At 62.4% G+C, this 57671-nt stretch carries 47 protein-coding genes (1 of these 47 running past the window's edge); 26 read left to right on the forward strand and 21 right to left on the reverse strand.

Features of this window, described 5'->3' with window-relative positions:
- Positions 1 to 413: 413 nt before the first annotated feature.
- The 5 genes from VMP31_RS05360 to VMP31_RS05380 all read right to left on the reverse strand — a co-directional run bounded on the left by VMP31_RS05360 (position 414) and on the right by VMP31_RS05380 (position 7216).
- Positions 414 to 1424: a helix-turn-helix domain-containing protein gene (locus VMP31_RS05360; protein WP_325504843.1), complete on the reverse strand. Its 1011-nt coding sequence runs from the start codon at positions 1422 to 1424 to the stop codon at positions 414 to 416.
- A 6-nt stretch (positions 1425 to 1430) separates the two neighbouring features.
- Positions 1431 to 2657 (reverse strand): serine hydrolase, encoded by a 1227-nt coding sequence (locus tag VMP31_RS05365; RefSeq protein WP_325504845.1) that lies wholly within the window; start codon positions 2655 to 2657, stop codon positions 1431 to 1433.
- Between the two features lie 9 nt (positions 2658 to 2666).
- Entirely contained in the window at positions 2667 to 4025 is a 1359-nt protein-coding gene (locus tag VMP31_RS05370; RefSeq protein ID WP_325504847.1) for a DUF1329 domain-containing protein, read from the reverse strand.
- A 12-nt stretch (positions 4026 to 4037) separates the two neighbouring features.
- Positions 4038 to 5834: a DUF1302 domain-containing protein gene (locus VMP31_RS05375; protein WP_325504849.1), complete on the reverse strand. Its 1797-nt coding sequence runs from the start codon at positions 5832 to 5834 to the stop codon at positions 4038 to 4040.
- A gap of 569 nt (positions 5835 to 6403) precedes the next feature.
- Positions 6404 to 7216, reverse strand: a complete 813-nt coding sequence (locus tag VMP31_RS05380) for an NAD(P)H-dependent oxidoreductase (protein ID WP_325504851.1) — start codon at positions 7214 to 7216, stop codon at positions 6404 to 6406.
- A gap of 86 nt (positions 7217 to 7302) precedes the next feature.
- Here VMP31_RS05380 and VMP31_RS05385 point away from each other — a divergent pair, with 86 nt between their 5' ends.
- The 3 genes from VMP31_RS05385 to VMP31_RS05395 all read left to right on the forward strand — a co-directional run bounded on the left by VMP31_RS05385 (position 7303) and on the right by VMP31_RS05395 (position 9986).
- Complete coding sequence (locus tag VMP31_RS05385; protein ID WP_325504853.1) at positions 7303 to 8196, forward strand: LysR family transcriptional regulator; 894 nt, start codon at positions 7303 to 7305, stop codon at positions 8194 to 8196.
- 185 nt (positions 8197 to 8381) lie between these two features.
- Complete coding sequence (locus VMP31_RS05390; RefSeq protein ID WP_325504855.1) at positions 8382 to 8879, forward strand: hypothetical protein; 498 nt, start codon at positions 8382 to 8384, stop codon at positions 8877 to 8879.
- A gap of 216 nt (positions 8880 to 9095) precedes the next feature.
- Positions 9096 to 9986, forward strand: a complete 891-nt coding sequence (locus tag VMP31_RS05395; protein ID WP_325504857.1) for a serine hydrolase domain-containing protein — start codon at positions 9096 to 9098, stop codon at positions 9984 to 9986.
- A gap of 165 nt (positions 9987 to 10151) precedes the next feature.
- Here VMP31_RS05395 and VMP31_RS05400 read toward each other — a convergent pair whose 3' ends face one another.
- Both VMP31_RS05400 and VMP31_RS05405 read right to left on the reverse strand, forming a co-directional pair.
- Positions 10152 to 11000 carry a nitrate- and nitrite sensing domain-containing protein gene (locus VMP31_RS05400; protein WP_325504859.1) on the reverse strand — a complete coding sequence of 283 codons (849 nt, stop codon included), beginning with the start codon at positions 10998 to 11000 and terminating at the stop codon, positions 10152 to 10154.
- A 5-nt stretch (positions 11001 to 11005) separates the two neighbouring features.
- Positions 11006 to 12280, reverse strand: a complete 1275-nt coding sequence (locus VMP31_RS05405) for a methyl-accepting chemotaxis protein (RefSeq protein WP_414705433.1) — start codon at positions 12278 to 12280, stop codon at positions 11006 to 11008.
- 210 nt (positions 12281 to 12490) lie between these two features.
- On the opposite strand from VMP31_RS05405, the gene VMP31_RS05410 reads away from it, so the two are divergent.
- Both VMP31_RS05410 and VMP31_RS05415 read left to right on the forward strand, forming a co-directional pair.
- Positions 12491 to 13048 carry a DUF3365 domain-containing protein gene (locus tag VMP31_RS05410; RefSeq protein WP_325504863.1) on the forward strand — a complete coding sequence of 186 codons (558 nt, stop codon included), beginning with the start codon at positions 12491 to 12493 and terminating at the stop codon, positions 13046 to 13048.
- Positions 13032 to 13310 carry a metal-sensing transcriptional repressor gene (locus VMP31_RS05415; protein ID WP_325504865.1) on the forward strand — a complete coding sequence of 93 codons (279 nt, stop codon included), beginning with the start codon at positions 13032 to 13034 and terminating at the stop codon, positions 13308 to 13310. The genes VMP31_RS05410 and VMP31_RS05415 overlap by 17 nt, the downstream gene beginning before the upstream one ends.
- A gap of 203 nt (positions 13311 to 13513) precedes the next feature.
- Here the strand turns inward: VMP31_RS05415 and VMP31_RS05420 are convergent, their stop codons facing one another.
- The 3 genes from VMP31_RS05420 to VMP31_RS05430 all read right to left on the reverse strand — a co-directional run bounded on the left by VMP31_RS05420 (position 13514) and on the right by VMP31_RS05430 (position 17284).
- Positions 13514 to 15580: a putative bifunctional diguanylate cyclase/phosphodiesterase gene (locus tag VMP31_RS05420; RefSeq protein WP_325504867.1), complete on the reverse strand. Its 2067-nt coding sequence runs from the start codon at positions 15578 to 15580 to the stop codon at positions 13514 to 13516.
- 331 nt (positions 15581 to 15911) lie between these two features.
- Positions 15912 to 16493 carry a superoxide dismutase gene (locus VMP31_RS05425; RefSeq protein WP_167142437.1) on the reverse strand — a complete coding sequence of 194 codons (582 nt, stop codon included), beginning with the start codon at positions 16491 to 16493 and terminating at the stop codon, positions 15912 to 15914.
- A 179-nt stretch (positions 16494 to 16672) separates the two neighbouring features.
- On the reverse strand, positions 16673 to 17284 hold the full coding sequence (locus tag VMP31_RS05430; RefSeq protein WP_325504869.1) for a LysE/ArgO family amino acid transporter: 612 nt from the start codon (positions 17282 to 17284) through the stop codon (positions 16673 to 16675).
- An 89-nt stretch (positions 17285 to 17373) separates the two neighbouring features.
- On the opposite strand from VMP31_RS05430, the gene VMP31_RS05435 reads away from it, so the two are divergent.
- A complete protein-coding gene (locus VMP31_RS05435) occupies positions 17374 to 18267 on the forward strand; it encodes a LysR family transcriptional regulator ArgP (RefSeq protein WP_325504871.1) in 894 nt (297 codons plus the stop codon).
- Positions 18268 to 18276: 9 nt separating this feature from the next.
- Here the strand turns inward: VMP31_RS05435 and VMP31_RS05440 are convergent, their stop codons facing one another.
- Entirely contained in the window at positions 18277 to 19332 is a 1056-nt protein-coding gene (locus tag VMP31_RS05440; protein ID WP_325504873.1) for a saccharopine dehydrogenase family protein, read from the reverse strand.
- A 163-nt stretch (positions 19333 to 19495) separates the two neighbouring features.
- Here VMP31_RS05440 and VMP31_RS05445 point away from each other — a divergent pair, with 163 nt between their 5' ends.
- Positions 19496 to 20488, forward strand: a complete 993-nt coding sequence (locus VMP31_RS05445) for an NAD-dependent epimerase/dehydratase family protein (RefSeq protein WP_325504875.1) — start codon at positions 19496 to 19498, stop codon at positions 20486 to 20488.
- Positions 20489 to 20497: 9 nt separating this feature from the next.
- Here VMP31_RS05445 and VMP31_RS05450 read toward each other — a convergent pair whose 3' ends face one another.
- Positions 20498 to 20812, reverse strand: a complete 315-nt coding sequence (locus VMP31_RS05450; protein ID WP_325504877.1) for a hypothetical protein — start codon at positions 20810 to 20812, stop codon at positions 20498 to 20500.
- Positions 20813 to 21335: 523 nt separating this feature from the next.
- On the opposite strand from VMP31_RS05450, the gene VMP31_RS05455 reads away from it, so the two are divergent.
- Positions 21336 to 22178, forward strand: coding sequence for an ATPase (locus tag VMP31_RS05455; RefSeq protein ID WP_325504879.1), 843 nt, complete (start codon positions 21336 to 21338; stop codon positions 22176 to 22178).
- A gap of 175 nt (positions 22179 to 22353) precedes the next feature.
- On the opposite strand, the gene VMP31_RS05460 is transcribed toward VMP31_RS05455, so the two are convergent.
- A complete protein-coding gene (locus VMP31_RS05460) occupies positions 22354 to 23403 on the reverse strand; it encodes an alkene reductase (protein ID WP_325504881.1) in 1050 nt (349 codons plus the stop codon).
- Between the two features lie 38 nt (positions 23404 to 23441).
- Complete coding sequence (locus tag VMP31_RS05465) at positions 23442 to 23744, reverse strand: helix-turn-helix transcriptional regulator (RefSeq protein WP_325504883.1); 303 nt, start codon at positions 23742 to 23744, stop codon at positions 23442 to 23444.
- A 126-nt stretch (positions 23745 to 23870) separates the two neighbouring features.
- Here VMP31_RS05465 and VMP31_RS05470 point away from each other — a divergent pair, with 126 nt between their 5' ends.
- The gene (locus tag VMP31_RS05470; protein ID WP_325504885.1) at positions 23871 to 24455 is read left to right on the forward strand and encodes an ACP phosphodiesterase; all 585 of its coding nucleotides are present in this window, start codon (positions 23871 to 23873) and stop codon (positions 24453 to 24455) included.
- Here VMP31_RS05470 and VMP31_RS05475 read toward each other — a convergent pair.
- Entirely contained in the window at positions 24452 to 25246 is a 795-nt protein-coding gene (locus VMP31_RS05475; RefSeq protein ID WP_325504887.1) for a lysophospholipid acyltransferase family protein, read from the reverse strand. The genes VMP31_RS05470 and VMP31_RS05475 overlap by 4 nt on opposite strands.
- 110 nt (positions 25247 to 25356) lie before the next feature.
- Positions 25357 to 26115, reverse strand: coding sequence for an L-ornithine N(alpha)-acyltransferase (olsB, locus tag VMP31_RS05480; protein WP_090249004.1), 759 nt, complete (start codon positions 26113 to 26115; stop codon positions 25357 to 25359).
- 147 nt (positions 26116 to 26262) lie between these two features.
- Here olsB and VMP31_RS05485 point away from each other — a divergent pair, with 147 nt between their 5' ends.
- The 10 genes from VMP31_RS05485 to VMP31_RS05530 all read left to right on the forward strand — a co-directional run bounded on the left by VMP31_RS05485 (position 26263) and on the right by VMP31_RS05530 (position 39980).
- The gene (locus VMP31_RS05485) at positions 26263 to 27150 is read left to right on the forward strand and encodes an acyl-CoA dehydrogenase (protein WP_325504888.1); all 888 of its coding nucleotides are present in this window, start codon (positions 26263 to 26265) and stop codon (positions 27148 to 27150) included.
- A 162-nt stretch (positions 27151 to 27312) separates the two neighbouring features.
- Positions 27313 to 28098 (forward strand): MBL fold metallo-hydrolase, encoded by a 786-nt coding sequence (locus VMP31_RS05490; protein WP_325504889.1) that lies wholly within the window; start codon positions 27313 to 27315, stop codon positions 28096 to 28098.
- 153 nt (positions 28099 to 28251) lie between these two features.
- On the forward strand, positions 28252 to 29310 hold the full coding sequence (locus VMP31_RS05495) for a serine hydrolase (protein ID WP_325504925.1): 1059 nt from the start codon (positions 28252 to 28254) through the stop codon (positions 29308 to 29310).
- Positions 29307 to 29639, forward strand: coding sequence for an amidase (locus VMP31_RS05500; protein WP_325504891.1), 333 nt, complete (start codon positions 29307 to 29309; stop codon positions 29637 to 29639). The genes VMP31_RS05495 and VMP31_RS05500 overlap by 4 nt, the downstream gene beginning before the upstream one ends.
- A 114-nt stretch (positions 29640 to 29753) precedes the next feature.
- A complete protein-coding gene (locus VMP31_RS05505; protein ID WP_325504893.1) occupies positions 29754 to 30911 on the forward strand; it encodes a phosphatidylserine/phosphatidylglycerophosphate/cardiolipin synthase family protein in 1158 nt (385 codons plus the stop codon).
- A gap of 75 nt (positions 30912 to 30986) precedes the next feature.
- On the forward strand, positions 30987 to 31598 hold the full coding sequence (locus VMP31_RS05510) for a DUF2846 domain-containing protein (protein ID WP_325504895.1): 612 nt from the start codon (positions 30987 to 30989) through the stop codon (positions 31596 to 31598).
- 152 nt (positions 31599 to 31750) lie between these two features.
- The gene (locus VMP31_RS05515) at positions 31751 to 33433 is read left to right on the forward strand and encodes a fatty acid--CoA ligase (RefSeq protein ID WP_325504897.1); all 1683 of its coding nucleotides are present in this window, start codon (positions 31751 to 31753) and stop codon (positions 33431 to 33433) included.
- A gap of 360 nt (positions 33434 to 33793) precedes the next feature.
- Entirely contained in the window at positions 33794 to 35584 is a 1791-nt protein-coding gene (locus tag VMP31_RS05520) for a DUF1302 domain-containing protein (protein WP_325504898.1), read from the forward strand.
- 31 nt (positions 35585 to 35615) lie between these two features.
- The gene (locus VMP31_RS05525) at positions 35616 to 36983 is read left to right on the forward strand and encodes a DUF1329 domain-containing protein (protein WP_325504900.1); all 1368 of its coding nucleotides are present in this window, start codon (positions 35616 to 35618) and stop codon (positions 36981 to 36983) included.
- A gap of 261 nt (positions 36984 to 37244) precedes the next feature.
- Entirely contained in the window at positions 37245 to 39980 is a 2736-nt protein-coding gene (locus VMP31_RS05530; protein WP_325504902.1) for a LuxR C-terminal-related transcriptional regulator, read from the forward strand.
- Here the strand turns inward: VMP31_RS05530 and VMP31_RS05535 are convergent.
- Positions 39969 to 40841 carry a hypothetical protein gene (locus VMP31_RS05535; RefSeq protein WP_325504927.1) on the reverse strand — a complete coding sequence of 291 codons (873 nt, stop codon included), beginning with the start codon at positions 40839 to 40841 and terminating at the stop codon, positions 39969 to 39971. The genes VMP31_RS05530 and VMP31_RS05535 overlap by 12 nt on opposite strands.
- 87 nt (positions 40842 to 40928) lie before the next feature.
- Here VMP31_RS05535 and VMP31_RS05540 point away from each other — a divergent pair, with 87 nt between their 5' ends.
- Both VMP31_RS05540 and VMP31_RS05545 read left to right on the forward strand, forming a co-directional pair.
- Positions 40929 to 41609: a TetR/AcrR family transcriptional regulator gene (locus tag VMP31_RS05540; RefSeq protein ID WP_325504929.1), complete on the forward strand. Its 681-nt coding sequence runs from the start codon at positions 40929 to 40931 to the stop codon at positions 41607 to 41609.
- Positions 41610 to 41686: 77 nt separating this feature from the next.
- Positions 41687 to 42628 carry an alpha/beta hydrolase gene (locus VMP31_RS05545; protein WP_325504904.1) on the forward strand — a complete coding sequence of 314 codons (942 nt, stop codon included), beginning with the start codon at positions 41687 to 41689 and terminating at the stop codon, positions 42626 to 42628.
- A 142-nt stretch (positions 42629 to 42770) separates the two neighbouring features.
- Here VMP31_RS05545 and VMP31_RS05550 read toward each other — a convergent pair whose 3' ends face one another.
- Entirely contained in the window at positions 42771 to 43610 is an 840-nt protein-coding gene (locus tag VMP31_RS05550) for a metal-dependent hydrolase (RefSeq protein ID WP_325504906.1), read from the reverse strand.
- Positions 43611 to 43982: 372 nt separating this feature from the next.
- Between VMP31_RS05550 and VMP31_RS05555 the strand changes: the two genes are divergently transcribed.
- From VMP31_RS05555 to VMP31_RS05575, 5 genes are all read left to right on the forward strand, one after another.
- Positions 43983 to 45002: an AraC family transcriptional regulator gene (locus VMP31_RS05555; protein WP_325504908.1), complete on the forward strand. Its 1020-nt coding sequence runs from the start codon at positions 43983 to 43985 to the stop codon at positions 45000 to 45002.
- 2 nt (positions 45003 to 45004) lie between these two features.
- On the forward strand, positions 45005 to 45652 hold the full coding sequence (locus tag VMP31_RS05560) for an MBL fold metallo-hydrolase (RefSeq protein ID WP_325504910.1): 648 nt from the start codon (positions 45005 to 45007) through the stop codon (positions 45650 to 45652).
- A gap of 178 nt (positions 45653 to 45830) precedes the next feature.
- Positions 45831 to 46484: an OmpA family protein gene (locus tag VMP31_RS05565; protein ID WP_325504931.1), complete on the forward strand. Its 654-nt coding sequence runs from the start codon at positions 45831 to 45833 to the stop codon at positions 46482 to 46484.
- A 279-nt stretch (positions 46485 to 46763) separates the two neighbouring features.
- Positions 46764 to 50882 carry a PAS domain S-box protein gene (locus VMP31_RS05570; RefSeq protein ID WP_325504912.1) on the forward strand — a complete coding sequence of 1373 codons (4119 nt, stop codon included), beginning with the start codon at positions 46764 to 46766 and terminating at the stop codon, positions 50880 to 50882.
- Between the two features lie 49 nt (positions 50883 to 50931).
- Positions 50932 to 53082 (forward strand): putative bifunctional diguanylate cyclase/phosphodiesterase, encoded by a 2151-nt coding sequence (locus tag VMP31_RS05575; RefSeq protein WP_325504913.1) that lies wholly within the window; start codon positions 50932 to 50934, stop codon positions 53080 to 53082.
- 122 nt (positions 53083 to 53204) lie between these two features.
- On the opposite strand, the gene VMP31_RS05580 is transcribed toward VMP31_RS05575, so the two are convergent.
- From VMP31_RS05580 to VMP31_RS05590, 3 genes are all read right to left on the reverse strand, one after another.
- Positions 53205 to 54110: an acyltransferase gene (locus VMP31_RS05580; protein WP_325504915.1), complete on the reverse strand. Its 906-nt coding sequence runs from the start codon at positions 54108 to 54110 to the stop codon at positions 53205 to 53207.
- A 228-nt stretch (positions 54111 to 54338) separates the two neighbouring features.
- Positions 54339 to 56432, reverse strand: coding sequence for a phosphate acetyltransferase (gene pta, locus VMP31_RS05585; protein WP_325504917.1), 2094 nt, complete (start codon positions 56430 to 56432; stop codon positions 54339 to 54341).
- 96 nt (positions 56433 to 56528) lie between these two features.
- A protein-coding gene (locus VMP31_RS05590; protein ID WP_325504919.1) for an acetate kinase crosses the window boundary here: on the reverse strand, positions 56529 to 57671 show its 3' portion. The gene runs 45 nt beyond the window's last position; 1143 of the gene's 1188 nt are visible here — the last part of the coding sequence; the start codon falls outside the window, past its right edge; its stop codon occupies positions 56529 to 56531.

The following is a 57671-nucleotide window of genomic DNA, read 5'->3' on the forward strand; positions in this document are numbered from 1 at the left end:
AACCCTCAAATTAACCCTTAAACCTGAGCAAGGACGCTCAGTAAAACACCGGAAGGCAACTTGAAGTGGCTTGCAGCCACTTCGACAGCAGGCGCACTTGATCGGCAGGCTGCCGCTGAACCTACTTTTTCAACAGAATCGACCCATAGCGGTCATTGATTGTGTCTACAAAAGCAGTGGCGATTCAGATTGTACGTCGCTCAGCGTCCTCTGCTTCAGCACGTGATGGGAAGTATTCGATCGTCATACTGCGAATTTCCTCGGACCACTTAGAACCGTACTTGTGCTGCATGTACCGGTCGAAAGTGGACTTGGAAATACCGACGTAAAGGAGCTCTCCGTGAGAGTTGAAGTGAATCGCGACTATTTCAGACCTGCCCTATGGAGCCAGCAGAGCAAACCCAATCAATTGCTTATGTCGGTACGTCAGGGGCCTGCAGCGCTTCTTGTCTAAATGTATTGATGGAATGTCCTGTCCATCTCCTGAAGGCATGCCTGAAACTGGAGGCATCTCCGTAGCCCAACATTTCACTGACTTGCTCGATCGTGAGTTGCGTCCGGGTCAGCAGGTGTTTGGCTTTCTCGCGCCGGGATTCGTCGACAATCTGACGATACCCACAGCCTTCTTCCGCGAGCCGGCGGCGCAGGGTGCGCTCGGTGAGCTTGAGGTGAAGGGCTACGCTCTGGATGTCCGGGAAGGGGTCGGGTAGCGACTGCAACAGGCTGACAACACGCTTGCGGATCCCCCCCATCTCCGTCTCCAGAAGCTTGGTGAAGCTTTCGTTCGCCATTGCCAGTGCCGTTTCGAAGACGGCCGGGTTGGCTGTGCGACTCTTCTTTTCCATCTGCTTGGCGGGCAGGTGGAACACGATGTCGCTACCGAATAACCGAACCGGCAGGCCAAAATATTCTTCGTAGAGCCGGGCAGGGCCCGGGCGAGCAGGCAATGTAAGGCCCATGATCTCGAAGCCACCGCCATAAAGCTCTTTTAGAAGCTTGTAGGCGGAAGAGGCCACCACGTTGGAGTGGAAAAGGCAGGCGTCTGCCGACCAACCAGGCCGGGGATTTACGGATATCGAGACGGCGACTTCCCCCCGCCTGGAAAACTCAACTCGGATGTCTGCGATATCTCTGTTGAAGAGCAGCATGTAGGTCTTAACAACTTTCAGTGCATCAGCTGCGGTGGCGGCACTGAGGAGCGCAAGCCCGACAACGCCGTAGTCCGAGATGTTGTAGTACTCGCCGAGTTTCAAACCGTCGGGAGCACTTACGCAGTTGCTGACAATCCAGTCGTACAGGGGCTCGCTCGGCAGCTGCCCGTCATATTGCGTAGGCAAGTGGGGCGTGCTAATGCCCCGGTCCTGGAGATAGTTCTGCAGCGGATGCCACTCGTAGTCGAACGTAAGCAAAGTGGCAGGCGGCATTGCTGATTACCCCTCTTGCCCTGCGATTTGTCGAGCGATGCTACGGAACGCCTCAATCGACTCGTACTCCATGCGAATGCCATCGTCGGTGTAGTTGGCGTAGGCCGAGGTCTTGGCGATGACGACGTTACGTGTGGGGTTCACATACACGAACTGCCCGTAGACGCCGACAGCCATGTACTCACCTTCGGTGCTTTGCGGTACCCACCACTGATAGCCATAGCCAAGTATAGGCTGACCTTCTTCCACTGCTCTGCCGGGAAGCAGATGAGCTTTGTGCGGACTCACGGAGTCATGTACCCACTGTTCGGGTACCACTTGTTGGCCGGCGGAGTTCTTGCCGTTATGCAGATAGAGTTGGCCGAGCTGGGCGAAGTCCCGCAGGCAGAGGGTCAGGCCGGCGAACGCCAACTCATTCCCTTGGCCATCGGTCAGCCAGTGCGCATCGCATTCCGGGCCGATCCGCGACCAGAGTTTTTCGATGAAGTAATCCGAGAGGCTCTTCCCGGTAGCTGCGGTTATCACCATGCCCGCCACCTGCGTATCGACGCTGATGTAGTGGTGCCTGGTTGCGGGTGGCAGTTCCCGTTTCAGGTTTGTAGTCCATTGGTTGACGGATCGGCCGAACGCGAGAATTTCACCCAGCTTGTTGATGTCGGAGTTCGGGTCGGCATAGTCCTCGCTGAACGCCACGCCGGAAGACATCTCCAGCACATCTTCCAGCGCCACGCCGTCGTATCCACTGCCTTTGAGGGCGGGCACGTAGTCGGTGACAGGATCGCGCACGCTCTTGATCGAGCCATCTGCGATAGCGATGCCAACCAGAGCGGAGACGAAGGATTTGCTGACCGACCACGCGATCGCCTGGCTCTGGGGCTCATAGCCCTGGAAATAGCTTTCATGAGCGATCTTGTCGTTATGGATCACCATCAGCCCTGTGGTGCCGGTCCTTGCCAGCCATTCCGGGATGGCGATCTCTTTACCCTGGAAGCTGAAGCTGTTCGGCAGGGTGTGCTCTTGCGTGGCGAAGTCGGTCTTCTTGCCCTGTCGAAAAATCTCGCGAGAGTCAAAAATCGTCGGCATGCTTCTGAAGTTTTCAACGATTTGATCCGGCGCGAAAATCCCGTTGAACTTCCACAGTCGCAAGCCCTGGTATCCGATAAAACTCGCCACGATAAGAACAGCAGCAATAATCGCAGCCCAGAGCAGGCGTTTAAGTCCTATACGGCTCATAGTGATTCCTTAGTTTGTGCCCATACGTCGAAGATTTGCCGGCAGCCAATAGCTGTCCGGCGGCGCGGGAAGGTGGAACTGGCGGGGGGACTTTTCCTGGCTTCGAAGCCCCTGTGCGGTGTATTCACGGCTAATCAGATCGTGATGAGTAATGGCCTCGGTCGTTAATGTGGGCACTTGATAGGCTTGTTTGGTGAACGCTAGGTTGACGCGCCACAGCTGACCCCGGCTGTCGTAGCTTTCTGAAATCAGGGTTGCCCAGCTGTCTTCATCGAGATAGAAACGACGTTTCGCATATACATGCCGCTCCCCGGGTTTCAACGTCGCCTCAACCACCCATACGCGGTGCAGCTCCCAGCGGGTCAGATCAGGGTTGAGATGACCCTTTTGAATCACCTGATCCAGCGGCATGCCGGGCTGGTTGAGCCGGTAGTTGTTGTAAGGCACGTAGAGCACCTTCTTCTCGAGCAGTTTCCAGTCGTAGCGATTGGGCGCACCATTGAACATGTCCGCGTCATCGCTGACATAGCCATCAACGGGGTTGTCGTAAGCGACAGTCGGCGCACGTCGGACCCGGCGTTGGCCAGGTAGATAGCTCCAAGCCATCCGCGGCATCGCCACTTGGTCGATTGGTTCATGCACGAGCAGTGCTTCCCCTGCAGATCTGGAGGGCGGAAGGACCACGTTGAGGTAGCGGAACAGAATGTTGTCGAGGTCGGCCACCGTCTTACCTTCGGCGTAGTAGTTCGACAAAAGCTGGTTCTGTTCGCGGAAACTGGAGTAGCTGCCGTTTGCGCGAACCAATGCTGTTGCTGCGATTTCGGAGATGTATCGACCCTGCCAACGCGCAATGTGGTTCCAAATGGCCTCCGTACCATTCTGCGGAATCGGGAATGGAATGCCACCGTACGCATGAACGAACCCGTTGCCGTTTTCGGCCAGCTCGGCCGTCAGCGCGTTGTTGTAGGTGTTCTGATAAACCTCTTCGGGGGCCGCGAAGCTCCGCTCACTGGGGTAAACGGGAAGCTTGAAGGTATCTGGGTAGGATGCCAGCAGGGCCTGCACGCCTTCACTCAGATGAGGCACATATTGAGCGCGGTTGGATGCGTTGATGATCAGCGTCGGCGTTTGATCGGCAAAGGGATCCGTTTCGAATGTGCCCGGCCCTTTATAGCTCGCTGGGGGCACATACAACCCACCTGTCCATTCAGGGATGCCATTGGCCGCATCACCTGCACGCGTCGCTCCAAAGGGGGTCAAGTCGAGCTTTAGCTGAGCTGCTTGTTCAGGGGTTACTTTGGCTTGAACAGCAATGGGCAAAAATGCGCAGAGCAGCACGCCAGCCACCCCGTAGCGTAGAGATTTCATATCTGTGCCTGCTTAGAAGGAGTAGGAAATATTCAGCGCGACGTTGTCGCGATCGATGAGTGGGTTGTCCTTGCGGGCACCCCAGAACGCGGTGTAACTGAGCTTTCCGCTCAGGCTTTCGCCATACTGCGCACCCAGTTCAATCGTCGAGGACTTGCGCCCCTGGATGAAGTTTTCATTCAGGGCTGGAGAGGTGCCGCTCACGTCCTGGCGAAAGGTCAGGCCGGGGAGTAAATCGATACCTGGCAGGGCGCTCTCGATCATCCCGGTAAAGTTCAGGGTGTAACCCCAGGCGAACGGGGAGAGGTATTCGTAGTTCGGCGTGTCGGTGATGCCACCAGGGACGTAGTTGGCTGCAACCTCACCAACGAGATACAACGCATCGAGCCCCAGGCTTGGACCGAACGCGTGAATCGCGGAGAGCGAGCTGGTGTACAGCTCCCTGCGCTTATACAGATTGATCGAATCAGTGCCGGCGGTACCAAACACGCCGAGATCAATCGGCACACCGCTTGCCCCGCCTGCAAGCAGGGCACCATTTGCCAGCTGCCCCATTTCGTAGCTCATCGAGGGTTCGATGGGAGCATTGGGTCGGTAGGTCAGTTCAAAGCCTACGTTGGTGTCACCGATATTGCTGGACGCGGTGAAACCGAAGAGGCGGATGTCCTCGGGGTAAACCAGGTCATACATCGTGGTATCGAGCATCACCAGGCCATCGACCAGCGGAATGGATGCCGGGTCAACGGCACCCGCGATCGCACAGAGATCGGCGAAGCGTCCACCACCGCCTAGGCTGCAACCGAAGGACTGTCCAGGTTGAACGGAGAGAAATGGCACTTTGCTGTGGTAGTTCAAGTAGTAGAGGCTGAACTCAGTGTTGGCCAGCTCTTCGGACATGTAGCGGATAGCGACGCCAAACTGACCGTCGTCGCGGGCGTCGCGATCATGGCGATAACGCATACCGGCCACGACACCGTCGACGCCGTTCACGCCGGGCACAAACTGCAGCGGAACCCCGGCACCATCGAGCTGATCGCGCAGGTCGATGATGGTGCCGTTGGTTCCCTTGCCGAATATATCGGTGTTATTGAAGAAGGAACCGGTGGGCATTACCTGGTTGCCGCGCCATTCGAGGCCGTAAAAGCCCTCGAGGCTGATGCTCTCGGTCAGCCCGACCTGCAGCGAGATCATGTTCGTTGGAAGGAGCGCTTCTTTCAGGCTCGCGCCTGGAAGAACAATGCGCCCCACATCAACGGGGTTCGCCACATTCAGACCATCGGCGTAGAACAGACCCTCGCCCCAGTTGATCACCTGGCGACCGACGCGCAGGTTGACCGGGACATCGCCAAAATCCCTGTTCCCATACACATAGGCGTCGAGTATTCGAGCACCGCTGCCGAAGCGATTCTTCAGATCCGACGGGAAGCGATCACTGCTGTCGGTGTTATTGAGCGCAAAAGCTCCACCGCTCGGTTTGCGGTCCATGAGTTGGGTGTCGTACCAAGCGCTTCCCCGTAAAAAGAACCCATCATCATCGACTTTCAGATTGAGTTCTGAGGTTATCTTGAACACGTTTGATACGAGTCCCCGACTGTAGTACTCACTGCCGTCGTTGGCGTTAGCGAAGATATTCTGACCGTCACGGACAATGCGTTCGGTCTTCGCGGTTCTATAGATGGCCGAGTACTCAACCACACTGTCAAGCGAAGCCTGCAAGTCATCGACAGGGGTGTCGAAAGAGAATGCAGCAACCTCATGAGAGACCGCGAAGCAGCCCCATGTCACCAATAACGCAGTAGATGTTCTCATTGTTATATGCCTGCCAAGATGAATTATCTCGGCGTACATAACATCAGCAATGGACTAGTCGGTTCGAGCAGACAAGCGGACAAAACGCGGCTTTTTTCGGACATCCATGATAAGTCAGCCACAGTTGGCCGGAATTAGCCTCTCTTGCCCATGCCGCTTATTTGATCTCAATCTTGGGTCGGAGGCTTCAGCAATAGTAGTGGACAGACCACGATTAATTTCGCTTCTACTTGATCAGTTCAGCCAAAACCGTGACCCCCTATTGTCCATGCTGGTGTGGGGAGTGGGCATGGTCATCGTCCATGGTGGAGGGCATGGGCTACGCTGAGCTTTTACTCGGTTTAAAGATGCCGGAGCGAGGCGCGAGCATCACCGCTCATGTCACCACTGGGTAGAGACGAATGTCATGACCGATAAGATTTCAGCCTGTCACGACTGGCTGCTTTCGACCCATGCGGACGGTGGCGACAGGCAACAGCCGGCCAACGGCCGGCAGTCAGCAGCGCCAACATCGTGGCTTGAGAATCATCTGGCCGGCATCCGCTTCGGTTCGCGGGGAACAGGGTATTTCAGCGACTCTCTGCCGGACGCGGGCCACCTCCTCGTGACTCGACATGCACGCCGAGCCCCGTTTGCCCCGGCGCGATCTCCGGGCGCAGGGTGAGCGCCGGGATTTCGTAGGCACCGGCATTCTGGGGGCGAAAGGGTATTGGCGTGGCGGTGAACAGTTCGTCCAGGCGTTGCCCAAGCTGGTCGCAGATCGAAGCGTAGAGGGCATCGTCGATCTTGCCGGTGCGGTAGACCACGAATGGTGGCAGGACGTCGAAGCCGGGGTAATAGAAGATGCCGTGGTGGATCGGGAAGAGCAACTCGTCGATCGGGCCGTTGATGCCGCGCGGACTGTAGTGCGGTTCCCAGCCGCCGGTGGTGACGATCAGCATGGCGCGCTTGCCGGCCAGCGTGCCTTCGCCGTAGCGGTCGCCCCAGCGGGTGTCGGAATGCTCGCCCACGCCGTAGGCGAAACCGTAGGCATAGACGCGCTCCACCCAGCCTTTGAGGATGGCCGGCATGGAGAACCACCACAGCGGGAACTGCAGGATGACGGCATCCGCCCACAGCAGTTTCTCCTGTTCGTGCACGATATCCAGACTCTGCAGGCCGTTCTCGTAGGCATGTTTGGAGTCGAGGGAGGGATCGAAGCGCTCGCCGGACCGGCGCTCGATGCTATCGTCGGCATCGAGCTGCGCTTTCCAGTTCATTGCATAGAGATCCGAGATCTGGACGCTGTGACCAGCGGATTCTAGGTGTTTGACCGTGAAGTCCTTGAGCGAGCCGTTGAGGGAACGGGGTTCGGGGTGGGCATAAACGAGCAGGATATTCATGGGTGGGCCTCCAAGGATTGCGTGCGGGCAGGATGGAGGTTTGCCGGGTATAGTTGAAATGAATATCCGATATCCCAGGTATTGCGGTGAGTAATCTCGGAAGGCTGGACCTCAACCTGCTGGTCACCCTGGATGTACTGCTGGCGGAGCACAACGTTACCCGTGCGGCGGAGCGGCTGAACCTGTCACTGCCCGCGGTGAGCGTGCACCTTGCCAAGCTGCGGGAGTTCTTCGGCGATCCGTTGCTGTTGCCGGGCCCGCGCGGTATGCGCCCCACCGCCTGGGCGGACGAGCTGCGCGAGCCGTTACGTCAGGCACTGGAGGTGCTGGGGCACGCGGTGTCGCCCGCACGGCCCTTCGATCCCACCGAGGCCAGACATACCTGGCGGGTCATGGCGTCCGACTACGGCGAATCGACCATTGTGCTACCGGCCCTGGCCGGGTTGCGCACGGCGGCACCGCATACCCAACTGGCCGTGCTGGAGCTGGTACCGTCGCGCATCGCCCGGCAGGCGGAGCGGGGCGAGATCGACCTGGCATTTCATATCCTGGAGGATGCGCCGCAGGGGCTTCACGGTCGCACCCTGTTCGCGGAGCGCTACGTGCTAGCGGGCCGGGCGGGTCATCCCGAACTGGGAGCGCCGCTTACGCTGGAACGATTCTGTCGGCTCGAGCATGTCATCGTGTCGCCGAATGGCGGTGGTTTTCACGGCGTGGCCGACGAGGCGCTGGCGGCGGCGGGTCTGTCGCGCCGGGTGGCGCTTTCCGTGCCACACTTTCTGTTCGTCGTGTCGGCGCTGCTAGGCACGGACCTGGTGGCGATGCTGCCCGAGCGCCTGGTTCGCGGCAACACTGCACTGCAGGTGGCCGAGCCGCCCGTTAAGGTGCCGGGCTACCAGATGGTCATGCTCTGGCATGAGCGCTGCCATCGCGACCCCGCGCATCGCTGGCTCCGCGAGCACATCGCCGCGGCGGTTTAGCGAGCCGGCGACACCGCCGGCTACTTCAGTTCAGCCGCGAGCGTCTGGATGGGACGAAAAAGGGGACGTATATATGGGTCAACCCGCTCGCTTTTAACCGACGACCCCCGGCAAGAGTGAATACACTATGCCCCCGATTACCCTGGGCCATAAATATGGCTGCATCGCACAAGGAACTCGCCTCCATGGCCTCTGCAGATAAACAGCAAAAACGCGCCCAGCGGGCCAAAGCCAAGGCCAAGCAGAACCGTTCGGGCAAGGCCAAAGCCAATGTCGTGCATCCGCTGCTGGCCAATCCGCTGATCAACGAGCCGTTCGATGATGTGGAAATCGACCTGAGCACCTTCGACTTCAAAGACATCGAGGAGAACGGTTTCGACCCGGCGCTTTTCGACGATCTGTTCCAGACGATGAGGCTCGGCGAGGGCATTAGCCTGCTCGCGATGTGCCTGGTGTTCCTGCAATACCCGGTGTTGGAGCTGGTGGTCGCCGAGGAAGCAGAAGACGCGGCCACCGACTTTATGATGGGCCTGCTGATCACCTATCGCGGGATCTTCCACGATGAAGACGAAGACACGGCAGTGGAGTGGATCGGCAGCGCCGCTTTCCAGAATGCCTACAACGAAGCGTCGATGATCCTGCAGAAGAAAAACGCTCGCGGCACCCCAGGTACCCGCGTTTAGCAGCTACTGTTGGCACGTCCATTCGGCTGTAAATAAATTCGTTGCCTTTTCATTTGGGCAACCGCGCTGGCACTCTGCAGGGTTGAAGCCACCCAAACCCTGCGCTACTCAGGGCGGAAGATCGAATCCCTCATTAACAACTGCGCTGCCGGTTAATGGGGTATGTTGCCGACTCCCCGGTTCAGTACCGTCCAGTTGCTACCGCTTGAGTACTCAATGCTGATCTCCGTCTTATCCAACGGCCAGTCACCAACACCTCCTGCGCAATTCGAACCCGCCGTGCCATGGTGGAGTTTTACTAAAACAGTTTTGGCTGCGACGGCCCTGACATTGGTGCGTGACGGGCGGCTCGATCTGGACGCTCAACTTCCTGAGCGCGCATATACCCTGCGCCAACTCCTGCGGCACGAGGCGGGACTCGCAGACTATGGCGAGCTTCCCGAATACCACGCCGCCGTTGCCAATCATGAAGCGGCATGGTCAGCGGACGAGATGATGCGTCGTATCGATGGTCACCAGCTTCGATATAGCCCCGGAACTGGTTGGCGCTACTCGAATGTTGGCTACATGCTCGTAGCGAGGCTTATCGAACGTACAGCGGACCTGCCGCTTGAAGAAGCCGTCAAGCAGCGGGTATTGGCTCCCCTCGGTATTTCGACTACGCGTTTCGCAACGGAGCGCGCGGATCTACACGGGGAATACCTCGGCAGTTCGTTGAACTACGACCCGGCTTGGGTCTACCACGGATTGTTGATCGGTCCCGTTTCACAGGCCGCTTTTCTGCTGGATCGTTTGCTTGCCGGAGAACTTCTTCCCGCCAACTTGCTTCAGGACATGCTGACGACCCGAGTACTGGGCGGCCCGATTACCGGACGCCCCTGGGTTTCGCCGGGATACGCTCTGGGTCTGATGCGAGGCTCTATCGAAGGCGGCTTGACCCTGTCTGGACATACTGGCTGTGGGCCTGGAAGTGTTGTGGCGGTCTATCGCGGCTCTGTTGGTGAAAAATCGGCGTGCTGCGCAGCTTTTTCGCGGGATTCACATGAGGGCGATATCGAGGCACACGTTGTCCAGCAAATCCGTAAGGCGCTGGGAATAGTGCGCTGACGGCATTCGTCCAGTCATACCTGACGCCGAGTGGAGGTCAGCCTCTGGTTAGCGATTGAACCCAACTGATGTCTACTTTGGGTCAAATATTCGCTTTCACCCAAAGGCTTGCCGAGCCTGTTTTTAACGCCGTATCGGCAACGCAGGTAGTTTTTCAACGGCCTGCTAGCGTCCGGTCTGCAACTGGTGAAGCGCTCCATCAACCAGCGCCAGCAGTTCATCAATGGCCTGGGTGGCGCGCTGGAAGTAGGCCTTGGCGGCAATTACTGGCTGTTCCCGGCCCAGCAGTTCCTGCTCGATGCATTGCACAAAGTCCTCCACCACCTGCTCGCAACGGCGCAGGTGGAAGGCGCTGGCCTGCGGGTGCTGGGTCGCGTGCTGCTGCAGGGTGTCGAAGGCGCTGCCGGCCTGTAGCTGGATTTTCTGCTGGAGAAAGCGCAGGCGCACCCGCTGTTCGGCACTGCTTTGTCCTGCCGCGGCGATGCCGGTGCCCAGGGCGCGGGCCTGGCCGGCCCATTCTGCCGCCTGCAACACATCGCGCCAGATGCACGGCAGGTAGCTCAGCTCGGCGCGGCCGTTGCTCAGGTCGATTTCGCTGGCCACATCTTCCATCAGAAAGATGCTGTTGCGAATGATCAGGTGGTGCTGCGCCAGGTTGTTGGCCGGGTCGCTGCTGCGGCCGTCGCGCATCCGCGACCAGTGATCGATCAGGCCGCTCCAGGCATCTTTATGGGTGCTGGCGAGGGCCTGGGCGGTGCCGATATGGCGGTCCAGTTCCTGGCGGGTGGTGGCCAGGTCCTGGCTCAGGCTCTGGTCGCCGCAGAGCACGCCATTGCTCAGGCCGCGATGACGCTGCAAACCGGCAATCAGGGCGCGCAGCAGGCTTAGCTGGCGAATATTCAACTGCCTGTGCTTCAGCTTCTGCAGGCGCATGCGCCGATGCAGGCCGTAACAGAGCAGGCCGAGCAGCAGCAGGGTGGCGACGCTGGCCAGTAACGCGGCGGATTCATGCATGTTGCTTACCCCGTCAGATGAGCCAGATGGTGGGCGATGGTGCGCGCCTGATCGGCCGCCTGCAGGTTGTCGGCATTGCCCTGGCGCACGCGGTCGGCCAGCTCGGCGATTTCCGCCACGGCCTTGCCTTGTTGCTCGGTGCTGACCGCCACCTGTTCGACCTGTTCGGTCAGGTGGCGGGTGCGCTGCTGCACTTGGCCGAGCAGCTCGCGCACCGTGGCTGAGCTGTCTGCACTGCGATGGGCCAGCTCGGCGAGGCTGGAGACCTGCACCGTGGCACTCTGGATATGCGCCTGGACGGATTCGATATTGCGGCTGATTTCGGCCGCCGATTCCTGGCTGTGCAGGGCCAGGCGGCGCACCTCGTCGGCCACCACGGCGAAGCCGCGGCCGCTTTCCCCGGCGCGCGCGGCCTCGATGGCGGCATTTAGCGCGAGCAGGTTGGTTTGCGTGGCGATGCCGCGGATGGTGCCGGACATCTCATTGATGGTGTGCGAGTTGCTGTGCAATTGCAGGATCAGCTCGTTGGTGGCGATGGCTTGCTGCGCCATCTCGGACACCTGCTGCACCAAATTGGTGAGCTGTTCGATGCTGTCGGCCAACTGCCCGCTGGCCAGTACGCTGGTCTGCCGCGACTCATCTGCCAGCACCGCCACCTGCACAATGCTGACATTCAGCTGCTCGACCGCCGCGGCCGCGACGGTGGCCGACTCGCTCTGGCCCTCGGCATTGCGGGTCACCAGGGCGGCGCTCTGCTCGAGTTCGTGGGAGGAGTGGGAGATTTCATCCAGACGCTGCTGCAACAGCTGCTGCTGGCGCTGGGCCTGATGCAGCCACTGTTGCAGGCTGCGGCCGATAGGTTGCAGCAACAGCCATTGCGCGCCGCCGAAGGGTTGCTGCGCGCCTTGCGGCGTGGCGCTTTCGCAATAGTGCTGGAGGCGCTTTAGCTCCTGCGCCAGCGACCACAGCGAGGCAATGCCCAGGTAGGCCAGCAAGGCCCAGAGCGGGGCGCTGGGCAGCTGGGGGAACAGGCCCATCAACACGAAGCCAGCCAGCGCCACCAGCAATTGCAGGCGAATCATGCCGGTCATGCCCAGTTCGCGCAGAAGCAGAAGCCCGGGGTAGGTAAGCCATTTCATGGTTGCGGTACTCCAGTTTCCAAAAAAAACGCCTGAAGCCCTGCGAGCTATCCGCAGCGGGTCCAGGCGCCATTGCCTTGCAGGAACGAGTCCTGTCGATCTGATATGTCGATGTGGAGTGATAGGCAAGAGTGATGCCATGCAGGCCGGGGGGCGGGAACTACAGCAATGCGCAGAGAAAGAAGTGGCGTCGCGCCTACTGACTTAATTGCTGGTTCTCACGGCGCTGATGCCCTGATCCATCGTCTTCGACCAATGGATCAGCCACGGCGCTTTTATCCTTGAGTCAGCTTTCGGCAACTGTGGCAGTATACCCCTATGGGTATATTTCTATGGGCAATAGGAGGATGTATGCGCTTCATTACTGCAGCGCTTTTGAGTTCGCTGAGCATGGGGGCTTATGCCGACAATTATCAGGCCCTGACTGCCGAAGGGGCCGCGCTGATTCCGCCCTTTCAGCAGCAGCTACTGGCTACGGTCAAGACGGCGATGCAGTCCGGCGGGCCGGTCAAGGCTGTGGAGGCCTGTCAGTTGCTGGCCCCGCAGATCGCCAGCGAGCACAGCCAAAGCCCGTGGAAGGTTGGGCGCACGGCCTTGAAGGTGCGCAACCCGGCCAATGCCGCGGATGCCTGGGAGAAGCAGGTGCTGGAGCAGTTCGCCAAGCGCGCCGAGGCGGGCGAAGCGCTTGCCGATATGCTGCACTCGGAAGTGGTCGCGGGTGAGCTGCGCATGATGAAGGCCATTACCACCGGCGAGCCTTGCCTGGCCTGTCACGGCAAGAACATAGAGCCGGCGCTGGCCGCGGTGATTGATGTAGGCTACCCGCAAGACGAGGCACGCGGCTTTGCCCTGGGCGAGCTGCGCGGTGCCTTTACATTGCGGCGTACTGTAGATGACGGAAATGATTGAAGCCGAACAGTTGCAACACCGAGATTCCCTGCTCAAGCGTCTGGCCCGTGTCGAGGGCCAGATACGCGGTATCCAGGCCATGATCAAGCGCGGCGATGAATGCGAGTCCATTGCCCAGCAGTTCAGCGCTGCGCGCAAGGCGCTGGATAAGGCCTATCAGGAAATGCTCATCTGCCTGGCCGAGGATGCAATCCTCAGCCCGGATCAGAGCAACCAGGAAAAGCTGATGCAGCTGCGGGCCATCTTCACCAAGTACACCTGATCGCCTAGGGCCTACTGCCGTTCGATCGTGACGAAACGGCGGCGGGCACTAGCAGGCCGTTTTAAAAAGCGCTACCCCCATACTCTGTTGTGTTCAGGCATTTGGTGCCTAAATCTAGAGGCTGACTCCGTAGGGTGCGCCGCACCGGGGCTAGTCACGAGCTCTTGGTGCGCGGCAGCCCCTACGGATTATTCGACCCTGCTTTAGGGCAGCGTGGCGGGGTTGGCGGTGCTGTTGAGGCGGCGGGCCTGCTTGAGGTAGCTGGTCAGCTCGCGCGCCGGCAGCGGCTTGCTGTAGAAGTAGCCCTGACCTTCGTTGCAACCCTGGGCAATGATGTAGGCCTCCTGCTCGGCGGTTTCCACCCCTTCGGCGATCACCTGCATGCCCAGGCTCTTACCCAGCTGGATAATGGCGCGCACGATGGTGGCGTCGTCTTCGTCATCCAGCAGATCTTGCACGAAGCTCTTGTCGATCTTGATCTTGTCCAGCGGCAGGCTCTTGAGGTAGCTCAGCGAGGAGTAGCCGGTGCCGAAGTCGTCAATGGCGATCAGCGCCCCGGAGCGGCGCAGGCTGAGCAGGTGCTGGGCGGCGGTATTGATGTCTTCCATCAGGCCGGTTTCGGTGACTTCCAGCTCCAGGCTGCGCGGTGGCAGGCGGTAGATCTGCATCAGGTTGTTGACCACCCGTGGCAGCTCGGAGTGGTGCAGTTGCACGGTGGACAGGTTGACCGCCATGCGCAGTTCGCTGAAGCCCTGATCGTGCCATTCGCGCAGCTGGCGGCAGGTCTGGTCGAGAATCCATTCACCGATGGCAATGATGGTGCCGTTCTGCTCGGCTAGGGGGATAAACAGGTCGGGCGGAACCAGGCCGTGTTGAGGGTGCTGCCAGCGCAACAGCGCTTCTACACCGACCACGCTGTGGTCGCGGTAATCCACCTGGGGTTGGTAAACCAGGTACAGCTGGTCGAGTGCCAGAGCGTCGCGCAGGTCTTTTTCCAGTTCGCGGCGTCGGCGCATCTCGCTGTCGACGCTGGCGATATAGAACTGGTAGCGGTTGCGCGAGCGGCTCTTGGCCAGGGTCATGGTCTGTTCGGCTTTCTGCAGCAGCTTCTCGGTGCTGTCGCCGTCTTCGGGGAACAGGGTAATGCCGATGGTGGCGCGCAGGCGTACTTCCTGGTTGTCCAGCATAAAGGGCGTATCGAGGTCATCGAGTACGCTCTGGGCCAGTTCGGCGGCCTCATAGGGTTGCTCGATATCGGCCTGGACCAGAGCGAACTGGTCGCCGCCCAGGCGGGCCAGCGCACCGAGGCGGCCGCTGTGGCCGCGCAGGCGATCGGACAGGGCCAGCAGCAGCTGGTCGCCGGTCTGGTAGCTGAACTGCTCGTTGATGCCCTTGAAGTCGTCCAGGCCGACGCACAGCACCGCGACCCGGCGCTGCAGGCGGCCGGCGTCGTCGAGGATCTGGTCGAGCTGTTGTTGCAGTTGCTGGCGGTTCGGCAGGCCGGTGAGGAAGTCGTACTGGGCCATGCGCAGCAGGCTGTTTTCCGCTTCGCGGCGCAGGTGGGTGTTGCGTTCGATGGAGGAGAGCAGCTGGTTGGCGGTGTTGATCCACAGGCCCAGTTCGTTCTTCTCGTTGCCCTTGAGCATCGGCAGTTTGTGTTCGCTGGGGCGGTCGGGGTTGATGCTGGTCAGGTGCTCGATGATTTTCGACAGCGGCTTGGTCAGCAGCCAGTGGTAGACCAGATAGAGCACCAGGCCCATGGCCAGGGCGCGCAGCACACCGGAGATAAAGATGATTACCGAGTTGGTGACGAAGCTCTGGCCATAGGGGGCGGTGTCGAGGGTGATGCTGAGGTCGCCGTAGTACTCGCTGTAGGGACCGCGGCCGACCAGCTGGGTGGTGAAGTTCTGTTCCTTGCCGAGGATCGGGTCGGTCAGCCAGCGGGTCGGTATATCGACCTGCTCGCGAGCCTTTTCCGCCAGCATGGGTTCGTTTGGGTGGCCAATGGCGGCAACGCGCACCGACTCGTGCTGGAACAGCCCTTCGATAACCTGCATACCCATCTCCCGGTCCAGGCTGTACACCGCCTGGGTCGAGGGGTCGCGGAACATGCCGAGAATACGTTGGGCATCGTTGGCCACGGCCTGACGTGTCTTGTACACGTCGAAGATGATCTGTGCGCAGCTCAGAACCACCCCCACGACCAGCGCCGAGAGCAGTACCACGCGCAGCAGTTTCAGGGACAAGCTGTTCTTGAGTTCCAGCTTCAAGTGGTGGTTCCTTGTTCGAGGCCTTAGGCGTCAGACGCTACTGAGTATTGGCAAAGTCGCGCTTGCAGTCAAAGGGCCATTACCAAAGTTTATTGCGCACTCTGCTGCGGTAGCTGGAGCCGTGTTTGTGCCGAAGCGGCAAGGACTCAGAATTGTATCGGCAGCCCTGCCATGGGACTTGAATGGTGTGGTTTATTTGCCCGGGGGCGGTCGACGGGCGGTGTCCATCATACGGCGTGGTCGTGGGTGGCGGGGTTATGACGGGGAAATCCTTAGCCCTATACGTGAAAACCCGGCCAGATGGCCGGGTTTTCAGGCTGTAACGTGGTGCTTAGGCGGCGTAGTTTTTCGCTACGAAGTCCCAGTTAACCAGGTTCCAGAACGCCTCGACGTACTTCGGACGCATGTTGCGGTAGTCGATGTAGTAGGCGTGTTCCCAAACGTCGCAGGTCAGCAGCGGGGTGTCGCCGCTGGTCAGCGGGCAGCCGGCACCGATGGTGCTGGCCAGAGCCAGGGAACCGTCAGCCTTCTTCACCAGCCAGCCCCAGCCGGAACCGAAGGTGCCGATGGAAACCTTGCTGAACTCTTCCTTGAACTTGTCGAAGGAACCGAAGGCGGCGTTGATCGCGTCAGCCAGGGCACCGGTCGGCTGGCCACCGGCGTTAGGGGCCAGGCAGTTCCAGTAGAAGGTGTGATTCCAGACCTGCGCAGCGTTATTGAAGATGCCGCCCGAGGAGGTCTTGACGATCTCTTCCAGGGTTTTGCCTTCGAACTCGGTGCCAGGTACCAGGTTGTTCAGGTTCACGACGTAGGTGTTGTGGTGCTTGTCGTGGTGGAATTCCAAGGTTTCCTTGGAAATGTGCGGCTGCAGGGCGTCATGTGCGTAGGGCAGCGGCGGCAATTCGAAAGCCATTGTCTATCTCCTAATCAGGTCAGGTGCGGTGTGCGCGAAGCCGATCACGGGCGGCCATAAATAAGCGGCGTGAGTTATCTCTTTGCGCCGCAAGCCTTGGATCATAGCACTGGCCCTGCGCCTTAAACACGCGCCAACTGTGTGGGAAACGACCCCCGGCGTGTTGCTTCAGGGCCGTTTTAGAGCATGCCGGGGTTGCTCAGCAGCTGCCAGGCAATGCTGAACATCATCAGTGCCACACCCAGATCGATAAAGCGCCAAGTGCTTGGGCGCGCCAGCCAGGGGGCAAGCCAGGCTGCGCCGAGGGCCAGGCAGAAGAACCACATTAATGAAGCGCTGGCCGCGCCCAGGGCATAGGCACCGGGCACCGGCTGCTGCGCGCCGAGTGAGCCGATCAGCAGCACGGTGTCCAGGTAGACGTGCGGGTTGAGCAGGGTGACGGCCAGGGCCGCCAGCAACACCGCCCGACGTGAACGCGGTCCGCTCTGGGCCACCTCGTTCAGGGCCTGGGGCCGGCAGGCCCGCAGCAGTGCCTGAGCGCCATACCAGAGCAGAAAGGCCGCGCCACCCCAGCGTGCCACGCCCAGCAGAACCGGGTTCTGCGCCAGTACGGCAGCCAGGCCGAACACGCCGGCAGTGACCAGCAGGGCATCGCAGACCACACAGAGCAACGCCACCGGCAGGTGATGCTCGCGGCGCAGGCTTTGCGCCAGTACAAAGGCATTCTGCGCGCCGAGGGCGATGATCAGGCCGGCGGCGATCAGTAATCCATTTAAATAGCTTTGCCACATGGTTGTTCTCCTTTTGCTGGTGGCCAGTTTGTTGTGCTTGGCTGTATAAGAAAAACCAATCTTGCTGATGACTCATTAGGAGAACTGATTTGTTCGACTACAAATTGCTTGCCGCCCTGGCGGCCGTGGTGGAGCAGGCCGGTTTCGAACGGGCGGCCCAGGTGCTGGGGTTGTCACAGTCGGCGGTGTCGCAGCGGATCAAGCTGCTTGAGGCGCGGGTGGGTCAGCCGGTGTTGTTGCGCGCCACGCCGCCGGTGGCCACCGAGGTCGGTCAGCGCCTACTCAACCATGTGCAGCAGGTGCGTTTGCTGGAGCGCGATCTGCAGGGGCAGGTGCCGGCGCTGGATGAGGGCGGCCTGCCCGAGCGGCTGCGTATCGCCCTCAACGCCGACAGCCTGGCGACCTGGTGGGCGGCGGCGGTGGGCGAGTTCTGCGCTCGCCAGCGTTTGCTCCTGGACCTGGTGGTGGAGGATCAGGATGTCGGCCTCAAGCGCATGCGTGCCGGCGAGGTGGCAGCCTGTGTCTGCGCCAGCGAGCGTCCGGTGGCGGGCGCGAGGGCCGTACTGCTGGGCGGGATGCGTTACCGCGCCCTGGCCAGCCCGGGCTTTGTCGCCCGGCACTTTCCCCGGGGAGTGACGGCGGCGGCACTGGCGCAGGCCCCCGCTATTGTCTATGGCCCTGACGATCAGCTGCAGCACCGTTACCTGTCTGCCCTGGGCGTTGAGGGCGGTTTTCTTCACCATCTCTGCCCCTCGTCAGAGGGCTTTGTGCGCCTGGCCGAGGCCGGCTTCGGCTGGGGGCTGATGCCCGAGTTGCAGGTGCAGGCCGAGCTGGCCCGCGGCAGCCTGGTCGAACTGCAGCCGGAAAGAACCCTGGATGTGCCGCTGTACTGGCACCACTGGCGCAACGGCGGCGAGTTGCTCGGTGAGTTGACCCGCCACCTCTGCCAGGCGACTGCCGCGTGTCTGGTGACGCTGCACTGAAGCCAGGGCTCAGGAGATCAGCACTTTGCCCGAGCCCGGCAGTTGCTCGACGCAGCGCTCGCCGAGCAGCCTGGATGGGGTGAAGTAGCCGCCGGGGCCCTGGTAGTCGAGCAGGTGACGGACCGCCAGCAGCGCTCCGTGCACGGTGACGTCATAGCCGTTGGCAGTTTCCAGGCGTGCACTTCTTACCTCGCCGGCGGCATTGCGTACTTCGCCCCACAACCAGGTGCGCTGGCGCTCGCGGGTGGCGGCGTCGGGGCCCTGAACGCGTTTGCTGATCAGCGCCTTGAGCCAGTTCTGCACCCCGTCCAGGCCGAGCAGGGGGCGTAGCGGGTCGATCAGCCGCATCAGCAGGGCCACGGTAGTAGGGGCGGGCAGGTAGACCTCGATATTGTCGATGCCGGTGGAATGGTAAGCGGTCGAGACATCGCCCCAGGGGATGGTCACCGCCGGTTTTTCTCCGCGGCCGAAGTTGATCGCGCGGCGCTTGTAACCCAGCGGCACGTCGGTGATAACCCCGGCGCGGCGCACCTTGCCGCCAAACTTGAGGCCTTCCACCGAGGTTTTTGCCGTACCGGGCGACAGCCCGCTGCCACTGTCGAAGCCCAGGGCCAGGTGCGTGGCATCCGGCATGGCCTGATGCAGGCAGGCGGCCAGGCAGTCGCTGGGGATGACATCGAAACCTACGCCGGGGCACACCACCAGGCCCAGTTCGCGGGCCTGGGCATCGCGGCGGTGGGCCGCCTCGAACACGCCGATCTCGCCGGTGATATCCACATAGTGGGTGTTGCTGGCCAGGCAGGCGTCGAGCATTGGCGCGCTGGTGGCGGAAAACGGTCCGGCGCAGTGGGCGACCACGGCGATGTCGGCCAGCGCCTCGCGGGCCCGCTCAGGCTGATGGATGTCGAACACCCGGCACTCCAGGCCGAGCAGGCTGCCCAGGGCATGCACCGCCGCCGGGTTGCGCCCAGCCAGAATGGGCGTGAGGCCCTGGCGCTTGGCTTCGCTGGCCAGCAGGTGGCCGGTGTAACCGTTGGCTCCGTAAATCATCCAGTTGCTGGCCATCCTGTACTCCTTGGTAGGTTGTTTGCGCTGACAGCTTAGCCGCTACGGCCGTTGCCGTTGGTTTGACGCGGGTGCCAGGAGTCGCTGTTCTGGCCGGCAAGGTCACGAGCGGCCGCAGCGGACGCTGCTAGAGTGGGCAAGGGCTTGAGTACAGGGGACGGTAATGAAGATTCTGGTAACCGGGGCCAGCGGCTTTATCGGTGGGCGTTTTGCCGATTTTGCCCTGACGCAGGGCCTGGAGGTGCGGGTCAATGGGCGACGCGCCGAAGGTATGCAGGCGCTGCGCGAGCGTGGTGGCGAATTCGTCCAGGGCGATCTGGCCGACCCTGCGCTGGCGCGGCAGCTGTGTCGCGATGTCGAGGCGGTGGTGCATTGCGCGGGTGCGGTGGGAGTATGGGGCAGCTACGAGCATTTCTATCAGGCCAATGTTGGCGTTACCGAGAACCTGATCGACGCCTGCGTCGAACAGGGCGTGCGCCGTCTGGTGCACCTGTCTTCGCCTTCGGTGTATTTCGATGGCCAGGCCCATGTCGGGCTCAAGGAAGAACAGCTGCCCCGGCGTTTCTCCGACCACTACGGCAAGACCAAGTATCTGGCCGAGCAGCGGGTGTTCGCCGCCCAGGCCCGTGGCCTGGAGGTGTTGGCCCTGCGCCCGCGCTTCGTCACCGGCGCGGGGGATACCAGCATCTTTCCGCGCCTGATTAATATGCAGCGCAAGGGCCGCCTGGCGATCATCGGCAATGGTCGCAACCGGGTCGATTTCACCAGCGTGGACAACCTCACCGCGGCCTTGCTGAGCGCGCTGCAAGCGACGGGGCCGGCGCTCGGGCAGGTATACAACATCAGCAATGGCGAGCCGGTGCTGCTTTGGGAGGCGGTCAATTACGTGCTGCAGCGGCTCGATCTACCGCCGGTCAGCCGTCATCTGCCTTATCCCCTGGCCTATGGTGCGGCCGCGCTTAACGAGGGACTGTGCCGGCTGTTGCCCGGGCGTCCGGAACCCAGCCTGTTTCGCCTCGGGGTGGTGGTGATGGCCAAGGATTTCTCCCTGGATATCAGCCGTGCCCAGCACTATCTGAACTATCAGCCCAGGGTCGATCTGTGGACCGCGCTGGATGAGTTCTGCCAGTGGTGGCAGGTTCGCCAGCCCACTTGAGACCTGGCCTCAGGCGTAGACCCGTTGGCCACGATAGATGCGTACCGAGCCGCTGTTGGCCACATGGGCGGCCTCCAGCAGCAGCGGGTGACCGGCCTGCATGCGTGGGGCCGGGGCCTGCGGGGCGGTGTTGAAGGGGTTGTCGCTGAGCTCTGCCAGGCGCTGGCCGAGTTGCCGGGTCTGTTCGTCGCTGGAGTCGAGGCAGGCACTGAGCATGGCGTTGATCGCGTCCGGTTGGCTCAGGCGAATATCCACGGCCTGTTCTTCGCGCAACCTGCGGCGTAAAGCCTGCATGCAATCCAAAACTGCTTTGTTCAGTTCCATATGCCTTCCCCTGGTGGTTGTGCCTGCTCCGGGTTCGTCTTGTCGCGAAACCGCGGGTAAATGTCGCAATGGGGTAAATGCAAAGCTTGTACCAGTTCACAAAAACGCGAATTTCGTGGTCTGCAGGCCGCAGCCGTGGGCTATTGCGCCCTTCGTCGGTGCGTATTGCACCTGTGTTGCGCAACGCTGAAGCGGGGCCGGTAGGGTCTGTTGCCGTTTCGCTCGCGGCCGCGCCGGAGCCAGTTTTAGTGCGAGGCAAGGCACGAGACACGAAGTTTGGTTGTTCCAAATGAGTGTCGAGAAACGCAGCATCGCGCTAAAACTGGCCCGGCCCTTCGGGTTGCGCGGAAAATCTCGCCATGCGGTGTTGTAGGACTTGGCAAGGGGACACCATTACCTGCGTCCTACGCCTAGCCTGGCGAGATTTTTCGCAGCAACGTGGCTCGCGACGAAACGGCAACAGACCCTAGCCGTTATACTGCGCGGCATTTCGCGCCATTAGCACTTTCTTGAAGGTTGACCCATGCGTAACGATGCCCACGACGAACTCGATCATGTGCCCAGCCTGAGGGCCGGCGTGCGCGATCACGACGATTTCGCCGCCGATCACCACGAACCCGCCGCAGCGCCTGCGGCCTATAGCCGTGCGGCACCGGTTAAAAGCGCCAGCACCGGGCCACTCTGGGCCCTGGTCGGCGCGCTGATGATCGCCCTCGGCGGTTTGGGCTGGTGGAGCTTCCAGCAGATCAAGCTGATGGAGCAGCAACTGGTTGCCACCCAGGAAAGCTTCGCCCGTATCAGTGAGGAAGCGGCTGGGCGCATTCAGGATATTTCCGGCAAGGTGGTGGCCACCGAGTCCAGCGTTACCAGCGGCAGCGAAGCGCTCAAGTTGCAGGTCAAGCAACTGGAAAGCAAGCTGGTCGAGCTGAGCAAGCAGCAGCAGGCCGTGGCCGGCCAGCAGAGCGGCCAGGGCAAGCAGATCGAACAGTTGGCGGCCGAGCTGAAAAGCCAGCAGGGTGTCACCGGGAAATTCGAGAGCAGCCTGAAAACCCTGGGCAGTGAGCAGGCCACACTGAAAGGCCAGCAAGCGAAATTGCAGACGGCGCTGGTCGATACCAGCAAGTTCGACGCTCAGTTCAAGAGCCTGAGCGGCGAGGTTGAGGCCTTGAAGAAGATCGGCAACCCCAACCAGGCCATCTCCCGCCTGGAGCAGGACATTCTGGTGCTCAAGAGTGACCTGGAAACCCGCCCGGCGGCCAGCAGCAATACCGCCGAGTTCGATGCTTTCCGTGCGCAGATGACCCGCAATATCAGCACCCTGCAGGCTCAGGTGCAGAATCTGCAGCAGCAGATCGACGCGCGCTGAGTTAGGCGTAAACAAAGAAGCCCGCCAATTGGCGGGCTTCTTTGTTTGCGGTGGTTAAACCCCGCATAGGCGCGGGAAAAACTCTGTGGGAGGCGCTTCAGCGGCGAGCTTTTGCTAACCCTATCGCGGCTAAAGTCCCTCTCCGGCAGAAGAGCTGCGTCTATGTCGCGTCAGGTTACAGCGTTGGGTAGTCGAGATAGCCGACCGGGCCTTGGCTGTAGAAGGTTTCCGGGTGCGGCGCGTTCAGCTCGGCGTCCTGCGCCAGGCGCGCGGGCAGGTCCGGGTTGGCGATAAACGGCACGCCGAAGGCCACCGCATCGGCCTTGCCTTCAGCCAGCCAGGCATTGGCCTGGTCTTTGGTGAAACGCTCGTTGGCGATAAATACGCCGCCGAAGGCTTCTTTCAGGCTTGGCGACAGGCTGTCGTCGGCTTCCTGCTCACGGGCGCAGATAAAGGCGATGCCGCGTTTGCCCAGTTCCTGCGCCACGTAGGTGAAGGTCTCGGCGCGGTTGGCGTCGCCCATGTCGTGGAGGTCGGCCCGTGGCGACAGGTGTACGCCAACGCGGCCAGCGCCCCAGACTTCAATTGCCGCATCGGTGACCTCCAGCAGCAGGCGCGCGCGGTTTTCCAGGTTGCCGCCGTAGCGGTCGGTGCGCTGGTTGGTGCTGCTCTGCAGGAACTGGTCGGGCAGGTAGCCGTTCGCGCCGTGGATTTCCACACCGTCAAAACCAGCGGCCTTGGCGTTTTCCGCGCCTTGGCGATAGGCCTCGACGATGTCGGCGATTTCCTCGGTAGCCAGGGCGCGCGGGGTGACGTAATCCTTCATCGGCCGCACCAGGCTGACGTGGCCTGCTGGCTGGATGGCGCTAGGAGCCACCGGCAGTTCGCCATTCAGGTACACCGGGTCGGAAATGCGCCCCACATGCCACAGCTGCAGAACGATCTTGCTGCCGGCTGCGTGCACCGCCTTGGTGATATTGCTCCAGCCGCGCACTTGCGCATCCGACCAGATGCCGGGGGTGTCCGGGTAGCCGACGCCCATCGGGGTCACGGCGGTGGCTTCGCTGATAATCAGCCCGGCGCTGGCGCGCTGTACGTAGTACTCGGCCATCAGTGCGTTGGGCACACGGCCTTCATCGGCGCGGCAGCGGGTCAGCGGGGCCATGATGATGCGGTTGTTGAGTTGCAGGTCGCCGATCTGAATAGGGTCGAAAAGCGTGGTCATGGGTGAGCTTCCTTTATGGTGAGGCTGACTAAAAATGGCTAGAGCGCTTGGCTGATATGGTTGAGAAACGCCTGGATGGTCTCTTCATTGCGCTTGAAGAAGTGCCACTGGCCGACCTTCTTGCTGCTGATCAGACCGGCGCGCTGCAAGGTCGCCAGGTGCGCGGACACCGTCGATTGCGACAGCCCGATGCGCTGGTCGATCTTGCCGGCGCAGACGCCGTTTTCCAGCGAATGGTCCTGGTCGGCGAAATAGGCCTGGGGGTCTTTCAGCCAGTGCAGAATGTCGCGCCTCACCGGGTGGGCCAGGGCCTTGATGACCTCGTCAATGTCGAGTTGCATAGGGGCGTTCTCTGTGTGCTGTAACGTCATATCGCGATGGGGCGAACCTTATATCGGTTGTTGGCGATATACAGATCGTTCGTGGCGATAGTCTTCATCACGCGTGCTGATGTGTAAGCTGTGGCCATGAACTACCTCGCGCATCTACACCTGGGCGGCGACGCGCCGGCGCAACTGCTGGGCAGCCTGTATGGCGATTTCGTCAAAGGGCCGCTGGCTGGGCAGTGGCCGGCGGATATCGAAGCGGCGATCCGCCTGCACCGACGCATCGATGTATTCACCGACAGCCACCCGCTGCAATTGCAGGCGCGGGCGCGCTTTGCCGTCGAGCGGCGGCGCTATAGCGGGATCTTGCTGGATGTGTTTTTCGATCACTGCCTGGCGCTGCACTGGGCCGACTATGCCGCCGAGCCACTGCCGCGCTTTACCGGGCGGGTCTATCAGGTGCTGGCCGCCGAACCACGCTTGCCCGAGCGCCTGGCGCTGATCGCACCGCGCATGGCCGCACAGGATTGGCTGGGCAGTTACCGCGAGTTCGCCGTGCTGGAACAGGTGGTGGCGGGGATCGACCGACGGCTGTCGCGGCCCGGCTTGCTGATAGGCGGCCTGGGGGAGCTGGAGCGGTTGTATCAGCCGCTGTTGGAGGATTTTCGCCAGTTCTATCCCGAACTACAGGACTTCGTTGCTCGCGAGCGTGGGCTTGCCGGTTAGGCCGCCTGGCTTTCTGTTTCCGTCCTTGCTGTTTCAGTTGCGGCTGCTGCACCAAACAGCGCGTGGCTGATCGCCTGGTGGGCTGCGCGGGCCAGGGCATTGCGATTCAGATCGCTGCTGGCAATCGGCGTCAGCAGCTGGATTTGCACTTCGCTCAGCTCGCTGTCAAGCAGGCGCAGCAGGTGCGAGAGCATGTCGTCATCGCCGATAAAGGGGGCCACGCTGCAGGGCTTGCCGCCGCGCAGGTAACGGATGGCCACCGGTTGCACATACACGCCGGTGTCGATGGCGCTGCTTAGCAGGCGGCCGTGAAAAGTGCGCAGGCCGAGGCCGTCGGTGGTGGTGCCTTCGGGGAAGATCAGCAGGTTACGCCCGAGCTGCAAATGCCGACCCAGCTGCTGGTTAAGCAGGTTGCTGTCGCTCGATCCACGGCGGATAAACAGGGTGCCGGCCTTGTGCGCGAGCCAGCCGGCCACGGGCCAGGTGCGCACCTCGGCCTTGGACAGAAAGGACAGCGGGGTGAGCATGCCGAGTAGCGGAATATCAGTCCAGGACACGTGATTGCTGACCCACAGCATCGGCTGACGCGGCAGCTCGCCCTGTACCTGCAGGCGAAACGGCAGGGCCGCAGCCAGGCGCGCGAGAAACCAGCGGGTCAGGCGCTGGCGGGTTGGCATCAGGTCGTGCCGGACTAGCCGTTCCAGCGGAGTGATACCCGCCGCCAGCAGGGTGCCGAGGCTGATCACCGCCAGCAGGCGCGCCAGGCGCAGGTATAAACGCAATTTCTTCATCGAGCCCTTCCGCATGCAAAGACACAAACGCCGGCACTGTCTACAGGCTGACGGCGGTAAGAGCAACCCGTACGGCTAGCGGCGCTGCTCGGTGGCGGGTTGCACCCACCCTACACGGCGGCTTTGAAGTGCCGTGCATAGCGCGGGCAGAGCTCATCGCGCTTGAGCAGGATAAACACGTCGGCGACCTGGAAGTCCTGGTCCCAGCATGGCTCGCCGCAGATCTTCGCGCCCAGGCGCATATAGGCCTTGAGCAGCGGTGGCATCTCGGCGATCACGTTGCTCGGCACATCCAGCGCCGGCAGCGGGGTTTTCGGTTCGGCGCGCAGATGCTCGGTGCACAGGTAGCGTTCGCGTAGGCGCTGCATGATCGCCTGGGCCTGGATGCCGCCGTCCTGCATGGAGATGCTGGCGCAACCCATCAAGTAGCGATAACCGCCTTCGTTGAGCACCTCGGCCAGCTCGCCCCAGAGCACGGCGATGGTCGCGCCGTTGCGGTAGGCGGCGTCGACGCAGGTGCGGCCGATTTCCAGCACCGGCCCTTCGAGGTGCGGCAGGCCGTGCAGGCTAAATTCTTCTTCGCTGTAGAAACGCCCCAGGCTGGCGGCAGCGCGGTGGTCGAGCAGGCGGGTAGTGGCCACCAGCTCACCGCTGTTGAGGTCACGCACGCCGATGTGTTGGCAGTGAATGTCGTAATCATCCATGTCCAGGCCCAGTTCGGCACCCTTGAGCTTGGCATCGAATTCGGCACTGAATACGCGAAAGCGCAGCGCCTGTGCTTCGCGCAGGGCGGCAGCGCCGTGTAAGCGCTCGGCCTGCAGGCGACGAGCTGGGGTAGTGCGGTCGCGGGTGATTGCCATCTGGGTCATGCCGTATCTCCGTTAGCCAGCTTTTTGCCTTGCAGCCGGTCGATCTTGTTGGGCAAGCTCAGGCTAGGTAGCGGCGGTGTCACCTCCGTGAATCTTTGGTGATGCTTGTGTGACAGCGACTTCGCTAACCCCAACAAGGAGCAATGCATGCCCTGGCAACAGTTGTTGAGCCCGCAAGCGCGTCTGCCTGTGGCAGATATGGAGGCTTGGTACGCCAGCCTGCTGGAACGCATCGGCAACCCGACCCCGTTGCAGCTGGTCTTGCTTGGCGGACGCCTGGCGGCGACGCCGGGACTGGCGTTTATCGCCGGTTACCAGGGCGCGTTGCGCGCACTCTGGCCGGCCGCGCCCTGGACCCTGGGCGCGCTGTGCGTGACCGAGAACCGCAGCACCCGGCCGGCGGATATGAGTACGCGAATCAGCGCACTGAGCCTCGATGGCCGCAAGGATTTTGTCACCGCCGCCGAAGCTGCCGACTGGTTGCTGGTCGCCGCCCGCGAGGAGACCGCCGGAGCGCCGGTGCAACTGGCCCTGGGTGTGGTGCGCAATGGCGCACCGGGCGTGCGTATCGAGACATTGCCGGCGTTGCCGCTGATGCCGGAGATCAGCCATGGACGTCTGCATTTGCAGGGCGCGCATTGCGAGCGATTGCCCGGCGATGGCTGGGATGATTACGTGAAACCCTTCCGCACTCTGGAAGACACTTATGTGCTGGCGGCGCTGGCGGCCTGGCTGTTTGGCGTGGGCCAGGATTCTGCGTGGCCGCAGGCCCTGCAACTGCGCCTGCTCGGTCTGCTCGCCGGCTGTGCGGAAGTGGCGCGGCAATGCCCAAGCTCTGCCGACGGTCACCTGATGCTGGCCGGCCTGTTTGCCCAGTTCGACAGCCTGCGTGCCGAGCTCGATAGCGCCTTTGCGGCAGGCGATGTGCACTGGGCGCAGCTCTGGCAGCGCGATCAGGGCTTGCTGTCGATTGCCGGCGGCGCACGCAAGAAACGCCTGGAAAAGGCCCTGACGCTGCTCGGTATAACCCTGTAACGCGCAGTAGCCCGGATGCAATCCGGGCAATACCTAGCCTGCCGAACCGCTCCCGGATTTCATCCGGCCTACAGATCGCGCATGCCTCGCTGGTTTGACCCAGATCAGTAAGCGCGGGCCCCGGTGCTGGTAGGCTCGCGGGCTTTCCAAGGGGAACTTGCCATGCGACGCGAACCCATCATTCTGTTCGACAACGGCCACCACCAATGCATGATGTTCGATGACCTGGTCAGCGGCGAAGGGGTGCAGTCCAACCAGTTCCTGATCACCGACCACGAACAATACCTGCTGCTCGATCCGGGCGGCGACCTGACCTATACGCCGCTGTCGTTGGAGCTGTCCAAACACATCCCGGTGCAGGACCTGACCTATATCTTCGCCTCGCACCAGGACCCGGACATCATTGCCTCCCTGGACAAATGGCTGCTGCATACCCGCGCCAAGGTCATCTGCTCCAAGCTGTGGGCGCGTTTTCTGCCGCACCTGACGGCTAACTACCTGGCGCTGAGTCGTGGCATCAACACCTTCGATCGGATCATCGCCCTGCCGGACGGTGGCCAATCCTTCGCCCTGGGCAAGTGCACGCTGAAAGCCGTGCCGGCGCATTTTCTGCACTCGGTGGGCAACTTCCAGCTGTATGACCCGATCAGCAAGATCCTGTTTTCCGGCGATATGGGGGCCTCCCTGGTGGACGACGCCAGCCCGGTGAGCGACTTCATCAACCATGTACCGAATATGCTCGGTTTTCACCGCCGCTATATGGGCAGCAACAAGATCTGCCGACTCTGGGCGGCCATGGTTCGCGAGATGGATGTGGCGATGATCGTGCCGCAGCACGGCCGACCCTTTGTCGGCGCGGAGATGATCAATGCCTTCCTCTACTGGATCGAGAACCTCGAATGCGGCATGGACCTGATGGGCCCAGAGGATTACCGCCTGCCGAAATAGGTTAAGTCCGGCAACAGGTGCTTCTGATGCTTTTTAGCGTCATCGATGGCGTGCTAGGGTGCCGCCTTCGACGATTCTGCAGGCGGTTCTATGTCCTTTTTCCATGGCTGTACGCGCTGGGCCCTGGCTTGCAGTTTTGCTCTTTCCGGCAGCATGGCCTGGGCGCAAAGTTGGCCCGATGCGCATTGGGCGAGCGAGCCAGCACCGTCCAGCGCGGCCCTCAGCGCCCTGGAAAGCTATACCTTCCCAGCCCGAGATGACACCACCCGCAGCGGCGTACGCAGCGATGCCCTGCTGGTGATCCGCGACGGTGTGCTGGTGTATGAGCGTTATGCCGCGCCGACCACAGCCGCCACGCCGCACCTGACCTGGTCCATGGCCAAGAGCCTGCTGGCCAGCACCCTGGGCGTGGCCTACGGGCAGGGGCTGTTTCGTCTGGATCAGCCGGCGGCCGCGTATTACCCGCCCTTTGCCGCGCACCCCGAGATCAAGCTCGGCCATTTGCTCAACTGGGCCTCGGGCCTGGCCTGGCAGGAAGACTACGAGTACGCGCCGCTGAAGTCCTCGGTGGTGGCCATGCTCTACACTCGCGGGCGCAGCGATATGGCTGCCTTTACCGCCGCCCATGCTGCGGACGCCGAGCCCGGCGCGCGTTTTCGCTACTCCAGCGGCGACAGCAACGTGCTGGCGGCAGCGCTGCGCGGCATGGTCGGGGCCGAGGCCTATGCCGACTATCCATGGACCGCACTGTTCGAGCCCCTGGGCATCCAGTCGGCGGTGTGGGAACGCGACGCCGCGGGCACCTTTGTCGGCTCCTCCTACCTCTATATGAACGCTCGCGACCTGGCTCGCGTCGGCCTGCTGATGCAGCGCGACGGCCGTTGGCGGGAGCAGCAGTTGCTGCCCAAAGCCTGGGTCGAATTCAACCGCACGCCCTTTGCCAACTACCGGCCCGAGACCAGCAAGCCCGGCGATGCCGTGCCGGGCGGCCACTGGTGGCTCAACGCCGCCGTGGCCGGAGCGCGCAAGCCCTGGCCGGATGCGCCGGGCGAGACCTTCGCCGCCCTCGGCCACTGGGGTCAGGGCCTGTATATATTGCCGCGGGAAAAACTGGTGATCGTGCGCTACGCCGATGACCGCGATGCCAGCTTCCAGCACAACCAGCTGCTCAAACTGGTGCAGGCGGCCTTTGCCCCCGAGGTGCAGCCATGATCCGCCGTCGCCCGCTACGCACCCTGCTGATACTGATCATGCTCCTGCTCGCGGCCTGGGCCTGGCTCAACCGCGCACACCTGCAGGCCTTTCCCGGGATCATCGGGGCCTATTCGGCCAAGGAATATTGCTCCTGCCGCTATGTCAGCCAGCAGCCGGCCGACTACTGCCTGGGCTATGTCGAGCAGTACGTGCCGCTCAGTGATCTGTTCGATGATGTAGAGCACAAACGGGTCACCGCCCGCGGCCTGGGTAGCAGCCAGACGGCCCAGTGGCTGGGGGCGCGCCAGGGTTGCCAGTTGCTACCGCTGGCCGCGCCGCTGCCCTGAGCGCATCGCCGCCACTGTCGGGGCTTGCAAGGCGCGGCCAGATGGCTATGGTGGCAGCTCAATCCGCTGCTGGAGGCGTAATGCCCAGCCCTGTTTGCTTATGCGTCTGTGTCCATGCCCCATAACATCTTTCCCTGGCGGCAGGGCAATCGCTTTGCGTTGCTGCTTGATGGCGAACGGTTCTTTCCACGCATGCTGGAGCTGATTGCGGGCGCGCAACGGCAGGTAGCGCTGGAGCTGTATCTGGTCGAAAGCGGTGCCTGCGCTACGGCGCTGCTCGACGTACTGTGCGCCGCAGCGCAGCGTGGGGTGGCCGTGCGCTGTCTGTTCGATGCCTTTGGCGCACAGGGCCTGCACCAGGCCGAGCGCCGTCGTTTACTCGAGGCCGGGGTGCAGCTGCACTGGTACAACCCGGTGCACTGGAAACACGGGCTGCGCAACTTTCATCGTGATCACCGCAAGCTGTTGCTGGTCGATGGGCAATTCGCCTTTGTCGGCGGCACCGGGGCCACCGACGAGTTCTGGACCCCGGGTGAGCAGGCCAGCCGCTGGCACGAGGCGATGGTTGAAATCAGCGGCCCGCTGGTGGCCGACTGGTTGCAGCTGTTCGAGCGTCAGTGGCTAGCCTGTCAGGCCCGGGTCGCCTGGCGACCGCGTGTGCCTCTGGGGGTCAAACCGCTGGTGCCCATACCGCCGGCGGGGCAGGGCCTGGGGCGGGTCGCCTTTGCCGACGCCCTGCAGCATCGCGATATCCTCCTGTCGCTGGTACGCGCGCTGCACGGGGCCAAGCAGCGCATCTGGCTGGCGACCCCCTATTTTCTGCCGACCTGGAAAGTCCGTCGGGCCTTGCGCAAGGCGGCCTCTCGGGGTGTCGAAGTGCGTCTGCTGCTCAGCGGTCGGCATACCGACCATCCGCCGATACGTTTTGCCGGCCAGCGCTATTACCCAGGCTTGCTCAAGGCTGGTGTGCAGATCTTCGAATACCAGCCGCGTTTTTTGCACCTGAAGATGGTGCTGGTGGATGACTGGGTTAGCCTCGGCTCCTGCAACTTCGATCACTGGAACCTGCGCTTCAACCTCGATGCCAACCTCGAAGCCCTGGAACCCGGTTTGACCGCCAGCGTGGCGGCGAGTTTTCAGGCGGATTTCGCCGTTAGCCAGCAGGTCACCCTGGAGGATTGGCGCGCGCGGCCTTTCTGGCGACGTGTGCAGCAACGCCTGTGGGGCTGGCTGGACAGGCTGGCAGTGAACTTGCTCGACCGTCGGCGCTGACCCGCACTTTTGTCGGGTGTGGTCGGCTGATCTCGCGGCTATGCTCGGTCAACAAATCTAATAAGGGTGCTGGCGATGCGCGGTCTTAGTCTTTTTGCCTTGCTGTTAACGGTTGCGCTGAGTGGCTGCTCGACGCCTGGTGCGTTCTTTGGCAAAACCCAGGGCGAGCCCTTTCGCGAGCACCGACTCAGCGACGACAAGCACGCCCTGGTTTACCTTTACCGCCCGCAAAGCGACTGGGCCGATCAGGAGCTGGAGGCCCCGGCGCTGTTTCTCAACAACCAGCTGATCGGCAGCCTGCCGAGCAATGGCCACTTGGTGCTGGAGTTCGACGTTGCCAGTTACAAGCTGGAGATGCGCCGGCCGCTGTTTGGCACCTACTGGTCCCTGCTGGCTGATGGCCCGCTGGACTTTACCCTGATTGCCAGTTTTGCCCTGGATGCCGAGGCGGGCGGCACCTACTACCTGCGTTACGACGAGCTCAATCCACCGGCCGTTAGTCAGCAGGCCCCAGGGCAGGGTGATGGCCCGCTGCAGCTGGTGTCCGCGGCAGCGGCCACCGCCGAGATCGCGGCGACCCGCGAAGTGCAGCCTCTCGAGCGGATTGCCGCCAGCGGCGAGACCGAGCGCATGCAGCGCAGCTTCTGGCGCAAGGTCGGCAAGTCGCTGGACTTTATTGGTATCTAGCAGGCCGCCATAACCACGCGCGGTGCTGGCAATCCTCTGCTGTGACCGAAAGTGGCTTGGCAGTCACGCAAAAAATCATTCTTTGGGCTGATTTTGTCGGGTCGCCAGGGCTCTAGATTGACGGCACTTAAAAAAACCAGAAAGGTACCGCCATGCTGCAGACCCGCGTGATTGCGCCCGCTGAGAATGCTCACCAAGCTCCCTTGCTGATCAAGCGCCTGCTGCTCTCCGGCAGTCGCTATGAGAAAACCCGCGAGATCGTCTACCGCGATCAGCTGCGTTACAGCTACGCCACCCTCAACGAGCGTATCGCCCGCCTGGCTAATGTACTGAGCGAAGCCGGGGTCAAGGCCGGTGATACCGTGGCGGTGATGGATTGGGACAGTCACCGTTACCTGGAGTGCATGTTCGCCATCCCGATGCTCGGTGCGGTGCTGCACACCATCAATATCCGCCTCTCGGCCGATCAGATTCTCTACACCATGAACCATGCCGAAGATAAATTCGTGCTGGTCAACAGCGAGTTCGTGCCGCTCTACAAGGGCATCGAAAGCCAGCTGACCACGGTGGAGAAGACCATTCTGCTCACCGATGCGGCCGATAAAACCGCCGAACTGCCCAATCTGGTCGGCGAGTACGAGACGCTGTTGGCCGCGGCCAGTGCGAGCTACGCGTTTGAGGATTTCGACGAAAACTCGGTGGCCACCACCTTCTACACCACCGGCACTACCGGTAACCCCAAGGGCGTGTATTTCAGCCATCGCCAGCTGGTGCTGCACACTCTAGCCGAAGCCAGTGTGCTCGGTAGCCTGGACAGCATCCGTCTGCTCGGCACCAACGATGTGTATATGCCGATCACCCCGATGTTCCACGTGCATGCCTGGGGCATCCCTTATGTGGCCACCATGCTCGGGGTCAAGCAGGTCTACCCGGGCCGTTACGAGCCGGACATGCTGTGCCGGCTGATTCGCGAGGAGAAGGTAACCTTTTCCCATTGCGTGCCGACCATTCTGCAGATGGTGATGGGCGCGCCCAGCGCCCAGGATTATGACTTTGGCGGCCTGAAGCTGATTATCGGCGGCAGTGCGCTGAATCGTTCGTTGTACGAGGCAGCCAAGGCCCGTGGTATTCAACTGACCGCGGCCTATGGCATGTCGGAAACCTGCCCGCTGATTTCCTGCGCCCATATCAACGACGAGATGCTCGCCGGTAGCGAAGACGAACGCACCACTTACCGGATCAAGGCCGGGGTGCCAGTGCCGCTGGTGGAGGCGGCGATCATGGGACCCGACGGCAGCCTGTTGCCGGCCGATGGCGAAAGCCAGGGTGAGCTGGTGCTGCGTGCGCCTTGGCTGACCCAGGGTTATTTCCGCGAGCCGGAGAAGGGCGCGGAGCTGTGGCAGCACGGCTGGCTGCACACGGGCGATGTCGCCACCATCGACGACTTCAGCTTTATCGACATCCGCGACCGCATCAAGGATGTGATCAAGACCGGCGGGGAGTGGATTTCCTCCCTTGAGCTGGAAGACCTGATCAGCCGTCACCCGGCCGTGCGTGAAGTTGCGGTGGTCGGCGTGGTCGATCCGCAGTGGGGCGAGCGGCCCTTTGCCCTGCTGGTGCTGCGCGAAGGCCAGAGCCTGGATGCCAAGGGCCTGAAGGATCACCTCAAGCCTTTTGTCGAGCAGGGCAGTATCAACAAGTGGGCGATACCGACCCAGATCGCGCTTGTTACCGAAATTCCCAAGACCAGTGTCGGCAAGCTGGACAAGAAACGCATTCGCCTGGATATCGTCCAGTGGCAGGCCGCCGGTAGTGCTTTTTTATCCACTCTTTAAGATGGGTGCGCCGGGTGCGGCAATTGCCCTGTCCGGCCAGCGTGTGGATCTGAAACGGGCGTTTTAACTGGGCTGCCGAGTAACCGGCGTCTGTAACTTGTCGTTTTATTCGGCGGTTTGGCGCGGCGCTGTTTGGCGAGAACCAGGGCGTACGTTAGTGACTGATTAGTCAAACAAGCGTTTGGCTTGCTAATTGCTGTACTCAGGCCATTCTTGCTGTTGCAGAGAGTGGCCAACCGGCCGAAACCTGCGAGCCAGAGTGCCTGGGGGCTGCAAATCACACTTTCGAGGGATCAAGCAGTACCACCCGCTGGCTATAGTTCGCACCATCCATAACAAAAAACACATGGAGTAGCGTCGATGACAAAGACAAAGCAAACCTGGCGCCTGGCAAAATTGCCACTGGCCGTCAGCCTAGCATCCACCCTCGCCGCACCAGCGTTCGGCGTTACTTTTAATATTGGCGAAATCGAAGGCCAACTCGACTCGTCCATGTCGGTCGGCGCAAGCTGGTCGGTACGCGGTGCCGATCCTGATCTGATCGGTACCCGTAACGGCGGTAAGGCCTCCTCGCAAACCGGCGACGATGGCCGCCAGAACTTCAAACGCGGCGAAACCTTCTCGAAGATCTTCAAGGGTATCCATGACCTCGAATTGAAGTACGGCGATACCGGCGTCTTCGTCCGTGGCAAGTACTGGTACGACTTCGAGCTGAAGGACGAAAGTCGTCAGCTGTACGACATCAGCGACAGCAACCGCAAGGAAGGCGCGCAGTCGTCCGGCGCTCAGATTCTCGATGCCTTTGTCTACCACAACTATTCGATTGGCGATCTGCCGGGCTCGGTCCGCGCTGGTCGTCAGGTTGTGAGCTGGGGTGAAAGTACCTTTATTCAGAACTCGATCAACTCGATCAACCCTGTCGACGTGGCCTCCTTCCGTCGCCCGGGTGCCGAGATCAAAGAGGGTCTGATCCCGGTCAATATGTTCTATGTGGCCCAGAGCCTGACCGACAACCTCTCCGCTGAAGTGTTCTACCAGCTCGAGTGGGACCAGACGATCGTCGATAACTGCGGAACCTTCTTCGCCCTTGATGTGCTGGCCGACGGCTGTGACGACCGCTTGGCCGTTGCCGGTAGCGACGCCGGTGGTCCTGGCAGTCCGGGTTATCGTTATTTGGGCCGTTCCGGCGATCGTGATGCCCGCGATAGCGGCCAGTACGGTATCGCCCTGCGCTGGTTCTCGCAGGAGTTGGACACCGAGTTCGGTTTCTACACCATGAACTACCATAGCCGTACGCCGAGCCTGTCCTATACCGCCGGTCAAAGCGTGTTCCTGCTGCCTAACTCGGTAGAAGATCCAAGCACGGGCGAAATGTTCGCCAAGTACTACCTGGAATATCCGGAAGATATTCGCCTGCACGGCGTCAGCTTCTCCACCACGGTGGGTGCTGCCTCGGTTGCTGGTGAACTGAGCTATCGGCCGAATATGCCGATGCAGATCAATACCACCGACCTGACCCTCGCTGCTGTTGCCCAGGGCGGTTTGGCACAGGCTTTGGGCGTCAATACCAACCTGCCGGTCTACACCAGTGGCCATGCGGCCTTTGGTCCGGGCGAAGAGCTGAAGGGTTATGTGCGGAAGCCATTGACCCAAGCGCAGGTTACCGTTACCCAGTTTGTCGACCAAGTCATGGGGGCGTCGCGTCTGACCCTGGTGGGCGAAGTTGGTTATTCCCATGTCAGCAACCTGGGCAAGAACGAACTGCGTTTCGGTCGTGCACCTGAATTCGGTGCCGGCGAGTTCCCGACCAACACTCTGTGTACTGCCATTGCCAACCCGGCCAACCCGGACGAGTGCAACAGCAAGGGCTTCTACACCACCACGTCCTGGGGCTACCGCGCTCGCGCAATCCTCGATTACAACGACGTGTTTGCCGGTGTAAACCTCAAGCCGAACGTGTCCTGGTCGCATGACGTCGATGGCTACGGTCCGACCTTCAACGAAGGCAACAAGGCCATCAGCCTGGGTCTGGATGCCGAATACCAGAACACCTATACCGCCAGCCTTTCCTACACCGATTTCTTCGGTGGCGAATACAACACCAACATCGATCGCGATTTCGTTGCGCTCAGCTTTGGCGTGAACTTCTAAGCAGACAGGAATTTTGAGGAAGAATATGCAGATGAAAACAACAAAAAACCTGCTGCAAACCGGTGTGTTGGCATTGTCGCTGATGGCCTGCAGCGTAATGGCTGCGGTGTCCTCGGACGAAGCCGCCAAGCTGGGCAAAAGCCTGACGCCGGTTGGTGCGGAAATGGGCGGTAACGCCGATGGCTCGATCCCGGCCTGGACCGGCGGCCTGCCAAAGTCTGCCGGTACTGCCGATGCGGCTGGCTTCCTGTCGGATCCGTTCGCCAGTGAGCAACCGTTGTTCACCATCACCGCGGCCAACGCGGAGCAGTACAAGGACAAGTTGACCCCGGGTCAGCTGGCGCTGTTCAAGCGTTATCCGGAAAGCTACAGGATGCCGGTGTTCCCGACTCACCGTTCGGCCGGCATGCCTGACTTCGTACTGGAAGCGGCCATGCGTAACGCCTCCAATACCAAGATGGTCGAGGGCGGTAACGGTCTGGAGAACTTCGAGCAGGCCATTCCGTTCCCGATTCCCAAGGACGGTCTGGAAGCGATCTGGAACCACATCACCCGCTATCGCGGCGGCAGCGTCAAGCGTCTGGTAACCCAGGCGACTCCGCAGCCAAACGGTTCCTACAGCATGGTTTACTTCCAGGACGAGTTCACCTTCCGTGGTGCGCTCAAGGATGCCGATACCAGCAAGCCGAGCAACGTGCTGTTCTACTTCAAGCAGCGGGTAACCGCGCCGTCGCGTCTGGCCGGTAACGTGCTGCTGGTGCACGAGACCCTCAACCAGGTCAAGGAGCCGCGTCTGGCGTGGCTGTACAACGCCGGCCAGCGTCGCGTACGTCGCGCGCCGCAGGTGTCCTATGATGGTCCGGGTACCGCCGCTGATGGTCTGCGCACTTCCGACAACTTCGACATGTACAACGGTGCACCTGACCGTTACGAGTGGAAGTTGAACGGCAAGAAGGACATCTACATTCCTTACAACAGCTACCGTCTGGACTCGCCGAAGCTCAAGTATGACGAGATCATCAAGGCTGGCCATATCAACCAGGACCTGACCCGTTATGAGCTGCACCGCGTCTGGCATGTGACCGCGACCCTGAAATCGGGCGAGCGACATATCTATGCCAAGCGTGACTTCTTCCTCGACGAAGATACCTGGCAGGCCGCGCAGATCGACCATTACGACGGTCGCGGTACCCTGTGGCGCGTAGCCGAAGCCCATGCCCAGTACTACTACGACAAGCAAGTACCGTGGTACAGCGTAGAGACCCTGTACGACCTGCTGTCCGGTCGTTACCTGGCTCTGGGTATGAAGAACGAAGAGAAGAGTGCTTACGAGTTCGACTACCCGGCAAAAGAAAGCGATTACACCCCAGCGGCCCTGCGCCAGGCGGGCGTACGCTGATCTGCGTCGCTGCTGCATAAGAAGCCGGCCCTAGTGGCCGGTTTTTTTATGCCTCAATTTGCGTCAAGGCGCGGGCGAATCGATGCCTCGAAAAGAGGCTGCAGGCGTCAGGCAGCAAGGCTTGTGGGGACTTTTTACGTTGGCGGATGGGGTGGTCGGCGCAGTCCGCCTCTGGCTGGCGGGGCTTCAAATGCCGGGATTAAGACGCTAGGCTGCCGGGCATTGGTAGTGCTGCTGCCTGACTGCTACAAGAACCGGCCGATGACTGATCTGTTCCGAATTTCTGGCTTTGTTGCTCCCGGCGCGGCGGTAGGGGGGCATTTTTACCGCCCGCCCTTGCCCTCCCGTTACGTACCGCGTCCGCGTCTGTGTGAACGGCTTATGGCCGGTTTGCCCGGCCGCCTGCTGCTGATCAGCGCGCCGGCCGGGTTTGGCAAAAGCTCCCTGGCAATCGAATTCTGCGAAGCGCTGCCCGAGCGCTGGCAAAGCCTGTGGTTGGGCCTGAACCCGCGTGACAGCGATCCCGGGCGTTTCCTCGAGCGACTGCTGGCCGGCTTGCAGCAGTTCTTCCCCGGGCTCGGCCAGGATGCGCTCGGTCTGCTCAGGCTCAGGCAGCGGCATCAGCCGTTTGCCTTCGAGGAATGGCTAGACGGGCTGCTCGACGATCTGGCCCTGCGCCTCGATCCGCAGCAGCCGCTGCTGCTGGTGCTGGATGACTACCATCTGGCCCAGGGTGCGGTGCTGGACCGCTGCCTGCAGTTTTTCCTCAACCATCTGCCCTCCGGGCTGGTGCTGCTGGTGACCAGCCGCCAGCGTCCGGATTGGCACCTGGCGCGTCTGCGTCTGTCGCGCCAGTTGCTGGAGTTGCACGAGCAGGACCTGCGTTTGACCGATGAGGAAAGTATCGAGTTGCTGGCCCGCCAGGGCGCGCAACTGTCGGCCGAATCCCTGGCCAGCCTTTTGCTGCGCAGCGAAGGCTGGGTGGCCGGGCTGCGCCTGTGGTCGCTGGCCAGCAGCGAGGCCCAGGAGGTCGAGGGGCGAACGTCGCTGGCCCACGGGGCAGAAGGCCTGATCCGCGACTATCTGCTGGAGGAGGTTATCGAAGGGCTGCCGGTTGAGGTGCAGGCCTTCCTTTACGAAACCGCCAGCCAGGAGCGCTTCTGCGCCGAACTCTGCGACGCTCTGCGCGATGCCCATGACAGCGCGGCCATGCTGCGTCACCTGCAGGCGCATCAGGTGTTTCTGGTGCCCCTGGACGAGCACGGCAAGTGGTTTCGCTATCACCATCTGTTCTCCGACCTGCTGCGCAGCCGCCCGGCCGGCGACGTGCTCCTGTCGGCCTCTGGCCTGCACCTGCGCGCCTGTCGCTGGTTCAGTGCCCAGGGTTTGCTCGATGAGGCCATCGAACAGGCCCTGCGCGCCGGGCAGCCGGATGTGGCGGCTAATCTGGTGCAGAGCCTGTCCGAGGAACAGCTGCTGGCCGAGCAGAATGTAGCGACCCTGTTGCGCTGGAAAATGGACCTGCCGGACAGCCTGCTGGCCAGCACCCCGCGTCTGGTGGTGCTGTACGGCTGGGCCCTGGCCCTGGCCTGCCAGCTGGATGCCGCCGAAGAGCTGGTCAACCAGTTGGAGCGGTTTCTCCCGGCCCCCAGCGCGGCCGAGCAGCAAGGCCTGCTGGCGCAATGGATGGCTCTCAGTGGGGTGATAGCTCGGGGTCGCGGTGAAAGCGAGCGGGCCCGGCAGTTCTGCGCCGAGGCCCTGACCTGCTTGCCGCTGGAGCGCTATGGGCAACGCCTAATGTGTCTGTCCAGCTTGGCTAATTTGGCGATAGTGCAGGGCGATATGTGGCGGGCTCGCGGCCTCAACCGCGAGGCCCTGGAGTTGGCGCAGCGGGTCGGTAATCCGCTGTTCGAAGCGCTGACCCATTACGACCGGGCACGGGTGCTACAGGCTCGCGGCGAGGTGCTGCGAGCGCTGGAGGAAGTCCGCCAGGGTTTGCAGTGCTTGCACGGGCTGTCGGCGCAGCGTCAGTACGCGGTGCGTGGGCGTCTGACCTTGTACGAGGGTTACCTGCTTAGCCTGCGTCTGCAGCCGCAGCAGGCGCGCCAACGCCTGCTGGCCGGGATCGCCGAGGCCCGCGGCTGCCGTGATGTCAGCCTGCTGATCGGGCATTGTGCTCTGGCCAGGCTGGAGGGGCGTTGCGGCAATCTTTCCGAAGGCTTTGCCCAGCTGGCCGAGGCCGAGCGGCTGATGCATATCTGGGATATCCCGGCGGTCTACTACCTGGCGATGATCACCCTGTGCAAGTGCGAGCTGTGGTTGCTCCAGGGGCAGAGCGAACTGGCCGGGTTCTGGCTCAACCGGCTGGCCCAGACCTATAGCGGCGAGAACGCGGCGGCGGCCCCTGAGCTGCAGCCGCAGCTGCCGCTGCATATCGACCTGCACCTGGCCACGCTCGAACGGCTACGCGGCCTGCCGGGTGAAGCCGAGCGCCGTCTGCGTGGCCTCAGCCAGCGTGCCCAGAGTGCGGGAGGGCAGTTGCTGGCGAGCATCGCCCAGGTGCAGCTGACCGTGCTGTTGCTGGACATGGGGCGTGAGCGCGACGCCCAGCAGCAACTGCGCAGTGCCTTGCAGGCAGCCGCGGGTGGTGGTTTGTTGGCTTTTCAGGAATTGCTGCTGCAACAGCCGGACTGGTTGCATCAGCAGCTGTTAATGCAGGCTCGCTGTCCGCTCGTCGATGCCCTGCTGGCCGCTTTGCCCGAACTGGGGAGCAACCTGGGGGCTGCTGAACAGGCCGTGGTCGAGGCCCTGAGTGCGCGAGAATTGGCGGTGCTGCAGTTGATTGCTCAAGGCTGTTCCAACCAGGAAATCAGCGAGCGTCTGTTTATCTCCCTGCACACGGTGAAAACCCACGCGCGTCATATCAACAGCAAGCTGGGCGTCGAGCGGCGCACCCAGGCAGTGGCGCGGGCCAAGGGCCTGGGGCTATTGCGCTGAGTCGGCTGGCGCGGGCACCGACAGATCGAGCGCCGGTGGCGCAGTCGGCAGCAGCTTGGCATTGGCCAGTTTGGCCTGTACGTCCTGCTGAATGCTCAGCAGCACCGGCAGCAGTTCCTGCATATTGCGCTGCACTTCGGCATAGGCATGTTGCTGCGCCAGTTGTTCGCAGCGCAGCAGCAACTGCTCGCGCACCTCGCCATTGAGGTTGACGAACAGCTCCGGTAGCTGCTTGCTCAGTTCGGCGCTGTAGAGCACCAGTTCTTCGCGGCCGAACTGCTTGGTCAGCCCCAGGTAATCCAGGGCGCTGGAGGTCAGCATGGCGGCGGCGGCCTTGGTTTCATGCAGGCCCTGTAGGCGTACGGGGTTTCTTTGCTCGCTCTGCGCCAGGGTCATCCAGAACTCGGTGGTGAGGGTGAACAGCACCGACTGCTGGCGCAGCGAGTAGCTCATCAGGCCCAGGGCCTCGGCGGCGTAGGGTTGCTGCGCGGCGCGGAAATCGAAGTACAGGCGCATCAGCTCCTTGAGGCGGAACAGCGCGTCGCGGGCTTCGTTCTGGCGCAGTTCCAGCGGTGCGTAGATATTCAGCTGCGGGCGGAAGTTTTCCTCGCTGACCATCCGTGCATAGATCGGCCCGGTGAATTCGCCGCTGCGTCTGGGCAGGGCATTGGCCTGGGTCTTGTCGACCTTTTCCAGAGCATCGAGCAGCAACTGATAGTCGGCGCTGTTCCAGGGTTTGTGGATATCGGGAATCTTCTGCCCAAGGTAGAAAAGCTCGGCGGCCTGTACGGGCAGGGCGGCCAGCAGAACCAGCAAAAGGATGGCCAGCGGTGATGCGAGGGGGCGTGATAGCGTGTTCAACACATCAATAATCCTGCGGATATGGCGTGGCCCAGAGTAACCAGCTTGGCCCTGCGCGTCACCCGCGCCTTGGTTGGGGAAACCATCATGCAGCAGGAATTGGCTGAGCTGGGTGCGGTGCAGGCGGTCTTCGAGGATCTGGGCGGATACGGCGCGCTGGCGCAGCAGCAGGAGCAGGGCGGCGAGGGCCCGCTGGTGGGGCATTTGCAACGTACCCATATCCAGCTGGCGGCCATCGCCGTGTTTGCCCGCAAGGGCCTGGCTGAGACCACGGTCAATGACCTGCTGGCAGCGGCCAATGTCTCCCGGCGTACTTTCTACAAATACTTCGAGAACAAGATGCAGGTGCTTGAAGGCATCTACCAGACCGCGGTCGCCCTGCTGCTGTCGCGCTTCAGGGAAATGCAGAGCATTGCCGGTAGCCCGCAGGCCTGGCTGCAGGCCATGGTCGAGCGCTATTTCGACTATCACCTGGCGGTCGGGCCAATCATTCGCCTGATGCAGGAAGAAGCCCTGCGCGCCGACTCGCCCCTGGCGGCACAACGGCAGAACGCCCATGTCGAGATGGCTCGACTGCTTGCCGAACGCTTGCACGGCGATAGCCCCCAGGCCGATCCACTGACCTATCGCGCGCTGCTCTGGGCGCTGGAAGCCGCCTCGCTGGATCTGCTCGGCCGCGCCGCCCGCCGTGACGAAATCGAGCGGGCCAAACAGGTGCTCGGCCAGTTGCTGATCGCCACACTGTGTCCGGGCTCAAGCTCAACCTAGGTTAGGCGTCAGCCGGGTACGCACATGCTCTGATAGGCCGGTGACTATTCCTATAACAACACTGTCGAGGTGCCTGCATGTCCGCTTCCAGCCTTTCGCTGACGCCGCCATTGGCGGCCGGTTTCGCCCGCCTGGGGTTCGGGGCCTTGCCCCTGGCCAATCTCAAGTCGCGCTATGGCAATGCCGCCAGCGGTTCACGCTATGTCGAGCTGGATGGCTTCCATCTGCACTACCGCGACGAGGGCAGTCGGGACAAGCCGGTGCTGGTGCTGATCCATGGTGTGGTGGCTTCCCTGCACACCTGGGATGACTGGGTGCCGGCCTTCGCCGCGCACTACCGGATTATCCGCTTCGATGTGCCAGGCTTTGGTCTGACCGGCCCAGCACCGGATGGCCAGTACTCGGCCGAGCGGATGATCAAGGTGTTCGGCTTGCTGCTCGATCATCTCGGGGTGGACAAGGCCTCGATCGCGGGCAACTCCCTGGGCGGCTATATCGCCTGGAACTTTGCCCTGGCCCAACCGCAGCGGGTCCACAAGCTGGTGCTGATTGATCCGGCCGGTTATCACATGCACAAGGTGCCCTGGATGATCGCCTCCGCGGCGTTACCGGGGGCCACACTGGCCATGCCGCTGTGGATGCCCCGTGCCCTGATCGCCCAAGGCGTCAAGGAAGTCTATGGCGAGCCCGGACGGATCAAGCCTGGGGTGGTCGAGCGCTACAACGATCTGAGCCGTCGCCCTGGCAACCGACGGGCGATGATGGAGATCTTCCGCCTCCTGCTTAAGGTCAACAAACAGGAACTGCAGGGCACCCCGGCACGGGTGGCGCAGATCCAGGCCCCGACCCTGCTGTTGTGGGGCGAACGTGATCGTTGGATTACCCCCAAGCATGTACCGCTGTGGCAACGCGATCTGCCGGGCATCCAGGTCAAGACCTATCCCGGGGTTGGCCATATCCCCATGGAAGAAATCCCCCAGCAGAGTGCGGCGGACGCCCTGCGTTTTCTTCAGGGCTAAGCATTGTAGGGTGCGCCGTGCGCACCAACCCAGGCCGCCGGGTGCACCCTACCATTTAAGCCGCGCCCCCTGAGCGCGCATGGCATAGTCACAAAAAAAGGGAGCCTTTCGGCTCCCTTGGTCGTTGCTACCTTACTTCGGCTTAGGCCACCTGGCTGTCCGGCTGCGCATCGAACTCGCGGCGGGTCTGGTAGAGCAGGTCCAGGTTGTTGTGCTGCCAGGGGTGGAAGTCGGCCCTGAAGAAGTCCCGATAGGTGCCGAGCAGGGGGCGGAAGACGCCGTGCTTGCCCCACATCCACTGCAGGCCGTCGCGCCAGACCCGCCAGTTCCACAGCAGGCCGTCCTGCTTGAGCATATGGGTCAGGCCACGGCTGGTGTCGAGGATAAAGAAGAAGGTGCCCATCAGCATCGCCCGACGCAGCAGCTTGCGGCTGCCGCAGACCTGGTTGTAGACATCGAAGGCCACCGCCTTGTGCTCGGTTTCCTCTAGGGCATGCCAGCGCCACAGGCGGGCCATGGTCGGGTGCGCCCCGGCCATATGGCGCGGGTCCTTGAGCAGGCCATCGGCCATGATCGCGGTGATATGTTCCAGCGCGGCGGTGGCCGCCAGTTGGCGTTGCGGCGAGAGCTTTTTCTGGATGTAGCGGATACGCGCCTGGGCGTGTTTCTCGATGCGGGTGATGTCGTAACCCAGGTCGCGCAGGCGGTTGCTGTACTCCAGGTGTTCGCGGCTGTGATGACCTTCCTGGCCGATAAAGCCGCGGATCTGTTCCTTCAATACAGGGTCTTCGATCTGATCGCGGTAATGCCGCACCGAATCGATAAAGAAACGTTCGCCATCGGGAAACAACGCCGACATGGCATCGAACAGGTGGCTCTTGAAGGCATCGCCGCTGTGCCAGTGGCGCGGCAGTGGATTGGGGAAATCGAAATCCATTTGCCGTGGACGAATCTGCAAACCTTCCGGGGTAGTGCTGGCCATGCTGACTCCCTGAGTCGGTGACTGAAGCATGCAAGCACTATGGGTGGATCCGCAGGCTTGGCAAAGGTTAACAACAGCCAATATTTCGGTCATTTATGGCCAAAAGCACCGAGGTCCTGGTTTGCTCAATGCCAGTGCAGATAGCGAATTGCGGTGCTGGGCCGCGCTGGAGACCGGGCCGATTTACCGAGTATTAGGTTGTGGCGAGCCAATAAAACGGTCGCGGAAGGTGGCCGTACTTTTGTCGGGCAGTCGAACTGCTTCGGCATAATTGGCACTATCGTGCCTTTATGGGCTTGTCGATTTTTGTCGTACAGGGGTATCTTCGATAAAAAAAATGAGTCATATATGGCCAGCGTCCCCAGAAAGCCCATGAAACCATCCCTGAATTTCACAGCCGAACTGGTACCTGTCGCCTACGCCGCCGCCTTGCTTGATCTGGTCGAAGAATTAGGCGTCGCACGGGACCAGCTGTTTGCCGCGGCCCGGGTGCGGCCCGAGGTGCTGGGCAACCCCCAGGGGCGTCTTTCCTTCAGCGACTTCACCCAGTTGAGCGGCTGCGCCCTACGCCTGTGCGATGAGCCAGCCCTGGGGTTGCTGCTCGGCCAGCGGCTGAACGTCTCGACCCACGGCATCCTCGGTTATGCCGTGCTGTCCAGTGCCAACCTGGGCAAGGCCATGCAATTCGCCCTCAGGTATTACCGGGTACTTGGCCTGACCTACGAGCTGGAAATTGTCGAGGAGGGCGAGCGGGTCGAGTTGCGCGCTTGCGAGACCATGCCCCTTGGCCCGCTCAGCCGTTTTGCCGCCGAAGGGCTGCTCGCCAGCCTGTACACCATCACGCGTTTTCTGGTGGGTGAGCGCTTGCAACAGGTGGAAGTGGGCTTTGCCCATGCTGCGCCGCATTATGCCGAGCGCTACGAGCGACTGTTTGGCGTGCCGGTGGCGTTTGATCAGCCTTACCACCGCCTGAGCATGCCCATTACCTATCTGGACCGGCCCATGGCCCTGGCCAACCCGGCCACGGTGCAGATGTGCGAGCAGCAGTGCGAAGCGCTGCTGGCCAGCCTGGACGTGCAGGATGGCCTGCTGACCCGGGTGCGCCGCCTGCTGTTGACGCGTCCCGGCGATTTCCCCGACCTGGCCAGCAGCGCCGAGGCCCTGCATACCACCGGCCGCAGCCTGCGCCGGCACCTGTCAGGCATGGGCACCAGTTACCAGCAGGTACTGGACGAGGTGCGCAAAAGCCTGGCCTTGCAATACCTCACCACCACCCATTTGCCGCTGTATGAAATCGCTTATCTGCTGGGCTTTAGCGACCCGAGCAACTTTCGCCGCGCCTTCAAGAAGTGGACGGGTAAACTGCCCAGCGATTACCGCAGTGAGGATTGACCATGAGTTCTGCCGCAGCCCCCGCTCTAATCCGCGAAACCTTCCCAGTAGGGCCTTTGCAGTGCAACTGCACCATCATCGGCGACCCCGTGACCAAGAAGGCCATTGTGGTCGACCCGGGTGGTAATCCTGAGTTGATCATGGCGCGCCTGGAGGCCCATGGCCTCAAGGTGGTCAGCATCATCCATACCCACGCCCATCTGGATCACTTCCTCGCTTCCGGGCAGATGAAGGAGAAGACTGGCGCGACCCTGCACCTGCACAAGGAGGATCAGTTCCTCTGGGACAACCTGGAGATGCAGTGCCGCATGTTCGGCGTGCCCTACACCCCGGTGCCGGCACCGGATCAGTGGCTGAGCGACGACGAGGAGCTGGCCTGCGGCTGTGGCGTGGCGCTGCATACGCCAGGGCACACGCCGGGCTCCATGAGTTTCTGGTTTCCCCAGGACAAGCTGTTGATTGCCGGCGATACCCTGTTTCGCCGCGGCATCGGCCGTACCGATCTGTGGGGTGGGGACTACAAGACCATTGAGCGCTCGATCAAGCAGCGGCTGTACAGCCTGGATGAGGACGCCACCGTGGTCACCGGCCATGGCGATGACACCCGACTGGGCGATGAGATGCGCGATAACCCCTTTGTCCGCGCCTAATCGAGATGGTTTCAGGCTGTTTTTCCGCTAATAGCCGCGCCAGACCAAAGACAAGACCGGCCGGCTGTCATAACCCTGTACCATCATGGACATCGGAATGAACTTAATGCCCTGACCTGACGTCTAAGGCGCAGGCAGAGACTGCTCTAACAACACGAAAGAAAAGGATGTATCGATGATGAACTTGCGAAATATGGCATTTGCAGCGGTGAGCCTGAGCCTGTTGGCGGGCTGTACCACCAACCCTTATACCGGTGAGCGGGAAGCGGGTAAGGCCGGCATCTATGGTGGTGTTGGGGCAGTGACCGGCGCGGTAATCGGGGCGGCTACCTCGAGCAAGAAGGACCGTGCCAAGGGTGCATTGATCGGCGCAGCCGTAGGCGGCGCTGCAGGTGGCGGTTATGGCTACTATGTCGACACTCAGGAAGCCAAGCTGCGCCAGACCCTGCAGGGTACCGGCGTACAGGTGCAACGCAACGGCGATGACCTGAAGCTGATCATGCCGGGCAATATCACCTTTGCCAGCAACTCGTCGGACATCTCCAGCGGTTTCTACCCGACCCTGAATTCCCTGCTTCTGGTGTTCAAGGAGTTCGACAAGAACGGTATCGACATTGTCGGCCATACCGACAGCACCGGCTCCCTTGAGCTGAACCAGAATCTGTCGAATCGTCGTGCCCAGAGCGTAGCGTCCTACCTCAGCGCCAACGGCGTGGCAGCCTCGCGGATCTCCTCCTACGGTGCGGGCCCGAGCCAGCCGATCGCCAGCAATGCGAGCGAAGCCGGCCGTGCGCAGAACCGTCGGGTTGAGATCAACCTGCGTCCGCTGTAAGCGCAACTGCTTCGAAAAATGCCGCGCCCCGTAAGGAGCGCGGCATTTTTTTGCCCGCTCGATGCTGATTCAGCGGCTCGAACGGGCTGCTCGACCTCCCGCCAGTCGCCGCTACCGTGGCCATATACAGTCGGTCGGCGGCTGTTTACCGCCTGTCGAGTCCAGGCACGTCGATCTGCGCTGATTCGATTTGTGACTAGAATCCTTTTCATGGTTCTGTAAGGCCCGCGGTGTGCAGGTGCGATCGGCCGCCGGGCGGGGAATGACACTGGAGGTCACATGGACGTCAGGCATAGCGCCAGCTCACGCAAGCCCTGGTTGCCGTTTGGGGTCACCCTGGCGTTGCTGGTTGGCCTGGGGGCGTTGATTCTCTGGCAGTGGCAGGCACTCGAACAGCGCAAACAGCTCGAGCGTCAGCAGCGCTTCGAGCTGGAGGCCGAGGACATCGGCCAGCGGGTGAAAAGCCGCATGCTGGCCTACGAGATGGTTCTGCGCGGCGTGTCGGGGCTGATGACGGGCCGCGACAACGTCTCCCCCGTAGAGTGGGAGCGGGCGCTGGAGCAATTGCAGTTGCAGGAGCGCTACCCTGGCATCCAGGCGCTGGCCTGGTCGCGTTATGTGCGTCAGGAGCAGCTCGATACCCTGCTGGCCGAGGTGCACGGGCAGGGCCGTGAGGATTATCGGGCCTTCCCACCGGGGCCGCGGGAACACTACCTGCTGATCGCGTACATCAGCCCGCTGGATTGGCGCAACCGCCGCGTCCTGGGTTTCGACATGCTCAGCGAGCCGATTCGCCTGGCCGCGATCGAGCAGGCAATTGTCAGGGGTGAAGCTACCCTCAGCGCCCCGGTCACCCTGCGCCAGGAAACCCAGGACAATGTGCAGGGCGGTGTGCTGCTCTATCTGCCGGTCTATCGGGTGGGGATGCCCCAGGGCACGCTTGAGGAGCGCCGCGCCGCCTTGTTGGGAATGGTTCATGGAGCCTTTCGCAGCCAGGACCTGATGGCGGGCATCCTGGGGGCGCAGAGCCGACGTTTCGATGTCTCGATCAAGGATCTGCAGGCCCCGGGAACCCTGCTGCTGAGCGACCGTGAACAGGTCCCCGGTTGGCAGCCGCGCTTTCGCAAGACGCTGGAGCTGCCGTTCTATGGCCGCAACTGGGTGCTGGAGGTAAGCAGCACGGCGGTCTATGAAGCGACGTTAATCAACCCCGGTAGCCACTTCAGCCTCTGGGCCGGCCTGGTGGCTGCGGTGCTCCTGGCCTTGCTGGTCGGTGGCTACCTGCACCTGCGCGAGCGCGAGCTGCAGGCTAGTCAGGAGGCCACTGCGCTGTTGCGCGAGCGTGAGGAGCGGTTTCGGCTACTGGTCGAGCGCTTGCCGGTAGCAACCCTGCTGTGCAGCGCCGATGGACGTATCGAGATGGCCAACCACAGCGCTGCCGAGCTGCTCGGCTGTACCGCCCAGCAGCTACTGGGGGAGCGGGTGCGGCGTTTTCTGCCGGCGATCGAGCAGCTTAGCCGGCTGGTCAACGACCAGGGCATGACCGAGCTGAGCGACGAATACCTGGCCCATCGAGAAAGCGGTGGCGAGGTGCCGGTGACCTTGAGCCTGAGCATGTTGGGGGACTCGGCGGGGGTTAACTACCTGCTCAATCTGGTCGATCTGCGTGCACGCAAGGGGGCGGAGGAACGTTTTCGCCTGGTGGTGGAGGCCTCGCCCAATGCCATCGTGCTGGTCGACAGCACGGGCCGGATTGCCATGGTCAACCGGCAGACCGAGCAGATGTTCGGCTACGAGCGTCAGGAGCTGGTCGGCCAGCCGGTGGAGAAACTCCTGCCCGAGGCGCAGCGCAGCGGCCATGTCGGCTTGCGCAGCGGCTATCAGGAGCGCCCCGAACCGCGGCGCATGGGCAATAACCGCGAGCTGTTCGGCCAGCACCGCGATGGCCATCTAATTCCCCTCGAAGTGGGCCTGTCGCCGATGCGCAGCGGTCTGGAAAGCTGGGTGCAGGCGGTGATCATCGACATCAGCGAGCGCAAGGCGGCCGAGCAACGTTTTCGCCTGGTGGTCGAGGCCTCTCCCAATGCCATCGTACTGGCCGATAGTGATGGCAAGATCGCCATGGTCAACCAGCAGACCGAGCAGATGTTCGGTTACACCCGTGAGGAACTGGTTGGCCAGTCGGTGGAGAAACTTCTGCCCCAGGCCAAGCGCGGTGGGCATGTCAGCATGCGCCGCGGCTACCAGGAAAACCCCGAGCCCCGGCGTATGGGCAGCAACCGCGAGTTGTTCGGTCAGCACCGCGACGGCCGCCTGATTCCGCTGGAGGTGGGGCTCTCGCCGATTCACGGCGGTGAACAAGCCTGGGTGCAGGCGGTGATTATCGATATCAGCGAACGCAAGGCGGCCGAGCAGCGCCTGCGCGACCAGGCCGAACAGCTGATTCTGGCCAATCGCTATAAATCCGAGTTCCTCGCCAATATGTCCCACGAGCTGCGCACGCCGCTCAACAGCATCCTGATTCTCAGCGACCAATTGCGCCTGAACAGTGCCGGCAACCTGACCGAGAAGCAGACCCGCCACGCCGATATCGTTCATCGCGCGGGCAGCGACCTGCTGCAATTGATCAATGATGTGCTCGACCTGGCCAAGGTCGAGTCCGGGCGTATGCAGCTCAAGCTCGAAGCGCTGAACATGCAGGATGTTCTGGTTGAGCTGGATGCCAGCATGCGGCCGATGGCCGAGCTCAAGGGCCTGCACCTGCATACCCGGCAGGAGGCCGGGGTGCCGCGGGTGATTCACAGCGACCGGGTGCGCCTGCAGCAGATCCTGCGCAACCTGCTGTCCAATGCCTTGAAATTCACCGAGCAGGGCGAAGTCAGCCTGGTGGTTTCCTGCACCCCCGGCGAGGCCGGCGATGGCGTCGAGTGGCTCAGCTTCAGCGTGCGCGACAGCGGTATCGGTATCGCCGCCGAGCAACATGAGCAGATTTTTCAGGCTTTCCAGCAGATCGACGGCTCCACCAGCCGGCGTTTCGGCGGCACCGGCCTGGGGTTGGCAATCACCCGTCAGCTGGTCCTGGCCATGGATGGCGAGATCAGCCTGCAAAGCGCGCCGGGGCAGGGCTCCTGCTTTACCGTGCGGCTACCGGTGCAGATGCTGCCCGTGAGCGAGGCGCTGCCCGAAGCCGCAGGGCCCCAGCGCAGCGGACAGGGGCCGGCGGTGCTGATCGTCGAGGACGATGACAATTTTGCCACGGTACTCGCTGAGCAGGCCCAGGCCCACGGCTTTACCAGCGTGCATTGCCGCACGGGGATGCAGGCGCTCAACCTGCTGCACAGCGAGCAGTTCGGTGCGGTGATCCTCGACATCCTGCTGCCGGATATCAGTGGCTGGCAGCTGTTCCGCCGTCTGCGCGGGCAGGCCAAGCATCGCCACACCCCGGTGCACATCATTTCCTGTGTGCCGCAGCCGGCCGGCTGGAATGATGACGGCACCCGCTACCTGGTCAAGCCGATCCAGCGTGAGGACCTGGAGCAGGTCTTCGTCGACCTGCAACATCTTGATCAGACTCCAGCGCCCCGCCTGCTGCTGGTGGAGGATGTGCAGGTCGAGCGGGAGCATTACCGCGAGCATTTGCAGCGCCTGGGCTTCACCGTACACGCCTGCGCCAGGGCCGACGAAGCGCTGCAGGCCTATACCGATAACGCGTTCAGCGCCCTGGTCGTCGACCTCGATCTGCCAGACCAGGATGGTTTCGAGCTGCTGCAGAACCTCGATCGCCAGCGCCCGCTGAACGGCACGCGGGTGGTGATCAATACCGGGGTGGATGTCACCCATCAGGCCCTGCAGCGCTTGCGCCGCTACAGTGCCGTGGTGGTGCACAAGCATGGTGCGGACATGCAGGCCCTGAGCCAGGCGGTGCAGGGCTTCCTCGGCGACGTGCGCGAACCGCAAAAGTCCGCGCCGCAGCTGAACGAGCAGGCGCTGCAGGGGCTGCGCATCCTGGTGGTGGATGACGATGTGCGTAATGTCTATGCCCTGACGGCCCTGCTGGACTCAGCGGGGCTGCGGGTTATCGCCGCCAAGGATGGTCTGGAGGCCATCGCCTGCTACCAGCGCGAACCCTGCGACCTGATCCTGATGGACATGGCCATGCCCAATATGGACGGCTACACCGCGACCGCTGTGCTCAAGAACGAGCATGGCTGCAGCATTCCGATCATCGCCCTGACCGCCCATGCGATGAAGGGCGATCGAGAAAAATGCATCGCCGCCGGGGCCGACGACTACCTGGCCAAACCTGTCAGCCGCGATGCACTGCTGGGCATGCTGGGGCGCTGGTTGGCGAGCCGCGACGGTTTGCCGGTGCCATCTGCGCCAGATGATCTAACCTGAAGCACAGCAGAAGTCCGTAAGGCGGCCGCCAGGGACGAGGGTGACAGGAATGGTACAGCTGCAGAATAGGATGGAGCAGGCGACACAGATTCTGCTGGTGGTGGATGATCGCCCGGAAAATCTCGAAGCGATGCAGGCCTTGCTCGAACATGGCGACTGGCAGCTGCGTTGCGTCGATGGCGGTGAGGCCGCCCTGCAGTGCCTGCTGGAGGAGGATGTCGGGCTGGTGCTGCTGGATGTGCAAATGCCGCATATGGACGGCTTCGAAGTGGCCCGCCTGATGCGCGGCAACCCGCGTACCCGGCATACCCCGATCATTTTCGTCTCGGCCATCGCCCAGACCCAGGACGCAGTGCTGCGCGGCTATGCCACCGGCGCGGTGGACTTTATTCTCAAACCCTTCGACCCCCATGTCTTGCGCCACAAGATCCACGCCCTGCTCCAACACGAACGTAGCCGCAGCGAGCTGTTGCACCTCAGCCAGCAGCTGGATTCGGCGCGGGCCTTCAACGCCTCGGTGCTGGACAATGCTGCCGAGGGCATCATGGTGGTCGGCGAGGATGGCCGCATCAGCTTTGCCAACCCGGCCATGGCGCAGATGCTCGAGGGCGCGGTCAGTGACCTGGAGGGCAGCGATATGCTGTCCTACCTGGTCAGCCCCGAGGTGACCTGTGAGTGGCGCATGTCGGAGTTCTATCGGCACTGGCGTCGCCACGAAGCCTATCGCCTGCACGAGGCCAGCCTGCGTACCCTGAGCGGCAGCCTGGTGCCCGTGGCGCTGTCCTGTTCGCCCTTGCCACGCCTGCAGCACGCCATGGTGGTTATGGCCCTGGATATGTCGGTGGTGCGCCGCCTGCATCAGCAGCTGGAGTCGCAGGCCATCACCGATGCCCTGACCGGCTTGCTCAACCGCCGCGGCTTCTACCAGGCCCTGGAGTCCTCGCTGTCGCGGATTCAGCGCAGCGGCCAGCGCATGGCGGTGCTCTACCTCGACCTGGACGGGTTCAAACGGATCAACGACTCGCTGGGGCATGCTGCCGGCGATGAACTGCTCAAGCGCGTCGGCGAGCAACTCAAGGCCAGCCTGCGCCCCTACGACCGCCTGGCACGAATGGGCGGCGATGAATTCACCGCCCTGCTCGACAGCCTGGAGCACCCCGAGGATGCGGCGCGGATTGCCGAGAAACTGATCGAGCAGGTGTCGATTCGCTACACCCTGGACGGCGTGGATGTGACCCTGGGGGCCAGTGTTGGCATCGCCTGCTTCCCTGAATGCGGGCAGACCGTGGAGGGCTTGCTGCGCGCCGCGGACATGGCCATGTACGAGGCCAAACGCACCGGTCGCCAGCAATACCGCTTCTTCTCGCCCGAAATGAATGGCCGCGCGCGCTCGCGCCTGATGCTCGAGGAAAGCCTGCGCAGTGCCATCGAGAACAACGACTTCGTGCTGGTCTACCAGCCGCAGATCTACCTCGCCAGCGGTCGCCTGCGCGGGTTCGAGGCCCTGTTGCGCTGGCAGCACCGGGCCGCCGGGACGATCGCCCCCGGGGTGTTTATCCCCTTGCTGGAGGAAACCCGGCTGATCAACCGGCTGGGCGACTGGATTTTCCGCGCGGGGGCCGAGCAGTGTCGGCGGATGAACGCCCAGTTCGGCCCAGACTCGGTGCTGAGCCTGAACGTCAGCCCCGTGCAGTTCGGCAGGGCGCAGCTGGTCGAGGAATTGCGTCTGGTGCTCGAAGAATTTGGCCTGCAACCCGCGCAGCTGGAGGTCGAAGTCACCGAGAGCGCGCTGATGCAGGATCTTAATACCAGCCAGGAGCAGTTGCGTCAGCTGCGCACGTTGGGGGTGAAAATCGCTATCGACGACTTCGGCACCGGTTACTCGTCACTGGCCTACTTGCGCCATTTCGAGCTGGATACCCTGAAGATCGACCGACTGTTTATCGCCAATATGCTCGACTCGCCGCGCGATGCCGCCGTGGTCAGCACCATTATCGACCTGGGCCGCCACCTCGACCTGGAAGTGATCGCCGAAGGGGTGGAAACCGAGGCCCAGCGCGACTGGCTGGTGCAGCACAACTGCGCCATCATGCAGGGCTTTCTGGTCGCGCCGGGCTTGAGTGCCGAGCAGGCCCAGGATTTTCCCGCGCAACTGGATTGGCACAACCTGCCGTCGTACCCGAGTCCCCCTGATGAATAGCCCGGCGGCAGGCTCGGTTGTGGGGCGAGCTTGTGCCCGTAGCCCGGATGCAATCCGGGGCGGTGGCATCCCGGATTGCGCCCAGGCTTATCCGGGCTACAACCTGCGTGATAGCGCGGTCTCTATTTCGGGCCAAAACGCTGCTTGAGTGCTTCCAGCTCCGCGTCCTTGTCCAGCCACAGCTGGTTGACCCACTGCTGGAAGTGCAGGCGATAGCTTTCGTCCTGATCGTAATTGCCGCCGATAAACTCCGCGGGAATCGGCAGCTTCTGCAGGCGTACCACCACCTTGTCGATACGCCCGCAGAGCAGGTCCCAGAAGCCCGGGTTGCCTTGCGGGTAGTGGATGGTGACGTTAACGATGCTGTGCAGCTGTTCGCCCATGGCGTCGAGGACGAAAGCGATGCCGCCGGCCTTGGGCTTGAGCAGGTGCTTGAACGGTGACTGTTGCTCGGCGTGCTTGGCGGGCGACAGGCGGGTGCCTTCGAGGAAGTTGAACACCGAGACCGGGTTGGTTTTGTAGCGTGCGCAAGCCTTGCGCGTGGTGGCCAGGTCCTCGCCGCGCTTTTCCGGGTGCTTGGCCAGGTATTCCTTGCTGAAGCGCTTCATAAACGGGAATTCCAGAGCCCACCAGCACAGGCCGATTACCGGCACCCAGATCAGCTCCTGCTTGAGGAAGAACTTGAGCAGCGGCATGCGTCGATTGAGCTGGTATTGCAGCACCAGAATATCCACCCAGCTCTGGTGGTTGCTGGTCACCAGGTAGGAGTGCTGCTTGTCGAAGCTCTCAAGCCCGGCGACGTCCCACTCGATCCGGCCTACCAGGTTCATCCAGAACTTGTTGCTGGAGATCCAGAACTCGGCAATCGCGTGCATCAGGAAGCGGCACAGGCGCTGCACTGCCGGGATCGGCAGCAGCAGTTTGAGCAGGGCCATGATAAACAGCGGCCAGCAGCAGATCAGGGTGTTGATGGCCAGCAGCAGGCCGGCGAGCAGGCCGCGCAGGGGGGCAGGGAGAACATGCAACATGGGGGCAGGTGCCTCCGAAAATGGGCGCAGGCTGCGTATCAGGCGTTTGCGCAGCCCGGGTATGCCCGGCTTATCTATGCCCGTGGTTTTCCACCACGGATCGGTCGGCGCACAGGTTAACGTCTGTGCACCGAACTGCAAGACTTTCGAAAGGCTGAAGATCGCCGCCGATCGCTGCCTGTTCCCGTCATTCGACGGTTCAGGCGGGGAAGTCCCCGTGCCAGAGCCCTACTGTGGCAGGTTGGCGGCCTGGATCGCGGTCAAGGCGATGGTGTAGACGATGTCATCGACCAGAGCGCCACGGGACAGATCGTTGACCGGTTTGCGCAGCCCTTGCAGCATGGGGCCGACGCTGACGCAGTCGGCGCTGCGTTGCACCGCCTTGTAGGTGGTGTTGCCGGTGTTCAGGTCGGGGAAGACAAATACCGTGGCGCGTCCGGCCACCTGGCTGCCCGGTGCCTTTTGCCGGCCGACGCTTTCGATGGCGGCGGCGTCGTACTGCAGCGGGCCATCGAGCAGCAGTTCGGGGGCCTGTTGCCTGGCCAGGCGGGTGGCCTCGCGAACTTTCTCCACTTCTTCGCCGGTGCCCGAGTCGCCAGTGGAGTAGCTGAGCATCGCCACCCGCGGCGGGATGCCGAAAGCGCTCGCCGAGGCGGCGCTCTGCAGGGCGATTTCCGCCAGCTCCACAGCCGTTGGGTCGGGGTTGACCGCGCAATCGCCGTACACCACCACCTGGTCCGGCAGCAGCATAAAGAACACCGAGGACACCAGCTTGTAACCCGGTGCGGTCTTGATCAGCTGCAGGGCAGGACGGATGGTGTTGGCGGTGGTGTGGATGGCACCCGAAACCAGGCCGTCTACCTCGTCCAGGGCCAGCATCATGGTGCCCAGCACCACGGTGTCTTCCAGCTGGGCGGCGGCCATCGGGGCGTTCAGGCCTTTGCCCTTGCGCAGCTCGACCATGGGCCCGACATAGCGCTCACGGATCAGGTCAGGGTCGAGAATCTCCAGGCCCTCGGGCAGCTCGATACCCTGCGCCCTGGCCACTGCGTAAACCTCATCCGGTTTGGCCAGCAGCACGCACCGGGCGATGCCGCGGGCCTGGCAGATGGCCGCGGCCTTGACGGTGCGCGGCTCGCTGCCTTCGGGCAGGACGATGCGTTTGTTTGTCGCCTTGGCCCGTTGCACCAGCTGGTAGCGAAACGCCGGCGGCGACATGCGCAACTCGCGCGGGGTGCCGCAGCGGGTGAACAGCCATTCGTGGTCGATATGGCTGGCGACGAAGTTGGCTACCGTCTCGGCGCGCTCCTTGTCGTCCACCGGAATCTCCTTGTTCAGGAGGTTGAGGCTGGTGGCGGTGTCGTAGGAACCGGTGCTGACGGTCATCACCGGCAAACCGCTCTGCAGCGCGCCGCGGCACAGCTCCATGATCCGCGGGTCGGGGGCGAAGTCGCTGCACAGCAGCAGACCGGCCAGGGGCATGCCGTTCATGGCCGCCAGGCTGGCGGCGAGAATGATGTCGTCGCGATCGCCTGGCGTCACCACCAGGGTGCCGGGCTTGAGCAGTTGCACGGTGTTGGCCACGGCGCGGGCGCAGAGCACGATCTTGAGCATGCGGCGCTGTTCGTAGTCGCCGGCATTGAGTACCCGCGCGCCGAGCAGGTCGGCGATGTCGCGGGTGCGTGGGGCATTCAGTTCGTCCTGCCAGGGAATGCAGCCGAGCAGGCGGAAGTCCTCGCTCTTGAGCAGCGGCGAAAGTTCCTTCAGGCGGTTGGCGTAGGCCTCCAGACCATCTTCGCTGCGCACCTTGTTGAGGATCAGGCCGAGCACCTTGGGGTCCTTCGGCCCACCAAACAGCTGGGCCTGAATTTCCACCCGGTCGCTCAGCTCGCCGAGGCTTTCCTGTTCCGGTGCCGAGACCAGGATCACCTCGGCATCCAGGCTCTTGGCCAGGTGGAAGTTGACCCGCGCCGCGTAGCTGGCCTGGCGCGTCGGCACCATGCCCTCGACTATCACCACGTCCTTGCCGGCGGCGGCCTGGTGGTAAAGGCTGATGATTTCTTCGAGCAGCTCATCCAGCTGGCCGTCACCGAGCATGCGCTCGACATGGGTCAGAGCCAGGGGCTTGGGCGAGTGCAGGCCGTGGGTGCGGGCGATCAGCTCGCTGGAGCGCTCCGGGCCGAGGTCGCCCTGGTGGGGCTGGGCAATGGGCTTGAAGAAGCCGACCTTGAGGCCGGAGCGCTCCAGGGCACCGACCAGGCCCAGGCTGATCGAGGTAAGGCCGACACCGAAACCGGTGGGGGCGATAAAGAAGGTGTGCATGGATCTTCCTTTATGTCGTAGGAGCGGGGGGACGCCTAGTTCCATGCCCGCGAAATGTTGTTGGCCTCTGTCGCGGGCATGGCCCGCTCCTACAGCTCAGGCTTCAAGCAGTTCCAGGGTATCGAGGGCAATCTGGCGTTCTTCGTTGGTCGGCACCACCAGCACCCGCGGATGGCCATGGGCGTGGATCGCCCCGGTGACGCCGCGCACGGTGCTGGCGTTGGCCTGCTCGTCGAGGATCAGGCCCAATAGTTTCAGGTGTGCGACGGTCTTGCTGCGGATCAGCGGTGAGTTCTCGCCGATGCCGCCGGTGAAAATCATCCCGTCGAGTTGCGGCAGGGCGCAGCTCATGGCCGCCAGGGACTTGGCCAGGCGGTAGCAGAACACCTCGATGGCCAGGGTCGCGCCGGCATGGCCCTGTTCGCGGGCCTGCTCCAGGCTGCGCATATCGTTGGACAAGCCGGACAGGCCAAGCAGGCCGCTGTCCTTGTTCAGCAAGGTGTCGATCTGCTCCAGGCTCCAGCCCAGGGTGCGCGCCAGATGGCTGTGCAGGTTGGGGTCGACATCGCCGCTGCGGGTGCCCATCACCAAGCCCTCCAGCGGGGTCAGGCCCATGCTGGTGTCGCGGCTCTGACCATCGACGATGGCGCAGGTCGAGCAGCCGTTGCCCAGGTGGGCCACCAGCCAGCTGCTGTTGCCGATGGGCAGGTCGGCCAGTTCGGCGGCGCGCTGGCTGACATAGCGGTGGCTGGTGCCATGGAAGCCGTAACGGCGCACGCCGTGCTCGCGGTACAGGTACTCCGGCAGGGCGTAGCGGTAGGCGTGTTCGGGCAGGGTCTGGTGGAAGGCGGTATCGAACACCGCCACCTGGGTCAGGTTGGGAAACAGTTTGATCCCCGCTTCGATGCCCAGCAGGTTGGCCGGGTTATGCAGTGGGGCCAGCGGCGCGGTGGCGCGAATGGCACTCAGGCTCAGGGCGTCCAGGCGGCAGGCAGCGGTGAAATGTTCGCCACCATGCACCACCCGGTGGCCGATGCCGTGCAACTGGCCGTCCGCGGCGCTCTGCACTAGCGGCAGGACCTGGGCCAGGGCGACGCGATGATCGGCATTGGGCAGGATCCGGCTGTCCTTTTCCCCGCCACGCTGCCAATGCAGCTGCGCATCCGGGCCGCCGAGGCGTTCGGCGAGGCCGCTGATGACAAAGTCGCTGTGGGCTTCGTTGACCAAGGCAAACTTGAT

Source organism: Pseudomonas sp. (assembly GCF_035512415.1).
Classification (GTDB): domain Bacteria; phylum Pseudomonadota; class Gammaproteobacteria; order Pseudomonadales; family Pseudomonadaceae; genus Aquipseudomonas.

Bases quoted from the DNA above. Each gene is read 5' to 3' on its own strand.
- VMP31_RS05550 (WP_325504906.1), bottom strand. From the start codon at position 43,610: ATGGCCAGCACTACCCCGGAAGGTTTGCAGATTCGTCCACGGCAAATG.
- VMP31_RS05530 (WP_325504902.1), top strand. From the start codon at position 37,245: ATGACTGATCTGTTCCGAATTTCTGGCTTTGTTGCTCCCGGCGCGGCG.
- VMP31_RS05390 (WP_325504855.1), top strand. From the start codon at position 8,382: ATGGCCTCTGCAGATAAACAGCAAAAACGCGCCCAGCGGGCCAAAGCC.
- VMP31_RS05400 (WP_325504859.1), bottom strand. From the start codon at position 11,000: ATGCATGAATCCGCCGCGTTACTGGCCAGCGTCGCCACCCTGCTGCTG.
- VMP31_RS05445 (WP_325504875.1), top strand. From the start codon at position 19,496: ATGAAGATTCTGGTAACCGGGGCCAGCGGCTTTATCGGTGGGCGTTTT.
- VMP31_RS05575 (WP_325504913.1), top strand. From the start codon at position 50,932: ATGGTACAGCTGCAGAATAGGATGGAGCAGGCGACACAGATTCTGCTG.
- VMP31_RS05560 (WP_325504910.1), top strand. From the start codon at position 45,005: ATGAGTTCTGCCGCAGCCCCCGCTCTAATCCGCGAAACCTTCCCAGTA.
- VMP31_RS05375 (WP_325504849.1), bottom strand. From the start codon at position 5,834: ATGAGAACATCTACTGCGTTATTGGTGACATGGGGCTGCTTCGCGGTC.
- VMP31_RS05415 (WP_325504865.1), top strand. From the start codon at position 13,032: ATGACGGAAATGATTGAAGCCGAACAGTTGCAACACCGAGATTCCCTG.
- VMP31_RS05470 (WP_325504885.1), top strand. From the start codon at position 23,871: ATGAACTACCTCGCGCATCTACACCTGGGCGGCGACGCGCCGGCGCAA.
- VMP31_RS05525 (WP_325504900.1), top strand. From the start codon at position 35,616: ATGAAAACAACAAAAAACCTGCTGCAAACCGGTGTGTTGGCATTGTCG.
- VMP31_RS05440 (WP_325504873.1), bottom strand. From the start codon at position 19,332: ATGGCCAGCAACTGGATGATTTACGGAGCCAACGGTTACACCGGCCAC.
- VMP31_RS05505 (WP_325504893.1), top strand. From the start codon at position 29,754: ATGCCCCATAACATCTTTCCCTGGCGGCAGGGCAATCGCTTTGCGTTG.
- VMP31_RS05545 (WP_325504904.1), top strand. From the start codon at position 41,687: ATGTCCGCTTCCAGCCTTTCGCTGACGCCGCCATTGGCGGCCGGTTTC.
- VMP31_RS05540 (WP_325504929.1), top strand. From the start codon at position 40,929: ATGCAGCAGGAATTGGCTGAGCTGGGTGCGGTGCAGGCGGTCTTCGAG.
- VMP31_RS05425 (WP_167142437.1), bottom strand. From the start codon at position 16,493: ATGGCTTTCGAATTGCCGCCGCTGCCCTACGCACATGACGCCCTGCAG.
- VMP31_RS05520 (WP_325504898.1), top strand. From the start codon at position 33,794: ATGACAAAGACAAAGCAAACCTGGCGCCTGGCAAAATTGCCACTGGCC.
- VMP31_RS05430 (WP_325504869.1), bottom strand. From the start codon at position 17,284: ATGTGGCAAAGCTATTTAAATGGATTACTGATCGCCGCCGGCCTGATC.
- VMP31_RS05395 (WP_325504857.1), top strand. From the start codon at position 9,096: ATGCTGATCTCCGTCTTATCCAACGGCCAGTCACCAACACCTCCTGCG.
- VMP31_RS05465 (WP_325504883.1), bottom strand. From the start codon at position 23,744: ATGCAACTCGACATTGACGAGGTCATCAAGGCCCTGGCCCACCCGGTG.
- VMP31_RS05360 (WP_325504843.1), bottom strand. From the start codon at position 1,424: ATGCCGCCTGCCACTTTGCTTACGTTCGACTACGAGTGGCATCCGCTG.
- VMP31_RS05495 (WP_325504925.1), top strand. From the start codon at position 28,252: ATGGCCTGGGCGCAAAGTTGGCCCGATGCGCATTGGGCGAGCGAGCCA.
- VMP31_RS05365 (WP_325504845.1), bottom strand. From the start codon at position 2,657: ATGAGCCGTATAGGACTTAAACGCCTGCTCTGGGCTGCGATTATTGCT.
- VMP31_RS05490 (WP_325504889.1), top strand. From the start codon at position 27,313: ATGCGACGCGAACCCATCATTCTGTTCGACAACGGCCACCACCAATGC.
- VMP31_RS05460 (WP_325504881.1), bottom strand. From the start codon at position 23,403: ATGACCACGCTTTTCGACCCTATTCAGATCGGCGACCTGCAACTCAAC.
- VMP31_RS05565 (WP_325504931.1), top strand. From the start codon at position 45,831: ATGAACTTGCGAAATATGGCATTTGCAGCGGTGAGCCTGAGCCTGTTG.
- VMP31_RS05380 (WP_325504851.1), bottom strand. From the start codon at position 7,216: ATGAATATCCTGCTCGTTTATGCCCACCCCGAACCCCGTTCCCTCAAC.
- pta (WP_325504917.1), bottom strand. From the start codon at position 56,432: ATGCACACCTTCTTTATCGCCCCCACCGGTTTCGGTGTCGGCCTTACC.
- olsB (WP_090249004.1), bottom strand. From the start codon at position 26,115: ATGACCCAGATGGCAATCACCCGCGACCGCACTACCCCAGCTCGTCGC.
- VMP31_RS05570 (WP_325504912.1), top strand. From the start codon at position 46,764: ATGGACGTCAGGCATAGCGCCAGCTCACGCAAGCCCTGGTTGCCGTTT.
- VMP31_RS05515 (WP_325504897.1), top strand. From the start codon at position 31,751: ATGCTGCAGACCCGCGTGATTGCGCCCGCTGAGAATGCTCACCAAGCT.
- VMP31_RS05455 (WP_325504879.1), top strand. From the start codon at position 21,336: ATGCGTAACGATGCCCACGACGAACTCGATCATGTGCCCAGCCTGAGG.
- VMP31_RS05510 (WP_325504895.1), top strand. From the start codon at position 30,987: ATGCGCGGTCTTAGTCTTTTTGCCTTGCTGTTAACGGTTGCGCTGAGT.
- VMP31_RS05410 (WP_325504863.1), top strand. From the start codon at position 12,491: ATGCGCTTCATTACTGCAGCGCTTTTGAGTTCGCTGAGCATGGGGGCT.
- VMP31_RS05500 (WP_325504891.1), top strand. From the start codon at position 29,307: ATGATCCGCCGTCGCCCGCTACGCACCCTGCTGATACTGATCATGCTC.
- VMP31_RS05475 (WP_325504887.1), bottom strand. From the start codon at position 25,246: ATGAAGAAATTGCGTTTATACCTGCGCCTGGCGCGCCTGCTGGCGGTG.
- VMP31_RS05555 (WP_325504908.1), top strand. From the start codon at position 43,983: ATGAAACCATCCCTGAATTTCACAGCCGAACTGGTACCTGTCGCCTAC.
- VMP31_RS05580 (WP_325504915.1), bottom strand. From the start codon at position 54,110: ATGTTGCATGTTCTCCCTGCCCCCCTGCGCGGCCTGCTCGCCGGCCTG.
- VMP31_RS05485 (WP_325504888.1), top strand. From the start codon at position 26,263: ATGCCCTGGCAACAGTTGTTGAGCCCGCAAGCGCGTCTGCCTGTGGCA.
- VMP31_RS05405 (WP_414705433.1), bottom strand. From the start codon at position 12,280: ATGGCATCACTCTTGCCTATCACTCCACATCGACATATCAGATCGACA.
- VMP31_RS05450 (WP_325504877.1), bottom strand. From the start codon at position 20,812: ATGGAACTGAACAAAGCAGTTTTGGATTGCATGCAGGCTTTACGCCGC.
- VMP31_RS05370 (WP_325504847.1), bottom strand. From the start codon at position 4,025: ATGAAATCTCTACGCTACGGGGTGGCTGGCGTGCTGCTCTGCGCATTT.